Genomic DNA, 54778 nt, shown 5'->3' on the forward strand with positions numbered 1-54778 from the left:
GCTTGCCGTGCAGGTCCGGCACCTCCCGCAGCCAGGCCGGGCGCCCGGCCCGGGTCCGGGCCGCCCGCCGCCGTTCGGCCTCGCGCAGCTGCTCGGGCGTGGCGAAGCCCTCCGACAGCCACTCCCCGGCGAGCACCACCCGGGCGGCCAGATGGGTGACGTACGCGTGCCGGACGGCGTCCGCCGAGTCGAAGCCGGGCTCGTCGGCCAGCCACTCGTCCGGGACCAGCGCCAGCACCTCCTCCAGCAGCGGCACGGTGACCAGCGGGCCGAGCTCCTCGTCGGCCAGCCGGACGTCCGGGGCCGAGCCGCCGAGCGCGTGCGCGCTGAGGTCGTAGCGCTTGCCGACCGAGGCCTCGGCGCCCGCCCAGCGGTGGTGGAAGATCAGCGCGGCGCCGTTGTCGATCAGCCAGAGCCGCCCGTGCCAGACCACCAGGTTGGGGTTGTGCACGGTGCGGTCGACGTTGCCGGTGAGCGCGTCCAGCCAGACCACCCGGCCGGCCTCGACGGAGTCCACCGTGATCATCCCCGGCCGGAAGTCCCGCGCCCCGGGCAGCAGGTCCATCCCGAGGTTGAGGCCCGCGCTGGCCTTGAGCATGTCCTGGATCTCGGTGTCCGGCTCGTCGGCGGCGACGGCCGGGTCGAAGTCCACCAGCCGCAGCTCCGGCACCCGCAGGCCCAGCCGCCGGGCCAGCTCGCCGACGATCACCTCGGCGATCAGCGCCTTGCGGCCCTGCGCGGCCCCGGTGAACTTGACCACGTACGTTCCCAGGTCGTCGGTCTCCACCACGCCGGGAACGGAGCCGCCGGCCCGCAGCGGGTCGACGTAGCGCACTGCAGTCACCAGATCGAGCACACCGGTCACCCTATCCCGAGGCGTCACGGGCGTGACCCTGTGATTGGCTTGCCGGTGAGAGCGCTACCCCCCACACGAGGAGAGCAAGGTCATGGGACAGGTGCAGGCCACCACCGAGCGGGACTACGATGCCGCCCCCGAGCGGGTGTACGAGGCGCTGGCCGACTACCAGGTGACCCGCCCGAAGCTGCTGCCCGCGCAGTACAGCGAGTACGAGGTCCGGGTCGGCGGCACCGGCGCCGGCACCCAGGTGCACTGGAGGCTGCAGGCCACCGAGAAGCGCGTGCGCGACTGCCTCTTCACCGTCTCGGCGCCGACGCCGGACCAGCTGGTGGAGAAGGACGCCAACTCCAGCATGGTGATCACCTGGACCGTCTCCGCCGCCGGCGAGGGCCGCTCCAAGGTCACCGTGACCGCCACCTGGCAGGGCGCGACCGGCATCGGCGGATTCTTCGAGCGCACCTTCGCCCCGAAGGGCCTGAACCGCATCCACGACCAGGTGCTGGCCAACCTGGCCGCCGAGGTCCGCTGAGCTCCACCGAGGTCCGCTGAGCTCCACCGAGGTCCGCCGGCGACGCGGCCCGGTATGCTGACCGGCGCGATTCGAGCGGGTTGATCCTTCAACGCGCTTGAATCGCGCGGGAATTCGAGCGGCTCGGCCACCCGTGCGAGCCGAAAGCCGTACGGGTGGCCGAACCGCCACCTCCGGGTGACGAGGGCCGCCCGGCACGGGCGAGCCATCCTAGGCTCGCCGCCGTGCATATGACGATCCTTCACATTTCGCAACCGGTGGACGGCGGGGTCGCCCGCGTCGTCGCCGACCTGGTCCGGGGGCAGCGCGAGGCCGGCCACCGGGTGCTGGTCGCCTGTCCGCGCGGCGGACGGCTGGCCGAGGAGGCCGCCGCGGTGGGCGCGCTGGTCCAGGACTGGTCCGCCGGGCGCTCGCCGGGCCCGGGTGCCGCCGCCGAGGCCTGGCGGCTGCGCCGGATCGTCCGGGCGGCCGCGCCCGACGTGGTCCACCTGCACAGCGCCAAGGCCGGGCTGGCCGGCCGGCTGGCGGTGCGCGGCGCCGTCCCGACCGTCTTCCAGCCGCACGCCTGGTCCTTCGCCGCCGTGGACGGCGCGCTGGCCGCCGCGACCCTGCGCTGGGAGCGCTTCGCCACCCGGTGGGCGCACCGGCTGCTCTGCGTCAGCGTCCAGGAGCGGGCCGACGGCGTGGCGGCCGGGGTGCACGCCGACTGGGCGGTGGTGCCCAACGGGGTGGACGTCCGGCACTACGCGCCCGCCGACCGCCGGGCCGCCCGGATCGCGCTCGGCCTGGACCTGGACGCCCCGCTCGCGGTCTGCGTCGGGCGGCTGTGCCGGCAGAAGGGCCAGGACGTGCTGCTGGCGGCCTGGCCGGAGGTGTTGCGCCGGGTGCCGCAGGCCCGTCTGGCGCTGGTCGGCGGCGGGCCGGAGGAGCAGCGGGTGGCGGAGCTGGTCCGGGATAGCGTCGAGCCGGCCCGGGTCCGGCTGGTCGGGGACGTGGCGGACCCGCGTCCGTGGCTGGCGGCGGCCGATCTGGTGGTGCTGCCCTCGCGCTGGGAGGGGATGGCGCTGGCCCCGCTGGAGGCGATGGCGGCGGCCCGTCCGGTGCTGCTGACCGATGTGCCGGGGGCGAGGGAGTGCCTGCCGCCGGCGGAGCGGGAGCACGCGGTGGTCCCGCCGGAGGACGCGTCCGCCCTCGCCACCCGAATGGCGGAGGCGCTGTCCGATCCGATCGAATGCGAGCGACGCGGCGCGCGGCTGCGCGACCACGTGGTGGTGCGGCACGACGTGCGCACCGTGGTCGAACAGGTGGACGTCCTCTACCGCCATCTGCTGGGCGCCGGACCGTCGGCGCGGCGGCGCCGGGCCCGTGTCCCAGAGCGGATCTGATCGTTTCACATGCCGTGAATGCCCGCCGTTCCGGCGCTGTCGTATTCGCACCCTCAACCGGATATGGGACGAGGCGTCAAATCTGGAATACCTATCAATGGGCGGCTGGAATGAAACGGCAAGTCAACTTACGGCCCGTAGACCCTGGTTCGGTATTGTCGGATTTTGCCTGCTTCGTTCAGATTTCATACCGGGAATTCACGGCTGAGCCCCTCGCGACCGAGTCCAGTGCGACCGGCCCCATTGCGATCGGCCCCGCCGCGGGAGATCCGAAAGCCGCCAGTGGCAGCAGGTGCTGTCAGGACCGCGCCCACCGGGCCGGGATGGCCGCCCCGGGCCAACCGGTGTCGGGGCACCGTCACCCCGGGCACACAGCAGGGGAGATCGTGCGCTGATGACCATTGACCACGACAGTGTGCCGCGATCGGGCCTGCCCCTGGCCGGCCCACGCCGGCCGGGCACCGGGCTCCTCGACCGCCCGGCGGGATCGGCACACAGTCGGACGGTCCCGGCGCAGCGCCGGCACCGTGGGGCGGTCCGCAACCGGCTGGCCCTGCCGCTCGCCCTGGTCCAGGCCGACACCATCGCGCTGTTCTCCGCCACCGGCATCGCCAACCGGGCCGTCGACCCGTCCGCCCCGCTCGACCCCCTGCTCGGCGTCCCCGCGGTCCTGCCCCTGCTGCTCCTGCTCAACCTGGCCGGCGGCCTCTACCGGGCCCGGCTCACCCTGTCCGTCCTGGACGAACTGCCCGTCCTGGCCGCCCGGGCGGTGGTCGCCGCCGCCTTCGCCGTCACCCTGTCCGGCTGCCTGAGCGGCCACTGGCCCGACTACGGCCCGGCCGACCCGGCCCGCCTCACCGTCCTGCTCGGCGCCCAGCTGCTGGTCGCGACCGTCGGCCGCGCCGTCCTCTACCGCCTGGTCCGGCGGATCCGCCGCAGCCGCCCCAGCCCCGCCCTGGTGCTCGGCGCCGGCGGGCTCGGCCGCCGGATCGCCGCCGCCCTCGGCGAGCACGGCGAGTACGGGATGCGCCCGGTCGGCTTCCTGGACGCCGACCCGCCGCTGCTCGCCGGCGACACCGACCTGCCCGTTCTCGGCGGCCGCGAAGTGCTGGAGCGCGAGGTGCGCCGGCACCGGATCCAGCACGTGATCGCCACCGCCGGCGCCGGTGACGAGGCCGAGACCGCCGCCGCCCTGCGGGAGGCCACCCGGCTCGGCTGCCAGGTCTGGCTGGTGCCCGCGCTGCGCGAGTTCGGCTCGCTGCCCACCGCCCCGATCGCCGGCAGCGACCACCTGTGGGGCTTCCCCTGCCTGCGGGTCGGCCGCCCGGCGATGCGCCGCCCCGGCTGGGCCGGCAAGCGCGCCCTGGACATCACCGCCGCCGCGTTCGGCCTGCTGCTGCTCGCCCCCGTCCTGGCGCTCTGCGCCCTCGCCGTCCGCTTCGACACCGGCCCCGGCGTGCTCTTCCGCCAGCAGCGCACCGGGCTGGACGGCCGGGTCTTCACCGTCCTCAAGTTCCGCACCCTGCGCCCGAGCAACGAGCACGAGTCGGCGACCCGCTGGAACATCTCGCAGGACCACCGGATGGGCGCCGTCGGCCGACTGCTGCGCAAGAGCTCGCTGGACGAGCTGCCGCAGCTGTGGAACGTCCTGCGCGGCGACATGAGCCTGGTCGGCCCGCGCCCCGAACGCCCGTACTTCGTCATGCGGTTCGGCCAGGCCTACCCCGAGTACGCCGACCGCCACCGCGTCCCGGTCGGCCTCACCGGCCTGGCCCAGGTCAACGGCCTGCGTGGAGACACCTCCATCGAGGACCGGGCCCGGTTCGACAACCGCTACATCGAGAGCTGGAGCCTCTGGCAGGACGTCAAGATCCTGTGCCGCACCGCGGCCCTGATGCTCCACCCGGACGGGAGCTGACCCGCGTGGCCCTGACCCTTCCCGCCGTCCCGCGCCCCGCCTTACGGAGGGCGCTGCCCGCGCTCGCGGACCGGCCCAGCCTGCTCGCCGCGGCCACCGTCCTGCTGGTCTGCGTGCCGACCGGCGAGAAGGACGTCACCGCCGCCGTCCACGTCACCGCCGCCGACCTCGCCTCGCTGGCGCTGGTCGCCCTCACCGCGCTGAACCTGCTGCGCGGGCGGCTGCCCGCCGTCGGCCGGACCACCTGCGCGCTGTTCGGCGGGATCGTGGTCGCCGCCGCCGTCGCCACCGTCGGCTCGATCGACCCGGCCACCAGCGTCACCGGCTTCGTCCGGCTGGTCCAGGTCTTCGTGCTGGTGCCCGCCGCGGTGCTCTGCTCGCTGCGCGACCGCACCGACCAGCGCCTGGTCCTCGGCTCCTTCGTGCTCGCCGGGCTGATCCAGGGCGTGGTCGGCGCGAAGCAGTACCTCACCCACACCGGCGCCTCCTACACCGGCGAGCCGATCCGGGCCGTCGGCACCTTCGGCGCGCTGGACGTCATGGCGATGTCCACGGTGGTCAGCTTCGGCCTGCTCGCCGCCCTGGCCCTGGCGCTCGGGGCCCGCGAGCCGAAGGTCGCGCTCGAGCGACCGGAAGCGAGTGGGGAAGGCGCCACACGGGGGCCTCGTGGCGACGCCCGGCTGCGGCGGTCGATGTTCGCCGCCGCCGCCTTCCTCACCTTCCCGCTCGCCGTCTCGTTCAGCCGCGGCAGCTGGATCGCCACCGGCGTCGCCGCCACCGTGCTGCTGCTGCGCGCCGACGCCCGGCTGGCCGTCCGCAGCGCCGTCCTCGGTCTGGCCGCCGCGGTCGTCCTGGTCGGCGGCCTCGGCCTCGGCGGTTCCGGCGTCACCAAGCGGATCAGCTCGATCGGCTCCGTCTCCGCCGCCCCCGACCAGTCCGTCTCCGACCGCTACGACCTGTGGGCCACCGCCGGGCGGATCTGGCAGGACCACCCCGTCCACGGCGCCGGGCCCAAGGCCTTCCAGCAACTGCGCGACAGCCACGCCCCGCTGCGGCTGTCCTCCGGCAGCGACGCCGCCGACCCCACCATCGGCTTCCAGCGCGAGCCGCTGCTCTCCCCGCACAACATGTACTTCCTGGTCCTCAGCGAGCAGGGCCTGATCGGCATCTCCGCCTACGCGGCGCTCTTCCTCGCCCTCCTGCTCGGCTGCCTGCGCCGCTCCCGGGGCTTCGGCCTCGCGGCGCTCGCCCTGCTGACCTGGGTGCTGGTCGACTACCTGTACGCCGACATCGGCGGCACCACCACCGTGCTGACCTCCGTCGTCCTCGGCCTCGCCGCCCGCGCCGCCGCCGGGGAGGCGGACCTGTGACCACCGACCGGCCGGCCGCCCTGGCCTCCGCCCTGCCGGCCCCGCGCAGCGCGCCCGCCGAGCAGCCGGCCCCCGCACCCGACCCGGTGCCCCGGCGCGGCTTCCTCGCCAAGGCCTTCGGCATCACCGCCGTGCTCAGCGCCGCCGGCTCCGGCCTCGGCCTGCTGCGTGACCTCCTGCTGGCCCGCTACTTCGGCGCCAACCAGGGCACCGACGCCTTCCTGGTCGCCTGGACCGTCCCCGAGACGGCCGCGCCGCTGCTGATCGAGGACGCCATGTCCTTCCTCATGGTGCCCGCCTTCGCGCTCGCCCTGGTGCTGCGCGAGGAGGACCCGGACGCCCCCGACCCGGTCCGCCAACTGGCCCGCGCCACCCTGCCCTGGCTGCTGCTCGCGCTCAGCTGCCTCGCCCTGGCCGCCGCCCTCGGTGCCCCGCAGCTGGTCGAGCTGCTCGCCCCCGGCCTGCCCGACCCCGGCCTGGCCGTCACCTGCACCCGGATCACCGCGATCACCGTGCTGCCCTTCGGCGTGGCCGGCTACCTGGCCGCCGCGCTGCGCGCGCACCACCGCTTCACCGCCCCGGCCGGCATCTACGTCGTCTACAACCTCGGCATCCTGGCCGTCCTGCTCGGCTTCCACGCCTCCCTCGGGGTGCGCTCCGCCGCCCTCGGCGTCGCGGCCGGCAGCCTGCTGATGGCCGGCCTGCTGGTCGGCCCGTTCCTGCGCGGGCTGCGCCAGGGCCACCCCGACAGCAGCACCGGCACCGGTACAGGCGGCGGCAGCGGCGCCGGCCGCGCCCGCCGTTCGCGCAAGGCGCTGGTGCTGATGCCGCTCGCGCTGCTGCCGGTGGGCGCCTTCACCCTGACCCGCCAGTCGCAGGTCTTCGTCGAGCGCTACCTCGGCTCGGCGCTGCCGCCCGGCACCATCTCGCACCTCAACTACGCCGCCAAGGTCTCCCAACTCGCGATGACGGCGGGCATCCTGATCTGCACCGTCACCTTCCCGCTGGTCGCCCGGGCGCTCGCCGCCGGAGACCTCGCCGGCGCCCGCGACCGGGTGGAGAAGGACCTCGGCCAGGCGGCGGCCGTCGTCCTGCTCGGCACCGCCTTCCTGATGGCCTGCGCCCCCTCCGTCGTCGCGCTGCTGTTCGAGCGCGGCGCCTTCGGCCCCCGCGACACCGCCGCCACCGCCGACGTCATCCGGGTGTACAGCTTCGGCCTGCCCGCCCAGGCGCTGATCGGCGTGATGATCCGGCCGTACTTCTCGCTGCGCCCGGTGGTCCGCCGGGCCGACGACCCCGGCACCGAGGACGGCCGCCGCCGGCTGCTGGACTGGTTCCCGGCCGCCGCGATGGTGCTCGGCCTCGGCGTCACCGTCGCCACCGGCCTGCTCGCCACGCCCACCTTCGGCGCCCTGGGACTCGCCGCCGGCAACGCGGCCGGCATCACCACCACCGCCGCGCTGCTGCTGCGCGGCCTGGTGCTGCGCGGCATCCCGCTACGGCTGCGCCGGGTCCTCGGCGGCCACGGCCGGCTGGTGGCCGCCGCCGCCGGGGCCACCGTGCTCGGCACCGCCGCCGCCGGACTGGCCGCCGACCCCCTGCTCTCGACCCTCCTCGGGGGCCTCACCGTGGCGCTGGCCTTCGCCGCCCTGGGCGCCGGTCTCGGTGCCCACGAGGTGCGCGGTCCGGTCCTCGCCGCCGCCCGGGCCCTGAACCCGCACACCGTCGCCACCGTCGCCGAAGAAGGGAAGCGTCCCCATGGACAATGAACGGGGCACCGTTCGTTCGGCCCAGGCGGGCGTCAGCAACGCCTCGCCGCACCGGGCGCGACTGCCCAGGAGCCGTCACCCGGTCGGTGAACCGCCGATTCCCGGCCCCGCCTCACCGTGGATCCTGATGTACCACTCGGTGGCGGTCGAGAAGGAGGACCCCTACCGGCTCACCGTCAGCCCCGAGCGGTTCGCCGAGCAGATCGCCTGGCTGCACCGGCGCGGCCGGCGGGGTGTCTCGGTCCGCGAGCTGATGCGGGCCCGCGCCCTCGGCCGGGACGACAAGCTGGTCGGCCTCACCTTCGACGACGGCTACGCGGACTTCGCCCGGTACGCCGTACCGATCCTCCAGGCCTACGGCTTCACCGCCACCGCGTACGTGGTCGCCGACCTGCTCGGCCGCGACAACAACTGGGACACCGAGGGCCCGCGCAAGAAGCTGCTCACCGTCCCGGAGGTCACCGAACTCGCGGCCGCCGGCTGGGAGATCGGCTCGCACGGCCTCGGCCACCAGGCGCTGCCCGGCCTGCCGGCCGAGGCCCTCGCGGTGCAGGCCCGGGAGAGCCGGCGCCTGCTGGAGGAGGTCGTCGGCGGCCCGGTCACCGGCTTCTGCTACCCGTACGGCGCCGTCGACCTGCCCGCCACCCTGGCCATCCGCGACGCCGGGTACGACTACGCCTGCGCCATCGCGCACTCCCCGCTCACCGGCCGATTCGCCCTGCCCCGCTGCTACGTCGGCGACCGCGACGGCGCCTGGCGGCTGCGCGCCAAGAAGGGCCGGCACCGACTGCGCGACGCCCTCACCGAGCTGCGCCGCGCGCGCAGGGCGCGCCCCGAGCGCCCCGGAGGCGAGCGGGCGGTCACGGAGCGTCGGCCGTGAGGGTGCTGCACATCGTCACCGGGCTCGCCTCCGGCGGAGCGGAGCGCCAACTCCACCTGCTGCTCCGGCACTTGCCCGCGCACCAACAGTGCGAGGTGCTCGCCCTGACCAACCCGGGCGCGGTCGCGGCCGCCCTGCGCGCCGACGGCGTGACCGTCCACCACCTCGGCATGCGCGGCAACCGGGACCTCGGCGCGCTGCCCCGGCTGGTCCGGCTGGTCCGGGCCGGCCGCTACGACCTGGTGCACACCCACCTCTACCGGGCACAGCTGTACGGCCGGCTGGCCGCGCGGCTGGCCGGGGTGCGCGCGGTGGTCTCCACCGAGCACTCGCTGCACGCCGGGGTGATCGAGGGCCGCCCGGTCACCCGGGGCGTCAAGGGCCTCTACCTGGCGGCCGAGCGGCTCGGCTGCACCACCGTCGCGGTCTCCCGGCAGGTCGCCCAGACGCTGCGCTCCTGGGGCGTGCCGCCGGCCCGGATCGAGCTGATCCCCAACGGCATCGACACCGGCCGCTACCGCCTCCCACCCGTCGACCGGGCCGTCACCCGCCGTCGGCTGCGGGCCGAACTCGGCCTGCCGGAGGGGAGTTGGGTGATCGGCGGGGTGGGCCGGCTGGTCCCCGGCAAGCGCTTCGAGGTCCTGGTCGAGGCACTCGCCGAACTCGACCCGGCGACCCGGCTGGTGCTGGTCGGCGAGGGTCCGGAGCGCGCCGCGCTGGAGCGCCGGGCCGCCGCACTCGGCGTCCGGGAGCGGCTGGTGCTCACCGGCGAGCGCGACGACGTGCCCGAGCTGCTGGCCGCCCTGGACGTGCTGGCCGCGCCCTCCACCGCGGAGACCTTCGGCCTCGGCGTCCTGGAGGGCCTCGCGGCCGGGCTGCCGGTGCGGCACAGCGCCTGCCCGGCGCTCGACGAACTGCCGCCCAGCGCCGCCCCGCAGGCTCGCCGGATCCCGTCCGAGCCCGCCGCCTACGCCGGTGCCCTGCGCGACCTGCGGCACCTGAGCGAGCACACCGCCGACCCGCTGCCGTACCCGCCGGCCGTCGGCCACTACGACATCGCCCGGGTCGCCGCCGACCTGGGCGCCCTCTACGACCGGCTGGCCCGCGCTTGACCGCCCGCCACCGCCGGAACCGCCGTCCCATACCCAAGGAGCCACACCCATGACCACACCGCGCCGAAGCGCCCGCCGCCTGGTCCGCCGCTGGTGGCCGGTGGCGCTCGCGGTTCCGTTGGGCGCCGCGGCCGGCGCCGGGTACGCCGTCGTCTCGCACCCCTCGTACGCCGCCAACGCCTACGTCCTCGTGGTCCCGCAGAACCCCGGCGAGGCCGCGACCGCGACCAACTTCGCCCAGGCGTACGGGCGGCTGGCGGGCCAGCCGCAGGTGCTCGCGGTGGCGGCCGCCGAGACCGGCCACACCCGGGCCGAGCTGGAGTCCCTGGTGCACGGGACGACCTCCCCGGACGCCCCGATGATCGAGATCACCGGCACCGGGACGCGCGCCCAGGAGGCCGCCCGGACCGCCGACGCGGTGGCCCGCTCGCTGGTCGCCTTCGCCAACACCAGCAGCAAGGACACCAACGTCCGGCTGGTGACGCTGGCCCCGGCCGCCGCGCCGGACACGCCGACCACACCCTCCGCCAAGCTGGACGTCGCGGTCGGCGGCGCGGCCGGACTGCTGCTGGGCGCGCTGGCGATGACGACCCGCCGCCGGGGCGAGGCCGAGGCACCGCAGGCCGCCGAGGGCACCGGGACCCCGCAGACCCCTGCGGCCGCCGGACCGGCCGAGGCCCCGACGACGCCGCGCCCGCGCAGCGAGGACCAGCCTGCCAAGGCCGGGCCGGACACGAAGGCCCACGCCGTGAAGGGCAGCGCCGTGAAGGGCAGCACCGCGAAGGGCAGCACCGCGAAGGCCGACGCCGTGAAGGCCGCCACCGCGAAGAGCGACGCCGTGAGGAGCGACACCCGGAAGGCTGACACCGCGAAGGCCGCCGCCGCCGAGGCCGAGCCCGAAGCGGCGGAGGAGCCCCCGGCCACGGAGAAGCCGACGGCGAAGGAGAAGTCGGCGGCCAAGGAGAAGAGCGCGGCCGGGAGCGGCCGATGAGCACCGAGACCCGCAGCGCAGGCCGGACGGCCCGGTCGGCGGCGTCGTCCTGGACCACCGAGCTGCGCTGCGAGGACGACGCCCTGGACACTCTCGCCGAGGAGTGGGACGACCTGGCCGCCCGCTGCCGGACCGCCACCTTCTTCCAGGCCGCCGCCTGGCAGCGCTCCTGGTGGCGCCACTACGGCCGCCCGGGCGGCCTGGTCGTGGTGCTGGTCCGCCGGGACGGCCTGCTGGTCGGCGCGGGCGCCTTCCGGCGTCGCGGCGGCCCCTTCGGCGGCCTGACCGGCCTGGGCGCCGGGCTGGCCGACTACACCGACGTCCTGCTCGACGACGAGTGCGCCGACCGGGCCGCCGCCGAGTTCGCCGCCGCGCTCCCGCTCACCCGACCGTGGCACTGGCTGGAGCTGCGCGAGGTCCACCCCGAGGCGGCGGTGCAGCGGGTGTACGCGCACTGGCGCGGCGACCGCCGCCGCTTCGAGGACTCGCTCTGCCAGTACTTGCCGGCCGTCCCGATGGAGCGGCTGCTCAAGCGGCTGCCCGGCAAGACCGCCCAGCGCAGCCGGGTGAAGCTGCGCAAGATCGCCGAGGCCGGGGTGCAGGTCCGTTCGACGCCGCCGGCCGAGGTGGCGGAGGCGCTGGAGGAGTTGCTGCGGCTGCACTTCCTGCAGTGGCAGGTACGCGGTGTGACCCCGGAGCACCGCACCGAGCGGTTCGCCCGGCACCTGACCGAGTCCACCACCGGCCTGGTCGCCACCGGCAGGGCCGCCGTCCACCAGTTCCACCTGGACGGCCAGGTGGTCGCGGTGAACCTGCTGCTGCTCTGCCCCTCCTTCGGCGGGCTGTACCTGTACGGCGCGCACCCGATGCTGCGCGAGCGGCTGGACATCGCCGGGCTGCTGTTCGGCGCGGCACTGGACGAGACGGTCGGCGCGGGCATCCCGCTGCTCGGCCTGCTGCGCGGCCAGGAGCCGTACAAGCAGCGCTGGCGCCCGGACCGGCTGCCCAACCAGCGGCTGCTGCTGGGCCCGTCGGGGCCGGCGCCGGCGGCGCTCGTCCGGGCCGGGGCGGTGCGCGCCCGGCAGGCGGCGTCGCACCAGCTGCGCACCCGCTTCCCCAGGCTCAAGGAGGCGCTGCTGGCCCGCCGCCGCAGCTGACCGTTCAACGCCGGGTGGGCGTCGGACCGGCCGACGGGCTCGCGGCCGGGCCCGTCGGCGGCGTCGCGGTCGCGGTCGCGCTCGGCCGGACGGTCGCGGTCGGCAGCGCCGGAATGCTCGGCACCGCGGGTACGGTCGGCACCGCCGGAGCGGTGGGCGCCGGGGGCGCCGTCGGCACCACGGCCGGCGCCCCCTTCGACCCGGACATCAGCTGCTTGAACCGCGCCGCCGAGCGCGGGTTGCTGCCGCACTGGAAGAAGCCGTGCGGGCAGTAGTCGGTGACGGTCTGGTAAGCGGTGTCGTGGGTACGGATCCAGTCGACCATCCGCTGGACGAACTCGGGATTGTCGCCGTTGCGGAACAGCCCCCACTCCGGGTACGAGACGGGCTTGCCGCGCTTGGCGGCGAACTCCACCTGGTCCTGCAGGCCGTACGGCTCGCGCACGTAGTCGTCGAAGGTGCCCCCGGCGGGCTGGTCGTAGCTGTCCATGCCGATGATGTCGACCACGTCGTCGCCGGGGTAGCACTTGGTCCACGGGATGGCGTCCGGGCCCCGGTTCGGGGCGAAGTCGAAGCGGAACCGCTGCCCGGGCACCGAGCGCATCACTCCGACGATCCGCCGCCAGTAGGCCTTCCACGCGGACGGGTCGGGCTTGCAGCGGTGGGTGTAGGTGGTGCCGTTCATCTCCCAGCCGACGGTGAGCACGGTGTCCGCGCCACCCAGCGCGACCAGCCGTCGGGCGAGCTTGAGGAAGTGCGCGTCGTAGTCCCCGCGCGCGCCCTGGGCGAGCAGCTTCGCCACCTCGCCGTCCGGCACGTTCTCCTCGTTGGGCACCAGCATCGGCACACCGAGCACGAGCAGCCGGGACGGGTCGGCCAGCCGCCACTGCGACCACATGCCGAGCACCACCGGGTCACCGTCGATGTCGGCCCAGCCGTTGCCGGCCAGGTAGGTGTGGCCGACCTGCAGGTTCGCGTCGCCCAGCCACTGGGCGTACCGGCCGATCTGCGGGATGTAGTTGTCCCAGGAGCCGACGAAGGCGCCGAACGGCGGCTCGTGCTTCGGCCGCTGGGCGGGCGGGCGGGGGGCGGCGCCGCGCGGGTCGAAGGCGTCCGAGGAGAGGGCGCGCCGTTCGGTCTGGCTGAGCGGAGTCCCGGCCGGGACGCCGACCGTGGCCATCAGCAGCAGGGCGGCGGCGGCCAGCGTCAGGCGGCCGATTCGCATGGTCTCTCCTCCGACGTCGCGTGGGAGGGGCGCCCGGTCTCGGCGTGGACGGACCGTGGCGCCCCGCTCGCCGACAGTAGGGCCGCCGGAGGACAGAAAAGCCGAATGTCACCCTAAAGTGGGCGATATTCGAACGCCGTCTGCCGCAATGGCCGCCGACCGGCCGCCGTGTATCAGATCTGTAACGGTCCGACCGGGCCCCGCGGCCCGGCCCGCCCCGCCCCGCGGAGCGGCCGGGGAGCCGACGACGCAGGTGGGCGGGTGGGCGTGCGGGCGGGGCGCGCGCGGCCGGGCGCGCGGTTCGCGGTACGGGCGGGGCCCGGAACCGGGCTGACTCGCGTGCCCGGCGAAAGGTACGCTCCGGCCGTGTCCCGGAAGCCGCTGCGTGTACTGACCCCCCGCTCGATCCTGCCTGCCCTGGCGGTGATGCTGGTCCTTGCGGCCGGCGCGGCGGCCCACGCGAACAAGCCGGTGCCGTTCGGCGACCGGGTGGCGGGGCCGGGCGACGCGGAGGCGACGCCGGTGAACTCCGAGTCGCTCAGCGCGGCCGACCTGGACCTGCGGGTGGGCCCGGGCCTGGAGGCCTTCCACAAGCAGACCGGCGAGCAGGCCTGGTCCTACCGCCGCGAGGGCGCCGAGGCGCTCTACCTGGCGATGGCCGGGGACAACGCGATCGTGGTCTGGGACGACGGCATCGTCACCTCGGTGCGCCCGGGCGACCACGAGGTGCGCTGGCACCGCGCGGTGCCGGGCCTGGCGGACTGGCTGCGCGGCGACGGCGAGCCCGGCGCCGACAAGCGGACCGACGCCCAGCGCAAGCAGCTCGCCAAGCAGCGGGCCGCGGCCGCGCTGCACCCCGTCCAGCGGAACGGCTCGCCCTGGCTGGCCCTGATGACCCCGAACCTGACGATGGGTCTGCGCGACGCCGACGGTGACCTGCGCTACAACGACAAGCCGGCCAACGGCTGCGCCTTCGACCCGCTGCGCGCCGTGCACACCGACTACGCCGTACTCATCCCGCGCACCTGCACCAACAGCAGCGGGCAGGCCGTCTCGGGCGCCATCACCGGCTACCGGCTGGACAGCAACGGCTGGGCGATGAGCACCGGCCCGGCCGCGACGGTCAAGGTGCTGGACGCCAGCCGGGTGGAGATCACCGACGGCCCGGTCATGCCGCCCAAGGTCTTCGACACCAAGGCGGCCGCGCCCGAGACGGCCTGCGGCACCCTCGACGTACCCTTCGCCGCCGTCCGGCCGCAGGGCAACTGCGTCGACCCGTCGGCGGCCCCGGCCGCGGACGCCCCGGCGGCTCCCACGGCCCCGGTGGCCCCGGCCGCGACCGACGCCCCGGCCGCTCCGGACACTCCCGCCGCGACCGATGCCCCGGCCGCGACCGACACCCCGGGCCCCTCCGCTCCGGCGGGTGACCAGCCGGCCGCGCAGCAGCCGTAAGCCGGCGGGTACCCCGGGGCGGTAGTCCCCCCGGGGCGTTTCGTGCGGCCCGGTAGACTTGCCGTCATGGCTATCTCCTCCGGGCAATAGCGGGCGGCGGCGCCCAGTGTGCTGCGCCGACCGCCGATGAAAGCCCCTTTCCGCTCGCCCGGCCCCGGGTCCCCGCCCGGCCGCCCGCCCACGTCCCAGGAGTAGTTCCCAGCCATGATTTCCGCCAACGCCCTCGAGCTGCGCGCCGGTGCCCGGATCCTGATCGAGTCCGCGAGCTTCAAGGTCGCCCCGGGCGACCGGATCGGCCTGGTCGGGCGCAACGGCGCCGGCAAGACCACGCTCACCAAGGTGCTGGCCGGCGAGGGTATGCCCGCCGCCGGGACCGTCACCCGTTCGGGCGAGGTCGGCTACCTCCCGCAGGACCCGCGCACCGGCGACCTCGACGTCCTCGCCAAGGACCGCATCCTGTCCGCCCGCGGTCTCGACACCGTGCTGAAGAAGATGCGCGAGAACGAGGAGCGGATGGCGAACGGAAAGGGCGCCACCCGGGACAACGCGATGAAGAAGTACGCCCGGCTGGAGACCGAGTTCCTCACCAAGGGCGGGTACGCCGCCGAGGCCGAGGCCGCCACCATCGCCGCCGCGCTGGGCCTGCCGGACCGGATCCTGGCCCAGCCGCTGCACACCCTCTCCGGTGGTCAGCGCCGCCGCGTCGAGCTGGCCCGGATCCTCTTCTCGGACTCCGACGTGCTGCTGCTCGACGAGCCCACCAACCACCTGGACGCCGACTCGATCGTCTGGCTGCGGGACTTCCTGAAGACCTACAAGGGTGGCTTCATCGTCATCTCGCACGATGTCGACCTGGTCGAGACGGTCGTCAACAAGGTCTTCTACCTGGACGCCAACCGCTCCGCGATCGACGTCTACAACATGGGCTGGAAGCAGTACCAGCAGCAGCGCGAGGACGACGAGAAGCGCCGCAAGCGCGAGCGGGCGAACGCCGAGAAGAAGGCCGCGACCCTCAACGCGCAGGCCGACAAGATGCGCGCCAAGGCCACCAAGACGGTCGCCGCGCAGAACATGGCCCGCCGCGCCGACAAGCTGCTGTCCGGCCTGGAGCAGGTCCGGATGAACGACAAGGTCGCCAAGCTGCGCTTCCCCGACCCGGCCCCCTGCGGCAAGACGCCGCTGACCGCCAGCGGTCTGTCCAAGTCCTACGGCTCGCTGGAGATCTTCACCGACGTCGACCTGGCGATCGACCGGGGCTCCCGGGTCGTCGTGCTGGGCTTCAACGGCGCCGGCAAGACCACCCTGCTGCGGATGCTGGCCGGGGTGGAGCAGCCGGACACCGGCGAGGTGATCCCGGGCCACGGCCTGAAGATCGGCTACTACGCCCAGGAGCACGAGACCCTGGACCCGGACCGCACGGTGCTGGAGAACATGCGCTCCTCGGCGCCCGACACCGACCTGGTGCAGATCCGCAAGATCCTCGGCTCGTTCCTGTTCTCCGGCGACGACGTCGACAAGCCGGCCGGGGTGCTCTCCGGTGGTGAGAAGACCCGTCTGGCGCTGGCCAGCCTGGTGGTCTCCTCCGCCAACGTGCTGCTGCTCGACGAGCCCACCAACAACCTCGACCCGGCCAGCCGTGAGGAGATCCTGGGCGCGCTGCGCGAGTTCTCCGGCGCTGTCGTGCTGGTCACCCACGACGAGGGCGCGGTCGACGCGCTCCAGCCGGAGCGGATCATCCTGCTGCCGGACGGCGTGGAGGACCTCTGGAACCCGTCCTACGCCGATCTGGTCTCGCTGGCCTGACCGGAAGTAGACGCGGCATCCGCTTTTCGGACCAGAAAAACTAGTCCTTACGGCGTGTCCGGGAATGAAGTAGACCCGGATTCCGTTTAAGGACTTCCCGTCGGCCCGCCACTCGATCGTGGTCGGGCCGACGCTGCTGATCAGCCCTTTCACGGCGAATGGCGGTAACCGCCCGGGGGCGTGCACTCTGCGTGAGCGCCCTGATGCGCTCGGATCACCACCGCAGGACCACGCATTTCCGGCATCGACCTTGTCGAATGGGTGGCCAGGACGCGGTGGATGGGTGATCATGGGAATCTGACCGAGCAACGCTACGAGGAGGCACGGGTGGCCGAGACTCTGAAAAAGGGCAGCCGGGTGACCGGTGCCGCGCGTGAGAAGCTCGCGGCCGATCTCAAGAAGAAGTACGACTCCGGGGCGAGCATTCGCGCTCTCGCGGAGGAGACCGGTCGTTCGTACGGCTTCGTGCACCGGATGCTGAGCGAGTCCGGAGTGATCCTCCGGGGCCGCGGCGGTGCCACGCGGGGCAAGAACAAGGCGACTGCCGGGGCCGGTTCCTGACGGTTCGTCAGCTATTGGCTGGATGACGCGGCGGCAGGGCGCCGACTGAGGAGACGGCAGCTGACCGACAGCTGGACGTGTGCCCTCGGGTCGTGTGGACCGGCCGCCGATCGTCATGTCCGGGGCGCCGTCCGCCCCCGTCCTCCTTTCCTGCGGGCCCGGTCGATCTTTCCGGGCCGGGCCCCCTGCCCTCGCGCGTCCAGTTTTGTTACTCTCCGGTAGCCACATCCCCCGCCACCGGAGGTCCCCGCATGACCGCCCCCGCCACCGACCCGCAGGCCCCGAGCTGGGAGCGGGACGGCGTCCGCCTGGAGATCGAAGGCGAACTCGCCGTCGTCACCCTCTGTCAGCCCAAGCGGCGCAACGCGCAGTCGCCCGCCCTCTGGCGCGCGCTCACCGACGCCGGCCGTGACCTGCCCGGCAGCGTCCGGGTCGTCCTGCTGCGCGCCGAGGGCGTCTCCTTCTCGGCCGGGCTGGACCGGGCGATGTTCACCGCCGAGGGCATCCCGGGCGAGCCCAACTTCCTGCAGCTCGCCGCGGCCAGCGACAAGGAACTGGACGACACCATCGCCTCGTACCAGGAGGCCTTCACCTGGTGGCGCCGCCCCGACCTGATCTCCATCGCCGTCGTCCAGGGCCACGCCGTCGGAGCGGGCTTCCAGCTGGCCCTCGGCTGCGACCTGCGGGTGGTCGCGGAGGACGTCCAGTTCGCGATGAAGGAGACCGCACTCGGCCTCGTCCCGGACCTGGCCGGCACCAAGCCGCTCACCGAACTCGTCGGCTACGCCCGCGCGCTGGAGATCTGCGCGACCGGCCGCTGGGTCGGCGCCGAGGAGGCCGCCGCGATCGGGCTGGCCAACCTGGCCGTATCGGGCGCGGAACTGGACGCCGCCGCCCGTGACCTCGCGGCGGCCCTGCTGGCGGCTCCGCGCGGCGCGGTGATCGAGACCAAGGCCCTGCTGCAGGGCGCCGCCGGGCGCTCCTTCGAGGAGCAGCGCTCGGCCGAACGGGTGGCGCAGGCCCGTCGGCTGCGGGAGCTCGCCGGGATCGGCGACTGACCTCGCATCGTTCGACCGCCCGTCTCTGATCGAAGGCCTGCCCCCAAGGATGTCCGGGGCGGGCCTTCGGCGCTTCCCGGGTCCGTCGCGGGGTCCGTCGCGGGGTCGGGCGGGTTCCCTTCGGCGGGCGCGGAACGTGGCGAAATGCCAGAGTTGGGGAGGTTTGCGATATAGCTGGAGCCGTACGACGGGAGATATGCCCATGCCTGACACTCCGACGCCCGCGACCCTGCACAAGAACGCCGGCGGCGCCCCGACCCCCGGCCCGCCGCCGGGCGCCTCCGGCGGAGCGAAGCCGGTCGAGGAGCGCGGCCGTACGGCGCTGGCCGTCGGCGTGGTGGAGAAGATCGCCGGGATGGCCGCCCGGGAGGTCCCCGGGATCCACGCGCTGGGCTCCGGGCTCGCCCGTACGTTCGGTGCGATGCGGGACCGGGTGCCCGGCGGCAGGCCGAGCGTCGGGCGGGGCATCAAGGCCGAGGTCGGCGAGCGGCAGACCGCCATCGACATCGCCCTGGTGGTCGAGTACGGCGTCGTCATTCCCGAACTCGCCCGCCAGGTACGGGAGAACATCATCAACGCGGTCGAGCGGATGACCGGCCTCGAGGTCGTCGAGGTCAACATCGCGGTCAACGACGTCCACCTCCCGGACGAACCGGAGTACGAGGAGGAAGAGGAGCCGGCGTCGGCGCCGGGGCAGCGCCCCAAGCTCAAGTAGCGGGCACGGCCGAACGAGGCAGCGAAGCACGAGGCACGGCCGAACGAGGCAGCGCGGAACGAGGGAGTAGCGGATGAACCTGGCCATCGTCGGCCTGGTGGTGGGCATGGCCCTCGGCTTCGCCGGGTACTTCGGGGGGTTCGCGGCGTTCCTGCTGGTGGGTGCGCTCGGGCTGGTCGGCTTCGTGGTCGGGCGGCTGCTGGAGGGCGACATCGAGCTGGGCGAGCTCGGGGACCTGCTCCGCGGCCGCGACCGGCGCCGCTGATGGCGGCCTCTGCCTCCGGCCCGGTCCCGTTCTCGGGGCGGCGGGGGCGGCTGCGGGTCGCCGACCGGGTCTACGCCCGGATCGCGGCCCGGGCGGCCCGGGAGGTGCTGGCCGGCGCGTGGCCCGCCGGGCGGGTGAAGGGGGCGCCGCCGCGCGTCTCGGTGGCGGTGCCCGGGAGCACGGTGACGGTCCGGGTCGAGGTCGAGCTGCCCTTCCCTGCGGATGTGGCGGGGTTGGCCGTGGCGATGCGGGAGGCGATCGCCGCGCGGGTGGTGGGGCTGACCGGGACCAGCGTGTCGGACGTGGTGATCGTGGTCGAGAAGCTGGTGCCGGGGGGAACCTCATGAGCGACCTGAGGACCGAGGCCGTCGAGGGGTCGGCCGACGGGGTGGCCGACGGAGCGGGCTCGGGGAGGGTGCGAAGGCTGCGGGCGCCGCGGACGGTGGCTGCCGCGCTGGTGGCGACGGCCGTGCTGGTGGTCGCGGGGGCGCTGCTGTACGACGTGATCGCGGTCCGGGCCGGACAGCCGGCCCGCAGGTGGCGGGCGCAGATCGTGGACGAGCTGGCGACTCGGCACCTCGACGACCTGTGGGTGCTGGTGGGAGCCGGGGCGGCGGCGCTGCTGGGCGGGTGGCTGCTGTGGTTGGCGATCGCGCCCGGGCTGCGGCGGTGGCTGGTACTGCGGCCGTACGGGGGCACCTCTGCGGCCGTCGACCGGGCCGGGATCGGGCACCTGCTGGCGGACCGGGCGGCGGCATTGGCCGGGATCGACCACCTGCGGATCCGGGTCGGGCGGCGGGGGGTCCGGGTCTCGCTGGCCGGGCCGGCCGATCCGGCGTCGGTGCAGCGGCAGTTGCGGGAGGAGTTGGATCGGGTGGGGTTGGCGCGGCCGTTGCGCTTGGACGTGCGGACGGCGGGTGGGCGCCGGGCGGGTGGGGACGCGGGGAAGGGCCCGGAGTCGGACGGCGCTGCGGCGGAGGGCCCGGCGGCGGAGGCAGGGGCGGGACCGGGGGTGGCCGGATGAGGCGGGTGATCGTCAACCGGGTGCTGCTGGGCGCGGTGGGGGTGGTGCTGCTGGGTGTGGGGGTGCTGGTGCTGGCGGGCGGGCTCGACCTGTACCGGCGGTTGGGCGTGCATCCGCCGGAGTCGTGGCCGCTGACGTCACCGGACCAGCCGGTGGTGAGCGCGCGGACGCGCGGGCGGTGGGTGTCCTCGACGTGGTGGTGGCCGACGGTGATCGGCGGGCTGGCCGTGCTGCTGGTGGGCATGGTGTGGTGGCTGGTGGCGCAGCTGCGGCGCACCGGGCTGTCGAGCATCGCGGTGCCCACGCCGGGGGTGAGCGGGCTTCGACTGCGGGTCGGCGCACGGGCGTTGGAGGAGGCGCTGGAGACCGGGACGGCGGTGCTGCCCGAGGTCGAGCGGGCGGGGGTCCGGCTGGTCCGGGCGCCCGGACACCCGCGGTTGCGCGGGGCGGTGCGGTTGACGCCGGGAGGGGACCCGGCCGCGCTGGTGGAGCACTTCGAGGACGGGCCCCGGGCCGATGCGTGCCGCAGCCTCGGGCTGCCGGAGCTGCCCGCGGACCTGCGGATCCGGGTGTTGCAGGCCGCCCCCGCCGAGCCGCGGCACCGGCGGACTCGGCGGCGGCGGAGGCAGTCGAGGGTGGAGTGATCGAGGGTGGAGCAGGGGTCCTGGGGGTGGGTCAGAGGGTGCGGAGGGCGCCGCCGTCGACGGGGACCATCAGGCCGGTCAGGTAGGAGGCGGCGGGGGAGAGCAGGAAGGCCGCGACCTTGCCGAACTCCTCGGGGGTGCCGTAACGGCCGAGCGGGATACCCGCGTTGGCGGAGGCCCGGGCGGCCTCCGGGTCGGCGGCGAGGGAGTCCAGTTCGCGGACCCGGTCGGTGTCGATCCGGGCGGGGAGCAGGCCGACCACCCGGATGCCGCGGGGGCCGAGCTCGTCGGCGAGGGCCTTGGCGGCCATGGCGAGGCCGGGACGCAGGCCGTTGGAGATGCCCAGGCCGGGGATCGGCTGGCGGACCGAACTGGAGAGCACGAAGCCGATCACACCGCCGTCGGAGAGGGTGGCGGCGGCCGCGCGGGCGAGGCGGAGGGCGCCGAGGAAGACGGATTCGAAGGCGTCGCGCCAGGCCTCCTCGGGGGTCGTCTCGACCGGGCCGGCCTGCGGGCCGCCGACGCTGATCAGGATGCCGTCGAGGCGGCCGAAGTGCTGCCGGGCCTCGGCGAGGAGGCGCTCGGGGGTGTCGGGGGAGGCGTTGTCGGCGACCAGGCCCCGGGCGGTGCCGAGGGCGCCGAGTTCGGCCACGGCCCGGTCGACGGCTTGCCGGGTGCGGCCGCTGACGAGGACGCGGGCGCCGTCGGCGGCGAGCTCGCGGGCGGCGGCGAGGCCGAGGCCCCGGGTGGCGCCGGTGACGATGTAGGCCTTGTCTTTCAGTCCGAGATCCATGAGGGACATAGTGCCGGGTGGGGTCGCGGGCCGGAGAAGGGGATGGTCGTTCCGGGGGCTGGCGTTGACGTCCGGGGGAACGTTTACGGTCGTTGCCGGAAGTGCGGGAGGAGCGGGTTCAGCATGCGGATCGGGGAGTTGGCGGAGCGGGCGGGGACGACCACGCGGGCGTTGCGGTACTACGAGCAGTTGGGGTTGTTGCCGGCCCGGCGGGCGGGCAACGGGTACCGGGCGTACGACGAGGGGGACCTGCGGCTGCTGCGGGAGATCCGGATGCTGCAGGACTTCGGGTTCGGGCTGGAGGAGACCCGGCCGTTCGTGGAGTGTCTGCGGGCGGGGCACCCCGAGGGGGACTCGTGCCCGGCCTCGCTGGAGGTGTACGAGCGCAAGCTCGCCGAGTTGGACGACTGCCTCGCGCGACTGCAGGACGTGCGGGCGCGGGTGGCCGGTCAGTTCGAGCGGGCGGTGCGGGCGCGGGACGACCTCGCGGCTTCCGAGCAACCACCACTGTGTGAACTGGCGAAGGAGTAGGCGATGGTGCAGATCGCGGGTGTGCCGGCGGTGACGGACGAGACGTTCGCCGCGGAGGTGTTGGCGGCCGAGGGGCCGGTGCTGGTGGACTTCACGGCGGACTGGTGCCCGCCGTGCCGGATGATGGCGCCGGTGCTGGCGGACGTCGCGCGGGAGGAAGGGCATCGGCTGCGGGTGGTGAGCGTCGACGTGGACCACAATCCGCGGACCCAGGCGGCGTACGGCGTGCTGTCGATGCCGACGTTGATGGTGTTCCGGGGCGGGCAGCCGGTGCGGTCGGTGGTGGGGGCGCGGGCGAAGGCCCGGCTGCTCCGGGAGCTGGAGGACGTGCTGTAGGCCGTGGGCCAGGCGATGTGCTGGAGCCCGTGGGCTAGGCCGGGACGGGTTCGGTGACGGTCTCGGGTTCGGCGGCCTGCTTGGCGCGGTCCTTGGCCTCGCGGCGGGCGAGGATCCAGACGCCGACCGGGATCATCGCCGTGAACAGCCACCACTGGATGGCGTAGGCCATGTGCGGGCCGATGTCGGAGTGGTTGGGCTCGGGGATCAGCTCGGGCTGGTCGGCTGGGGCCGGGGTGGTGGCGGCGAGTTCGAGGTAGCCGCCGAGGAGGGCGGTGCCGCTCTCCTTGGCCTGCTCGTCCGTGTTGATCAGGTTGAACTGGCGGTCGGGCAGGCCGGCGCGGTCCTTGATGCCGCTGGCGCCGTAGGTCTCCTCGGCGCGCAGACGGCCGGTGAGGGTGACCTCGCCGGTCGGGGCGGCCGGGACGGGCGGGTACTGGGTGGCGCCGTCGCCGGAGGCGACCCAGCCGCGGTTGACCAGGACGGTGCCCTTGCCGTCGGAGAGCTTCAGCGGGGTCACGACGAAGTAGCCGATGCTCCCGTTGGAGTCGGTCCGCTTGCGGACCACGAACTCGTGCGCCACGTCGTACCGGCCGGTGGCGGTCACCGCGCGCCAGGTCAGGTCCCTGGGGACCGCGAACCCGGCGGTCGGCGACAGGGTGTCGAAGGGCACCGGGGCGGCCGTGAGGGCCTTGCCGATCAGCTCGTTCCGGGCCACCCGCGCCTCGTGGCGGTGCAGCTGCCAGAAGCCCAGCTTGATCGTCGCGGGGATCAGCAGCAGAGCGATCAGCATGGTGATCAGCCACTGGCGGGTCAGCAGAAAACGGTACACATGGGAACGGTACGCCGACCTCACAACGGGCTCACGTACCGGGGTGCGGGGCGACCTCACGCAGCAGCTGGAGGAAGGCGTCCTCGGTGACCACCGGGGTGCCGACCTCGCGGGCCTTGCGGGCCTTGCCGCTCCAGCTGTCCGGCTCGTTGGTGACGAGCAGGCTGGTGAGGCGGCTCACCGAGCCGGCGATGTGCAGGCCGGCCTCGACGGCGCGGTCCTCGAGGAGTTCGCGGTCGGTCGAGGTGTCGCCGGTGAAGGCCACCCGCATGCCCTGGACCAGCGGCTTTCCGTCCAGCCAGCGCCCGGGGTTGGGGTACGGGCAGGGCGGGCGCTTCTTGGCCTGGCGGTAGCTCGCGCCGGTCCAGGAGGCGCGGCCGGGGGCGGCGGGCTCGTCCTCGCCGAGGTCGGTGACGGCGACGCAGTTCTGCAGCGGCAGCGGGACGCCGCCGAGGCGGGCGAGGTGCAGGCTGGGGCGGAAGGCCTCGGCGAGCACCCGGGCGTCGTCCAGGGCGTTGTGGGCGTGGCGCTGCTGGACGCCGAAGTGGGCGGCGAGCGAGGACAGCTTGCCGTTGGGCAGCGGCAGACGCAGGTCGCGGGAGAGGACCATGGTGCACAGCCGCTGCTCGACCGGGGCGCGCAGGCCGGCCCGGGAGAACTCGCGGGAGATCATGTTCCAGTCGAAGAGCGCGTTGTGCGCGACCAGGACCCGGCCGCGCAGCCGGTCGGCGAGCTCGTCGGCGACCTGCGGGAAGGTCGGGGCGGCGGAGAGCAGCTCGGTGGTCAGGCCGTGGATCCAGACCGGTCCCGGGTCCCGCTCGGGGTTGACCAGGGTGTACCAGTGGTCGGTGACCTCGCCGTCCGGGTCCAGCTGGTAGACGCCCGCCGAGATGACGCGGTCCGAGCGGCCGAGGCCGGTGGTCTCGACGTCGACGACCGCGAAGCCCTCGTCGGGGGCGGCGGAGCGCTGGGCGGGGACCGGGGCGGTCCTCGGCGCGGGCTGGATCGGTTGCATGGTCCAACAGGATAAGGGGCGCCGCGGAGGGGCCTGGCCGGAATGTTCCGACCGACCGGCCGGAATAGAGTGGTCGGCGGGGGTGTCGTACACCTGGTCGAGATCGTTTCAGCGAAGGAACAGCGCATGCGTGCCACCGTGATTCACGGCCCCAACGACATCCGGATCGAAGACGTACCGGACCCGGTGATCCAGCATCCGACGGACGTGGTGCTCCGCGTGGTGAACGCCTGCATCTGCGGCAGCGACCTGTGGGCCTACCGCGGCGTGGCCCAGCGGGTGGCCGGACAGCGGATCGGGCACGAGTTCCTGGGCGTGGTCGAGGAGGCCGGCGCCGAGGTGCGCGGCTTCGCCAAGGGCGATCTGGTGGTGGCGCCGTTCGTCTGGTCGGACGGGACGTGTGATTTCTGTCGCGAAGGCCTGCAGACCTCCTGCCCGCACGGCGGGTTCTGGGGGCAGGTCGGCTCGGACGGCGGCCAGGGCGAGGCGGTGCGGGTGCCGTTCGCGGACGGGACGCTGGTGAAGCTGCCGAAGGAGGCGGCGGGCGACGAGAAGCTGCTGCCCGGGCTGCTGGCGCTGTCGGACGTGATGGCGACCGGGCACCACGCGGCGGTCTCGGCGCGGGTGCGGCCCGGGGCGACGGTCGCGGTGGTCGGCGACGGCGCGGTGGGCCTGTGCGGCGTCCTGGCGGCGCACCGGCTGGGCGCGGGCCGGATCATCGCGCTGGGCCGGCACACCGCCCGGACCGAGCTGGCCCGGCGCTTCGGGGCGACGGACGTGGTGGCCGAGCGCGGGGACGCCGCCGTCGAGGCGGTCAAGGAGCTGACCGGCGGCCAGGGCGCGCACGCGGTGCTGGAGGCGGTCGGCACCGAGGAGTCGATGCGGACGGCCATCTCGATCACCCGGGACGGCGGCGCGGTCGGGTACGTCGGCGTGCCGCACGGCGGCAGCGCGGGCGTGGACATCGGTCAGATGTTCGGCCGAAACGTTTCGCTGAACGGTGGCGTCGCGCCGGCCCGCGCGTACATCCCCGAGCTGCTGCCGGACGTGCTCTCCGGGGCCATCGAACCGGGCCTGGTCTTCGACCGCACGGTCGGCCTGGACGGCGTGCCGGACGGCTACCGGGCGATGGACGACCGCTCGGCGCTGAAGGTCCGAATCGCCTTCTGACGCATCGTCAAGAGGGGCGGCACCGTTGGTCGGTGCCGCCCCTCTTCGCATGGGGCGGGGGTGGTCCGAAGTGACGCGGGTGGTGGTTTTCGGCCATTCGGATGGCGCGAGGGGGTGAACGACCGGCTGATCGCGGTCAACCCCTTTCGGGGCGGGCACGACGCTCCTAGCATTGCGCGGCGCGCCCGCGACATGTGACGCCCCTCACGCTCGATCGTTCCCCCCGTGTGACAGCTACGCCGAAGGAGTGAGGAGAAAGAGTGGATTCGCCGCCGATCACCACTTCCACTACGGAAGTCCAACTCATCGACGACAGCGAGGAGTTCCGTACCCTGCGGCGCTCGTTCCGGAGCTTCGCCTTCCCGGTCACCATCGGCTTCGTGCTCTGGTACCTGCTCTACGTCCTGCTCTCCTGCTACGCCCCCGGCCTGATGCGCGCCAAGGTCGCCGGGCACGTCAACGTGGCCCTGGTACTCGGGCTGCTGCAGTTCGCCACCACCTTCGCGATCGCCGCCTGGTACGCCCGCTACGCGGACCGGCGGATCGACCCGGCCGCCACCGCGATCCGCGAGGCGCACGGCGCCGTCCTCCATGCCCCCCGGGAGTCCGCCGAATGACATTGCTCGCCAGCTCCGCCACCGAGCACCGCGGCCTGACGATGACCCTGTTCGGGGCCTTCGTGCTGGCCACCCTGGTCATCACCGTCTGGGCCGGGCGGCAGAACCGCAGCGCCGCCGACTTCTACGCCGGCGGCCGTGGCTTCACCGGCTTCCAGAACGGCCTGGCCATCTCCGGCGACTACATGTCCGCGGCCTCCTTCCTCGGCATCGCCGGGCTGATCGCGCTCAACGGCTACGACGGCTTCCTGTACTCGATCGGCTTCCTGGTCGCCTGGCTGGTCGCGCTGCTGCTGATCGCCGAGCCGCTGCGCAACTCCGGCCGGTTCACCATGGCGGACGTCCTCGCGTTCCGGATGCGCCAGCGCCCGGTGCGCACCGCGGCCGGCGTGTCCACCATCGTGGTGTCGATCTTCTACCTGCTCGCCCAGATGGTCGGCGCCGGGGCGCTGGTGGCCCTGCTGCTGGGGGTCACCGGGGAGGGCGCCAAGCGGTGGACCATCCTCGCGGTGGGCGCGCTGATGATCATCTACGTAGTGATAGGGGGCATGAAGGGCACCACCTGGGTGCAGATCGTCAAGGCGGTGCTCCTGATCGCCGGCGCCGCGCTGATGACCGTCCTGGTGCTCGCCAAGTACCACTTCAACCCCTCGGAACTGCTCGGCGCGGCCGCCTCCGCGAGCGGCAAGGGCTCGGCCTTCCTCGAACCCGGGCTGAAGTACGGGGCCACCAACACCTCCAAGCTCGACTTCATCAGCCTCGGGATCGCGCTGGTGCTCGGCACCGCCGGCCTGCCGCACATCCTGGTCCGCTTCTACACCGTCCCCACCGCCAAGGCGGCCCGGAAGTCGGTGCTCTGGGCGATCGGCATCATCGGCGTCTTCTACCTGATGACCCTGGCACTCGGCTTCGGCGCGGCGGCGCTGGTCGGCCGCAGCGGCATGGTGGCCGTCGAGGGCAAGACGCCGTCCGGGAACACCGCGGCGCCACTGCTCGCCGAGCAGCTCGGCGGCGGGGCCGGCACCACCGGCGGGGCGATCATGCTCGCGGTGATCTCGGCGGTCGCCTTCGCCACCATCCTCGCCGTGGTGGCCGGGCTCACCCTCGCCTCCTCGGCCTCCTTCGCGCACGACCTGTACGCCAACGTGATCCGGCGCGGCAAGGCGAGCGAGAAGGAGGAGGTGCGGTCGGCGAAGTGGGCGGCCGTGGCGATCGGCGCGGTCGCCATCGTGCTCAGCCTCTACGCGGGCAAGCTCAGCACCGCCGCCCTGGTGGCGCTCGCCTTCGCGGTGGCCGCCTCGGCGAACCTGCCGACCCTGCTCTACTCGCTGTTCTGGAAACGCTTCACCACCGTCGGCGCGGTCAGCTCGGTCTACGCCGGTCTGATCTCCTCGGTCGTGCTGGTGATCTTCTCCCCGGTGCTGTCCGGTGCCAAGAACTCCCTCTTCCAGGGCGTCGACTTCCACTGGTTCCCACTGGAGAACCCCGGCCTGGTCTCCATCCCGATCGGCTTCCTGGCGGGCTGGCTCGGCACCCTGCTGTCCAGGGAACGTCCCGACCCGGCGAAGTACGCTGAACTGGAGGTCCGCTCGCTGACCGGACTGGGCGCCCATTGATCATCCCGTGATGACTATGCTGGCCCGGCCCGCCGTGACGGTGGCCGGGCCGGCCGCATTTCGGGAAGGACGCACGTGCTGCTCGACACCTTCGGACGACAGGCCGTCGACCTGAGGGTCTCCCTCACGGACCGGTGCAACCTGCGTTGCACCTACTGCATGCCGGAGGAAGGCCTGCAGTGGCTGGCCAAACCGGACCTGCTGACCGACGAGGAGATCGTCCGGCTGGTCACGGTCGCCGTGCGGGACCTGGGCGTCCGCGAGGTCCGCTTCACCGGCGGCGAACCGCTGCTGCGCCCCGGGCTGGTCGCCGTCGTGGCCGCCTGCGCGGAGCTGGAACCGCGCCCCGAGCTCTCGCTGACCACCAACGGCATCGGGCTGGCCCGCACCGCGACCGCGCTGCGCGAGGCCGGCCTCGACCGGGTCAACGTCTCACTGGACACCCTCGACCCCGAGGTCTTCCACACCCTCACCCGCCGTCGGCGCCACCAGGACGTGCTTGACGGGCTGGCTGCCGCCGAGGCCGCCGGGCTGGCGCCGGTGAAGCTGAACGCGGTGCTGATGCGCGGCGTCAACGACCACGAAGCGGCCGACCTGCTGGCCTGGTGCCTGGAACGGGACTACGAGCTGCGCTTCATCGAGCAGATGCCGCTGGACGCCCAGCACGGCTGGGACCGCACCTCGATGGTCACCGCGGAGGAGATCCTCGAACTGCTCCGCGCCCGCTTCGCGCTCACCCCGGAGCCGTCCGCCCGCCGGGGCGCGGCGCCCGCCGAGCGCTGGCTGGTGGACGGCGGCCCGGGCCGGGTGGGCGTGATCGCCTCGGTCACCCGCCCGTTCTGCCGCGCCTGCGACCGTACCCGGCTGACCGCCGACGGCCAGGTGCGCAACTGCCTGTTCGCGACGGGCGAGACCGACCTGCGCACCGCGCTGCGCTCGGGCGCGGACGACGCCGAGCTGGCCGAGCTGTGGCGGGCGGCGATGTGGGGCAAGAAGGCCGGGGCCGGGATCGACGACCCGGAGTTCCACCAGCCCGAGCGGCCGATGTCCGCGATCGGCGGCTAGAGCGGGGCAGGGCTCGGCGGTCAGGAAGCGGTGCCGGGCCCGGGGGTCCAGTCGGCGAAGGCGACGACCTCCTTGAGGAAGCCGCGCACGCCGAGGAACTGGGACAGGTGCTCGCGGTGCTCGTCGCAGGCGAGCCAGGTCTTGCGGCGGTCCGGGGTGTGCAGCTTGGGGTTGTTCCACACCAGCACCCAGCCGGCGTCCGCCCGGCAGCCCTTGGCGGAGCAGATCGGCGTCTGCGGGGTGTCCATCGGGCCGTCCTCAGCGATAGGCGGGAAGTCTGCACCGCCAGTCTGTCACGCCCGGTAGGCACGCCCGTCGGGGCGACCGGGTGCGGGCATGGCGACGCCGGGCAGCCACGGGGGGAGCTGCCCGGCGTCGGTCCGTCGCTCCGACGGGGGATGCGGAGCGCGTACGCAGTATGTCACGCCAGGACCCTCGGTTGGGGAGGTCTTGCATGATTAATCTGAGCTTCTTTTGAGCTTTCGCCTAGCCGCTTGAGGATGAAGCGGGGTGAAACGGACGGTCAGTTCACGTCCTGTGAAGGATCGGTGGCAGCGGCCTTTGCCTCTCCTGTACCGGCAGCCCCACCTGCCCCACCTGCCCCACCCGCCCCACCCTTCCCGCCGGGTCCCAGCATCAGCGGGGTCTCCGACGGGAACTCGAAGGCGCTCGGCAGACCCGGGGCCCGCTCCCGGCCCGCGTTGGCGACCAGCACGGCGAAGTACGGCAGCAGCACGCCGCCCGCGAGCGCCCCGAACGCCAGCCAGCGCTGGACGTCCCACAGCACCACCGCGAGCAGCACGCAGAGCGTGCGGACCAGCATCGAGATGACGTAGCGGCGCTGGCGTCCCCGGACGTCCTCGGTGAGGCTGCTGCGCGCCCCCGTGATCCGGAAGACCTGCCCGCCGTCGGCGCTCTTGCCCATGTGTCCTACCGCCCTCGTCACGCACTCGCGCGCCTGGCCGGCGCGGCCTCCTCACGGTACGCCCGGGAGGTCGCGGCGACGAGGCCGGGTGGGGCGGACCCACCCGGTCGGGTACCCGAAGGGCCTGTCCGGCGGACAGGCCCTTCGGGTGTGGCGGGCTGTGTGCCGGGCTGCGGGTGCAGGCTACGAGCGCCGGGAGAGGTACTGCGGGGGTACGGCGTCGGTGAGCCAGACGCCGTTCTCGCTGAGCCGGAACTCGTGGCCGGCCGCCGTCATCGCGGCCGCGTTCACCGTCAGCACCACCGGGCGGCCGTGCCGGGCGCCGACCCTGGTCGCCGTCTCGGTGTCGGCCGAGAGGTGGACGTCCTGGCGGGTCATCGGGCGCAGGCCCTCGCGGAAGATCGCCGCGAGGTGCCGGTCGGCGGTGCCGTGGTAGAGCACGTGGGGCGGCACGGCGGCGGCCAGACCGAGGTCGACCGCCACCGTGTGGCCCTGGTTCGCGCGGATCGAGAGACCGTCCGGCGAGTAGCCGAAGCGGCGCTTGTTGTTGGTGGCCACCAGGTGGTCCAGTTCGGCCCGGGTGAGCGGCCTGCCCTTGGCCGCGAGCGCGGCGAGCAGTTCGTCGACCCGGACCCAGCCGGACCCGTCCAGCGTGACCCCCACCAGCCCGGGCTCGTGCCGCAGGATGCGCGACAGCATCCTGCTCGACCTGACCAGCCGTTTCTCGTCCATCATGTCTCTCGTATCCCCCCGTTGGCCAGCGGCTAAGAGGCCTGGCTGACCGAACTCATGTTGAAGTCCGCGACACGCACGGGTGGCATCGCGGCGCGGGTGAAGTCGTCGCTCCACTCGCGGGGCAGGCAGCGTTCGGTGCGGCCCACCTCGGTGATCCGGTCGAGCAGGTCCACCGGGGACTCGTTGAACCGGAAGTTGTTGACCGCGCCGACGACCTCGCCGTTCTCCACCAGGTAGACGCCGTCCCGGGTGAGGCCGGTGAGCAGCAGCGTCGCCGGGTCCACCTCCCGGATGTACCAGAGGCAGGTGAGCAGCAGGCCGCGCTCGGTGCGGGCGATCATCTCGTCCAGGGTCGGCGCCGACTCCTGGCCGGCCGTCTCCAGGACGAGGTTGTCGATGGCCGGGCGCACCGGAAGTCCGGTGAGGCCGGCCGAGTGGCGGCTGGTGACCAGCTCGTTCAGCACGCCCTCGCGGATCCACTCGGTGGCGGCGAGCGGGTCGCCGTTGTCGAAGACCGAGACGTCCCCGCCGGTGGAGTGGGTGAGCACGAACGGCGGGGCCTGCAGACCGGGTTCCCGCGGGTCGGAGCGCAGCGTGAGCGGCAGGCCGCTGAGCTTGTCGCCGATCCGGGTGCCCCCGCCGGGCTTGGAGAAGACCGTCCGGCCCTCGTGGGCGTCGCGGCCGCCGCAGCACCAGCTGAGGTAGACCATCAGGTCGGCGACGGCCGAGGGCGGCAGCAGCGTCTCGTAGCGGCCGGCCGGCAGGTCCACCTTGCGGGCGCCCCAACCGAGGCGCTTGGTCAGCTCGGTGTGCAGGGCGGTGACGTCGATGTCGGTGAAGTCCCGGGTGGCGGCGCCGACCCAGGCCGAGCCGGACAGGTCGGCGGTCTTGGCGTTGAACTCGACCATGCCGGTGGGCTGGTCGTGGCGCAGCCGCAGGCCGGTGGAGGTGCCCAGGTAGCTGGAGGTCAGCTCGTAGCGGGCGAAGCCGTACAGCAGCTCGCCCTGGGCGGCGGCGCGGGCGAAGGCCTCGCCGAGGGCCGGGCCGAAGGCGTCGAAGACCGCGATCGAGGTCTCGGCGGGCGGCTCGGTGAAGTCCGGGGAGGCGGGCCGGTCGGTGACCAGGGGCTGGGCGTCCTCGGCCGGGCCGGCCGCGCGGGCGGCCTCCTCGGCGGCCCGCACCAGGTCCTCGACGTCCTCCGGGGTGACGGCCTCGCGGGAGACCACGCCGGAGGCGGTGCCCTCGGCGCCGGCCACGGTGGCGATCACGGTCAGCCGGCGGCCGCGGGTGACGCCGTTGGTGGTCAGGGCGTTGCCGGCCCAGCGCAGGTTGGCGGTGGAGTCCTCGTCGGCGATCACCACGCAGCCGTCGGCGCGGGAGAGGCCGAGCGCCAGCTCGACGAGTTCGTGGGGCTGCATCGCGGTCATCAGTGACCCGCCTCCTGCTGGGTGTTGAGCACGTTGACGTTCCGGAACAGCGCCGACGGGCAGCCGTGGCTGACGGCCGCGATCTGGCCGGGCTGCGCCTTGCCGCAGTTGAAGGCGCCGCCGAGCACGTAGGTCTGCGGGCCGCCGACCGCCGCCATCGAGCCCCAGAAGTCGGTGGTGGTGGCCTGGTACGCGAAGTCCTTGACCTGGCCGGCGAGTTCGCCGTTCTTGATGGCGTAGGCGCGTTGCCCCGTGAACTGGAAGTTGTAGCGCTGCATGTCGATCGACCAGGAGCGGTCGCCGACGATGTACAGGCCGTTCTCCACCCCGGCGAACAGGCCCTCGGTGTCCGGGCCGTCGGCGGCGGGCCGGAGTGAGACGTTGGCCATCCGCTGCACCGGGACGTGCGCCGGGGAGTCCGCGAAGGCGCAGCCGTTGGAGCGCTCGAAGCCCTTCAACTTGGCCATGCCGCGGTCCAGTTGGTAACCGACCAGGATGCCGTCCCTGACCAGGTCCCAGGACTGGGTGGCGACGCCCTCGTCGTCGTAGCCGATGGTGGACAGGCCGTGCTCGGCGGTGCGGTCGCCGGTGACGTGCATCAGGTCGGAGCCGTACTCGAGGGTGCCGAGCCGGTCGAAGGTGGCGAAGGAGGTGCCGGCGTAGGCGGCCTCGTAGCCGAGCGCGCGGTCCAGCTCGGTGGCGTGGCCGATCGACTCGTGGATGGTCAGCCAGAGGTTGGACGGGTCGAGGACCAGGTCGTAGCGGCCGGCCTCGACGCTCGGGGCCTTCATCTTCTCGGCCAGCAGGACGGGCAGTTCGGCGAGTTCGGCGTCCCAGTCCCAGCCGGTGCCCGTCACGTACTCGTAGCCGCGGCCGACCGGCGGGGCCAGGGTGCACATCGAGTCGAAGGCGCCGGTGCGCTCGTCGACCGAGGTGGCCTCCAGGTCGGCGTGGAGCCGGATCCGCTGCTGGGTCGTCATGGTGCCCGCGGTGTCCGCGTAGAACTTGTTCTCCTGGACGGTCAGCAGGGCCGCCCGGACGTGCGAGACGCCCTCGGCGGCCAGCAGCCGGGAGCTCCGCTCGGCGAGCAGCGCGGTCTTCTCCGCGTCCGGCACCTCGAAGGGGTTCACCTCGTACGAGGAGACCCAGGTGACGTCCCGGTGGACCGGCTCGTCGGCCAGCTCGACCCGCTCGGCGGAGCCGGCCGCCCGGCTGATCCCGCCCGAGAGGCGGGCCACCGCGACGGCCTGCTCGGCGACCTTCGCCGCCGAGGCGGTGGTGAGGTCCACGCCGGCGGCGAAGCCCCAGGCGCCGTCCAGCAGGACCCGGACGGCGAAGCCCAGCTGCACGCTGTCGGAGGTGCCGGCCGGCCGGGCGTCGCGCAGCCGCCAGGAGGCGCTGCGGATCCGCTCCAGACGGAAGTCGGCGTGGCTCGCGCCGAGCTCGCGGGCCCGGGTGAGGGCGGCGTCGGCGAGGGTGCGCAGCGGCAGGGCGAGGAACAGCGGGTCGACGGCGCGCCCGTGCGGCGCGCCGGCACGATCGGCCGGAGGGATCGGAGGCAATCGGGCTCCCAGGTCGCGGAGGGTGGCGGTGCGGCGCCACAGGGGCGCCCGCACCGCATCATTTCCCGTCCACCGGGTTTCCGGCCAGCGCATTTCGCCCGGTGCGCTGCGGTTTCCGCCCGTACGGTCCGTCGGCAGCGGCCGTCCTGAGGGCGGTGGTGAGGGCGGTGGTGAGGGCGGTCGTGAAGGCCGCCCTGAGGGCCGTCATGAGAGCCGTCCGGGGGAGGCGTCAGCCGACGGACTCCCACCAGCCGTCGAGCTCCGGCGGGTTGTCGACGTCCACCCGCTCGCCGGGACGCGGCACGGCCAGCGGGACGGCGTGCTCCTTGGCCTCCTTCACCAGCCGCTCGACCGGCTCGGCCCACCGGTGCAGGCCGAGGTTGAAGGTGCACCAGTGGACGGGCACCAGCAGGCCGGCCGTCAGGTCCCGGTGGGCGAGGACGGCGTCCTCGGGGGTCATGTGGATGTCCGACCAGGCCTCGTCGTAGGCGCCGATCTGGACCAGCGCGGCGTCGAAGGGGCCGTGCTGCTCGCCGATCCGGGCGTAGCCCTCGAAGTAGCCGGAGTCGCCGGTGTAGAAGACCTTGCGGTTCGGGCCGGCGATCACCCAGGAGCCCCAGAGGGTGGTGTTGCGGGTCAGGCCGCGGCCGGAGAAGTGGTGCGCGGCGGTCAGGGTGAGCACCAGCTCGCCCAGGTTGCAGGTCTCGTCCCAGTCCAGCTCGATGATCCGGTGCTCCGGGACGCCCCAGCGGCGCAGGTGGGAACCGATGCCGAGCGGCACCGCGAAGGGCGCGGACTGGCTGCGCACCAGGCGCTTGACCGTCGCCATGTCCAGGTGGTCGTAGTGGTCGTGCGAGATCAGCACCGCGTCGACCGGCGGCAGCTCCTCCAGCTCGACCGGCACCGGGTGCAGCCGCTTGGGGCCGACGTGCGCGGCGGGGGAGCAGCGGTCGCTCCAGATCGGGTCGAGGAGCACCCGGAAGCCCTCGATCTCCACCAGCGCGGAGGCGTGCCCGTACCAGGTGATCTCCACGCCTTCGGCGGCCGGACCTGGCGGGGTGGCCGGACGGACGGTCGGCACCGGGTGGGCGGGGACGCGGCCCTCGCGCTCGAAGAGCATCCGGCGGGCGGTGGCGCCGTCGAAACCGGGGGCGCCGGCGGTGCGGGCGAGCGTGGAGGGCGCGTTGTGGAAGACGCCGTCGCGGTACTGCGGGGAGTTGCGCACCCGCTCCTCGCGCTCGCCGTCCGGCCGCCGCCCGAACGCCGCGGGCAGGTCGCGCAGCGACCAGGCGGCCGCGCCCAGGCCGGCCGCCAGGGCGGTGAGGGCCAGCAGTCGTCCGCGTCGGGGGGTGTTCCCGGGCCGTGCCTTGGTCATCCGCTCTGCCTTCGTCGCTCGCCGGGATGGTCGGGGGGGAACGGTACCGCCCGCCCCGGGCCGGTCCGTACCACGGGGGCAACGGGTGCGCCCGCCCGTGTTGTTCCCGCACAGTCGCCCCGATCCGGGCAGCGCCCGGGCCTGGGGCGGTGTCGCCGGGCCCGGCCGTGGTGGCGGGCGTGGTTGTCGGATTGCGACAGTTCCTTCGGTGCGGCGCTGTGGGAGCCCGATGCGCCGCCGCCGCCGACCGCCCGATAGCGTCACACTGCGTACGCATTCCGATGTACGCGCTCACACATGGAGAGAGGTGGATCGTTGAGCCGCTCGGTTCTCGTCACCGGAGGAAACCGGGGCATCGGCCTCGCGATCGCCCAGGCCTTCGCCGAAGCAGGCGACAAGGTGGCCATCACCAGCCGCTCGGGTGAGGTGCCCGAAGCCCTGGTGAAGTACGACGTCCTCGCGGTCCGCTGCGACATCACGGACGCCGCGCAGGTCGACGCCGCCTTCACGGAGATCGAGCAGAAGCACGGCGCGGTCGAGGTGCTGGTCGCCAACGCGGGCATCACCAACGACACCCTGCTGCTGCGCATGTCGGAGGAGGACTTCACCTCCGTCGTGGACACCAACCTGACCGGCACCTTCCGGGTGGTCAAGCGCGCCTCCAAGCTGATGATGCGCGCCAAGAAGGGCCGCGTCGTGCTGATCTCCTCCGTGGTGGGCCTGTCCGGCTCGCCGGGCCAGGCCAACTACGCCGCCTCGAAGGCCGGCCTGGTGGGCTTCGCCCGGTCGCTGGCGCGCGAACTCGGCCCGCGCAACATCACCGTCAACGTGGTCGCCCCCGGCTTCGTCGACACCGACATGACCGCCGTGCTCAGTGACGAGCGCCGCGCGGAGATCGTCGCGGGCGTGCCGCTGGGCCGCTACGCGGCGCCCGCCGAGGTCGCCTCCACCGTGCGGTTCCTCGGGTCGGACGAGGCCGCGTACATCACTGGAGCCGTCATTCCCGTCGACGGCGGATTGGGCATGGGTCACTGATCATGAGTGGAATCCTCGAAGGCAAGCGGATCCTGATCACCGGCGTGCTGATGGAGTCCTCCATCGCGTTCCACACCGCCAAGCTCGCGCAGGAGCAGGGCGCGGAGATCATCCTCACCGCCTTCCCGCGCCCGAGCCTGACCGAGCGGATCGCCAAGAAGCTGCCGAAGCCGGTCAAGGTGCTGTCGCTGGACGTGTCCAGCCCCGAGGACCTGGCGGGCATCGCCGACCAGGTCCGCGAGCACCTGCCGACCCTGGACGGCATCGTCCACTCGATCGGCTTCGCCCCGCAGGACGCCCTGGGCGGCAACTTCCTGGACACCCCGTGGGAGTCCGTGGCCACCGCCATGCACGTCTCGGCGTACTCGCTGAAGTCGCTGACCATGGCGCTGCTGCCGCTGATGCAGGACGGCGGCTCGGTGGTCGGCCTGACCTTCGACGCGCAGTTCGCCTGGCCGCAGTACGACTGGATGGGCCCGGCCAAGGCCGCCCTGGAGTCGACCAGCCGCTACATGGCGCGCTACCTGGGCCCGCGCGACATCCGCTGCAACCTGGTCTCGGCCGGCCCGCTCGGCTCGATGGCCGCCAAGTCCATCCCGGGCTTCGGCGACCTGGCCGACACCTGGAACCACCGCTCCCCGCTGAAGTGGGACATGAGCGACCCGGAGCCGACCGGCCGCGCCGTCGTCGCGCTGCTGTCGGACTGGTTCCCGAAGACCACCGGCGAGATCATCCACGTCGACGGCGGAGTGCACGCCATCGGCGCCTGACGACGCTCCGCCCGTACGCCGCTGCCCGGCACCCCTCCCGTGGGGGTGCCGGGCAGCGGCGTTCCGTCCTGCCGGGGGCTCACGGCGTCACGCCCGGGGCCTCAGGCCTCGGCCGTCGGCCGGGGCCTCACGTCTCGGGCGTCGGCCGGAGCCTCACGTCTCGGCCGTCGCGCAGGCGCCGATGGCGCGGCCGGCCTCGACCGAGGCGCGCTGGGCGTCGCCGGCCCGGATGGCGTCCAGGATGGTGTCGTGGCCGATGTAGCGCTCGGCGATCAGCTCCGGGCCGACGTCGTGCCGCAGGTGGGCGCGGGTGACCTCGCCGAGGTCGGCGTAGACGGCGAGCAGCACGTCGTTGTGGGCGGCGGCCACCACGGCCTGGTGGAAGGCGGCGTCGGCCTGGATGAAGTCCTCGGCGTCGCCGGAGTGCCAGGCGCCCTCCCGGCGGGCCAGCGCGCCGTCCAGCAGCTCCAGGTCGCGCTCGGTGCGGCGCTGGGCGGCCAGGCCGGCCGCCGAGGTCTCCAGCGCCGCCCGCAGCTCGGCGACCTGCGCCTGGTCGGCGTCGGCGAAGCGGCGGTGCATCACCCCGGCCAGCTCGCTGGTGGCCAGCACGTACGTGCCGGAGCCCTGCCGGATGTCGAGCAGGCCGTTGTGGGCGAGGGCGCGGACGGCCTCGCGCACGGTGTTGCGGGCGACGCCCAGCTGCTCGACCAGGGCGGCCTCGGTGGGGATGCGCGAGCCGACCGGCCACTCCCCGGACGTGATCTGGGCGCGCAGCTGCGCGATCACCTGGTCGGACAGCGGGGTGCGCCTCGGCGAGGACAGCGCCACGGTGACTCCTTGCGACTACGGCTCGGGTGGGGCCTGGGTGGAATGTGGCCGGTGGATGAACGGTCGGCACATCATGCCAATTCCGAGGTGCATCAATTCATCCCATCATTCTATGATGGCGCACATGCCCGCAGCAGAGACCACCGCTTCCCCGCGGAACGAGGCCAGGCCGCAGACCGAGCGGCCCGCCGACTCCGCCCCCTCCACCTCCTCCGCCACGTACCTGGGCTGGCTGTTCGCCGTCGCGATCGCCGCCGCCGCCTTCAACCTGCGCCCCGTCGTCACCAGCCTCGGGCCGCTGCTCGACCAGGTCCGCACCGGCCTCGGGATGAACCCGACCCTCGCCGGGCTGCTCACCGCCGTCCCGTCGCTGTGCTTCGGGCTGTTCGGCTTCGCCGCCCCGGCGGCGGCCCGCAGGATCGGCCCGATCGCGGTCGTCACGGCCGGCATGGCCGCCATCACCGCGGGCGTGCTGGCCCGCTCCTTCGCCGGCGGCACCGCGGTGTTCCTGCTGCTGACCGCGCTCGCCCTGGCCGGCGTGGCGGTCTCCAACGTGCTGCTCCCGGTGGTGATCAAGCGGTACTTCCCCGAGAAGGTCGGCCCGATGATCGGCCTGTACTCGATGGCGCTGTCGGCCGGCACCGCGCTGGCCGCCGCCGTCACCGTGCCGCTGACCAGCACCCTCGGCGGCGACTGGCGCTACGGCCTGGGCGTCTGGGCCGCGCTCGCCGCGCTCGCCCTGGTGCTGTGGCTGCCGCTGCTGATCGCCAAGCGCGAGCGCGGCGAGCGGGCGGGGGGCACCGCCGCCCCGGTCAAGCTGCCGATCACCCGCAGCCGTACCGCCTGGGCGCTGGCCTGCTTCTTCGGCCTCCAGGCCACCGGCGCGTACGTGGTGATGGGCTGGCTGCCGAAGATCTTCCAGGACTCGGGCATCGACAAGGGCACCTCCGGGGTGCTGCTCGCGGTCACCATGGTGATCGGCGTGCCGGTCTCCTTCGTGCTGCCCAACCTGGCCGCCCGCCGCGGCGACCAGCGGCTGTTCGTGGTGGTGCTGGCCTCCTGCGGCATCGCCGGGTACGCCGGGCTGGCGCTGGCCCCGGCCGGCGCGCCGTGGGTCTGGGCCGTCCTGGTCGGCCTGTCCAACTGCGCCTTCCCCCTGGTGCTGACCATGATCGGGCTGCGCGCCCGGACGGCGGGCGGGGTGGCCCAGCTGTCCGCCTTCGCCCAGGGCGTCGGCTACCTGATCTCCATCCCCGGCCCGATCCTGATCGGCCGGATCTACCAGGTCACCGGCGAGTGGTACTGGCCGCTGGGCTTCCTGGCGCTGCTGCTGGTGCCGCAGATGCTGTTCGGCCTGCGGGCCGCGCGGGCCCGGCACATCGAGGACGAGGCGGTCCGCCCGGCGGAGCCGGTCAGGGCCTGACCGAGAAGGCCCGGGCCGGTCAAGGCCTGACCAAGAAGGCGGGGCCAGCGAGGGACGGGCGTGTTCGGGATGGGAGGATTCCCGACATGCCCGTTCTTGACCCGAACCCGACCGACGGCCGCAAGCAGCTCGGCCGTATCGCCCTGGCCTTCGTCGGCATCGCGGTGCTGGTGGCGGTGATCGCCACCATCGCCAGCTCGATGGGCTGACGGCCGTCCGACCGAAGCCCGCCCCCGTCCGACCCCCGTCCGACCGCCATTCGAAGTCCCGGTGAACGGGGCATGATGGCGCCCGACACCCGACGGAGTGGCAGCAACCGGGAGCGTCGCGCCGCCGGGCGGCTTTTCTGCCAAGCTTGCTGGGTATGAGCGCCGAAACGCCCCGCAGGATCATCGTTCTCCGCCATGCCAAGGCCGACTGGCCGGACGGCGTGGACGACCACGAGCGGCCGCTGGCCGACCGGGGCCGCCACCAGGCCCCGGAAGCCGGCCGCTGGCTGGTCGATTCCGGCATCAACCCCGAGTACGTGCTCTGCTCCACGGCCCTGCGCGCCCGCGAGACCTGGAAGCTGGCGGTGCACGAGTTGCCCAAGCGGGCCCGCAAGACCGTGTACGAGGACCGGGTCTACGAGGCCCGGCCCGGCGAGATCATCGCCGTCCTCCAGGAGACCCCGGAGGAGTACGCGGACCTGGTGCTGGTCGGCCACAATCCCGGGGTGCTGGGTCTGACCCAGGTGCTGGCCGGTGACGCGGGCGACCGGGACGCGCTGGAGCGGCTGCGCCTCGGCGGGTTCCCGACGGCGGCGATCGCGGTGCTCAGCTTCAGCGGCTCGTGGAAGGGTGTCGAGCCGGGCGTGGCCGAGCTGGTCTCGTACTACACGCCGCCGCAGGACTGATTCCCGGACCGTACGTGAGGGGCGCGCGGATCCGATCCGCGCGCCCCTCACGTACGTCCGTAGGCCCTCCTCGGCGGGCCCCGCTCGGTCGGCCGCTACTCGTCCTCGGTCACTTGCCCTCGACCACTCGTCCTCGGTTACGTGCCCTCGGTCAGTTGTCCTCGGTCGGGGTGCCGTGCAGCGCGTCGGCGGCCTCGACCTCCTCGCGGGTGATGCCCAGCAGGTAGAGCACGGTGTCCAGGAACGGCACGTTCACCGCGGTGTCGGCGGCCTCGCGCACCACCGGCTTGGCGTTGAACGCCACCCCGAGCCCGGCCGCGTTCAGCATGTCCAGGTCGTTGGCGCCGTCGCCGATCGCCACCGTCTGCTCCAGCGGCACCTTCGCCTGCTCGGCGAAGCGGGCCAGCCAGCGGGCCTTGCCGGCCCGGTCCACGATCTCGCCGACCACCCGGCCGGTGAACTTGCCGTCCACCACCTCCAGGGTGTTGGCCGCCGCGAAGTCCAGCCCCAGCTGCTCCACCAGGTGGTCGGTGACCTGGGTGAACCCGCCGGAGACCACCGCGACCTGGAAGCCGAGGCGCTGCAGCGTACGGATCAGGGTGCGCGCGCCCGGCGTGAAGCGGACCTCCGCGCGGACCTTCTCCGTCACCGAGGCGTCCAGCCCGGCCAGCAGCGCCACCCGGGCGTGCAGCGACTCGGCGAAGTCCAGCTCGCCGCGCATCGCCGCCGCCGTCACCTCGGCGACCTGCTCCTCGCAGCCCGCGTGGGCGGCGAACAGCTCGATCACCTCGTCCTGGATGAGCGTGGAGTCGACGTCCATGACCACCAGGCGCTTGGCCCGGCGCTCCAGCCCGGACGCGACCACCGCGACGTCCACCCGCTGGGTGGCCGCCTCCTGGGCCAGCTCGGCCCGCAACTCCTCGGTGGCCACACCGGAGACGGCCAGCTCGACCGCCGTCACCGGGTACTTGGCGAGCCGGAAGACCCGGTCGATGTTGCCGCCCGCCGCGGTGATCCGGGAGGTCAGCGCGGAGACGGCGGCGGCGGTCAGCGGGTGACCGAGCACCGTGACGTGCGAACGGCCCTCGCGGCGCGGCCGGTTGTCGCCGATACCGGAGAGGATCTCGGCCTGGAGCTTCTGCTCGTCCGCCCAGCGGTGGACGGTGGCCCGCAGTCCGCCCTCGGCGTCGGGCGTGGTGGGCGGGGTGACCAGGGCGCACAGCGTGATGCGGCCACGGGTCACGACCTGCTCGATGTCGATGACGTCGACGCCGAAGCCGGCCAACGTCGCGAAGAGGCCGGCGGTGATGCCGGGGCGGTCTTTGCCGAACACCTTGACGAGCAGGGTGCGCTCGTCCGCGGTCCGGGGCTGGGCGGCGGGGAGGGGCTCAGCGGCCAGGGGCGATGCGTTCATGGTGCCTCCCACGCTACCCGTCGGCCGGTGGCCCGAGACCACCTGTCCACCCCGCGGGACGCCGCGGGCCCGCGCTCCGGTAGCAGCCTGGTCACAGTCACCCGGGGCGACTTTCATCGGCGGTCGGCGGGCTGGAATGATGCCCACCGTCAGTCACAGGAACAGCGCACCCCCGGCCGGGGGCCACAATTCGGGGGAACCGAGAGAGCGGGGCAGGCGAGCAGTGCCGCAACTCGTCATTGAGATCAACGGACAGCAGCGGACTCTGGAGCCCGGGCGGTCCTACACCATCGGGCGCAACCCGCAGTCGGACTTCCCGTTCGACGACGCCAGGGTCTCCTGGCACCACGGGACCATCAGCTTCAACGGCAGCGGTTGGCAGCTGGAGGACCACGGCAGCACCAACGGCACGTACGTGGCCGGCGCCCGCACCATGCACGCCCAGCTGTTCCCCGGAGCCGTCGTCAATCTCGGCAACCCGGAGAACGGCCCCCGGCTCGGCTTCTCCGCGCCCGCGCACGCCGCCGCCCCGCACGCCACGCCGATGCACGAGGCCGCCACCAGCCGCGGCCCGGTGCCGCAGCCCCAGCAGCCGGGCTGGCAGCAGCAGGACCCGTACCAGCAGCCGCAGCAGCAGGCCTGGGCGGGTCAGCCGCAGGCCCAGCAGCCGTTCCCGCAGCAGCAGTACGCGCCGCCGGCCCAGCAGGGCGGCTTCCCGCAGCAGCAGGGCTTCCCGGACCAGGGGTTCCCGCAGGACCAGGGCTTCCCGCCGCCGCAGCACGGCGCCGGCGGCGGCCCGCAGCCGACCGTCATCCGCAGCCTGACGTCGGCCATGAACACGATCCGGATCGGTCGCGCGCTCGACAACGACATCGTGGTGTCCGACCTCCAGGTCTCCCGCCACCACGCCGAGCTGCGCCAGCTCCCGGACGGCCGCTACGAGATCGTCGACCTCGGCAGCCACAACGGCATCTTCCTCAACGGCCAGCGGGTGCAGCGTCAGCTGATGGGCCCGCAGGACCGGCTGACCGTCGGCCACTCCGGCTTCGTGCTGGTCGGCGACCAGCTGCAGGAGTTCGTCGACACCGGCGCGGTCTCCTTCTCCGCCCGCCACCTGACCGTCGAGGTCGAGCACAAGGGCGCCAAGAAGATCCTGCTCGACGACGTCAGCTTCGGCGTCCCGGAGAAGTCCCTGGTCGCGGTCATCGGCCCGTCCGGCTCCGGCAAGTCCACGCTGCTGCGCGCCCTCACCGGCTACCGCCCCGCCGACCGCGGCGAGGTGCTGTACGACGGGCGCAACCTCTACAAGCAGTTCGCCGAACTCCGCTCGCGCATCGGCCTGGTGCCGCAGTCCGAGATCCTGCACCGCGAACTCACCGTCCGCAGCGGCCTCAAGTACGCGGCCCGGCTGCGCTTCCCCGGCGACACCGAGGCCAGCGAGCGTGCGGCCCGGATCGACGAGGTGCTGTACGAGCTGCGCCTGGACAAGCGCGCCGACAACAAGATCACCGCGCTCTCCGGCGGCCAGCAGAAGCGCGTCTCGGTCGCCCTGGAGCTGCTCACCAAGCCGTCGCTGATCTTCCTGGACGAGCCCACCTCGGGCCTCGACCCGGGCATGGACCGCGAGGTCATGCAGATGCTGCGCGGCCTCGCCGACGACGGCCGCACCATCCTGGTCGTCACCCACTCGGTGGCCGAACTCGCGCTCTGCGACCGGCTGCTGGTGATGGCGCCGGGCGGTGCGGTGGCCTACTTCGGCCCGCCGGACGAGGCGCTGCACTTCTTCGGGTACGAGACCTGGGCGGACGTCTTCCAGGCCTTCGAGAACTACCCGGAGCACGACTGGGCCGGCCGCTACCGCGGCTCGGTGCACTACCAGCAGTACTCCGCCCCCACCGTCGACGCCGGCGAGGTGCAGCACGTGCAGGTGGCCCAGGAGGCCATCAAGCCGCCGAAGCCGCAGAGCTGGGGCTCCCAGCTGTGGACGCTGATGCGGCGCTACATGTCCGTGCTCGCCTCGGACCGCGGCTTCCTCGCACTGTCGGTGCTGCTGCCCGCGGTCATCGGCGCGGTCAGTGTGCTGATCCCCAACGAACCGGGGCTCGCGCCCAACCCGAAGACGCAGCTCCACCTCAACAGCGGCGCCGCGACGATCATGCTGATCCTGGCGATCGGCGCCTGCTTCTCCGGAGCGGCCAACTCGGTCCGCGAGTTGATCAAGGAACGGGCGATCTACGAGCGAGAACGAGCCACCGGGCTCTCCCGCTCGGCGTACATGATGTCCAAGATCATCGTGCTGGGCTTCTTCAGCGTGATCCAGGGCGCCATCATCTCCGCCGTCGGCTTCCTGCCGCGCAAGCTGCCCGAGCACGGCCTGCTCGTCAAGAACCTGCCGCTCATCGAGATGACCGTCGGCATGATCCTGCTGAGCTTCGCCGCGATGATGTTCGGCCTGATGATCTCCGCACTGGTGAAGACCGCCGAGAAGACCATGCCGCTGCTGGTCATGTTCGCCATCGTCCAGGTCGTCTTCACCGGCTGCCTCTTCCAGATCTTCAGCAAGCCCGGCCTGGAACAGGTCGCCTGGCTGATGCCGGCCCGCTGGGGAACCGGCATCGTCTCCACCACGCTCGACCTGTCCCAGCTCATGGGCCCCTGGAACAAGGACTTCCAGCACCCGAACTACGACCCGCTCTGGAAGCACTCGGTCGCCCAGTGGGCGATCGACGCGAGCGTGCTGATCGTGATCTCGGTCCTCATCGGCATCCTCGTCACCCGGCTCCAGCGCCGGCACGAGCCCGAGGTCATGCAGAAGGGCTGAGCCCCTTCCGAACCGCCGAGGGGCGGCCTTCCCGAACGGGAGGGCCGCCCCTCGGCCTTTGTGGACCCGGCGGCGTTGTGGGCCCAGCGGCCTAGGTCCTCGGACCTGCGTCCGGCGCGGCCGCAGGCGGACGCGAGCGCCCCGGCGGCGGCGGTAGTTTGGCGGTATGCCCAGCACCACCGGAGACCACCTGGCCCACCAGGGCCCGCTGCCCGCCTGCGACCCCTGCCTGTCCGGGATCGAGACCGTCAGCCAGGCCCTGCTCGCCATGAACCGGCACCTGGAGGTCCGCGAGGTGCTGCGCCGCATCACGGCCTCCGCCCGGGAACTGCTCGGCGCCGAGTACGCGGCCCTGGGCGTGCCCGACGACCACGGCGGATTCGCCCAGTTCGTGGTCGACGGCGTCACCGACGAGCAGTGGCGGGCGATCGGCCCGCTGCCCCGCCAGCACGGCGTGCTCGCCGCGATGCTGCACGAGACCGGCCCCATCCGCCTCGCCGACGTCCGCCAGGCACCCTCCTTCGGCGGCTGGCCCTCCGCACACCCCGAGATGGGCGCCTTCCTCGGCATGCCGATCCTGGACACCGACGCGGCCGAGGACGAGTTGCAGGTGATGGGCGTCATCTTCCTCGCCAACAAGCGCGGCGGCGGCCTGTTCACCGACCACGACGAGGAACTGCTGCGGATCCTCGCCGCGCACGCCGCCCTCGCCCTGTCCAACGCCCGGCTGTACGAGCGCAGTCGTGAACTCACCCTGGCCGGGGAGCGCGCCCGGATCGCGCACGACCTGCACGACGCCGTCTCGCAGAAGCTCTTCTCACTGCGCCTCACCGCCAAGGCCGCCGCCAAGCTCGTCGACCGCGACCCGGCCCGGGCCCGCGCCGAGCTCGCCGAGGTCGCCCGGCTGGCCGCCGAGGCCGCCGACGAACTGCGCGCCGTCGTCGTCGAGTTGCGCCCGGCCGCGTTGGAGGAGGACGGTCTGAGCGCCACCCTCGCCTCCCAGGTGCAGGTCCTCGACCGCGCGCACACCGCCGACGTCGCCTTCGCCGCCGACGGTGTCCGCGCCCTGCCGCCCGCCCAGGAGGCCGCACTGCTGAGGGTCGCCCAGGAGGCGCTGCACAACGCGCTGCGGCACTCCGGCGCCGGCCGGGTCACCGTCACCCTGGCCGGGACGCCCGCGCGCGGCGCGGTGCTGCGGGTGCGTGACGACGGGCGCGGCTTCGACCCCGAATCCGTCCGCCGGGCCGGCCGCCACCTCGGCCTGGCCTCGATGCGCGACCGCGCGGCCGCCGTCGGCGGCACGCTCACCCTGGAGTCGGCCCCCGGCCGGGGGACGCTCGTCGAGATGGAGGTCCCCGGTGCCTGAGAGCACACCGTCGATCCGTGTCCTGCTGGTCGACGACCACCAGGTGGTCCGGCGCGGGCTGCGCACCTTCCTGGAGGTCCAGGACGACATCGAGGTGGTCGGGGAGGCCGCCGACGGGGCGGAGGGCGTCGAGCGGGCCCGCGAACTCGATCCCGACGTCGTCCTGATGGACCTCAAGATGCCCGGCGTCGACGGGATCGAGGCGCTGCGCACGCTCAAGGGCGAGGGCAGCCGGGCCCGGATCCTGATCGTCACCAGCTTCACCGAGCACCGCACGATGGTCCCCGCGTTGCGGGCCGGCGCCGCCGGGTACGTCTACAAGGACGTGGACCCGGAGGCCCTGGCCGGAGCGATCCGCTCGGTGCACGCCGGCCATGTGCTGCTCCAGCCGGAGCTGGCCGAGGCGCTGCTCTCCGACGAGGGCCCGCGCGCGCCGCAGGGCCGCGGCGGCACCCTCACCGAACGCGAGCGCGAGGTGCTCGGCCACATCGCCGACGGCCGCTCCAACCGGGAGATCGCGCGCAGCCTGCACCTGTCGGAGAAGACGGTGAAGACCCATGTCTCCAACATCCTGATGAAGCTGGACCTGGCCGACCGCACCCAGGCTGCGCTCTGGGCCGTCCGAAACGGCGAGGCCCGGGAGGGCGCTCGCGGCGCCTGACGGACGGCGCATGGGGGTCCGACGGGCCGACGCCCCGGGCGCACGGGGGCGTCCCGTGCGCGGGGGTCGGATTCCGGCCAGGTACGAGGGCGGTCCCGCGAGCCCTCAGCGGGCCTCGCGCTCGTCCGCGAGGGCGTTGTAGGCGGCCACCTGGGCCCGCCGGGCGGTGCGCCACAGAGGGGCCAGGACGGACTGCCGCGCGGCCATCTCGGAGGCACTGACGGCCGCCCCGTGCCCGCCGGAGGCGATCGACAGCAGGGCGGCCACCTGGCGGGCCGACTCCAGCACCCGGACGGCGCGCGGCGGGTAGCCGGGCGCGAGCAGCTCGGCGTGCCCGCGCCGGCGGTACGCCTCCAGGGCGCGCAGCGCCTCCGGCCCGGCGCCGGCCACGTCCAGCCGGGCGAGCAGCACGGTCGCCTCGCGCAGCCCGTCCGCCAGCTCGCGCTCGGCCTCCTGCAGCGACGGCACGTCCGCCGGCGGCGCGTCGTTCACCTCGGAGCAGCGCCACAGCACGGTCGCCGAGCGGTCCCCGGCCGGGCCGAACACCTCGACCTCCGGCACCAGCCCGAGCGGCACCCCCACCGCCAGGACGGCCTCGCCCACGGCCATGGCGCGCCCGTTGAACGGTGCCGGGCCGGTCAGCCCCAGCGGGTGCCCGGCCGAGGGCAGCGCGAGGCGCAGGCCCCGCACCCCCAGCACCCGCAGTCGGCCCAGCGCCCAGGTCAGCCCGTGCTGCTCGCCCGGCTCGTCCCCGGGCAGCCCGGTCACCCGGTGGCTCTCGTCGGCGCCCAGCACGGCCGCGGCGGCGTTGTCGGGCGGCACCAGGCCCGCCAGCAGGGCGTTGCCCCAGGCGGCCAGCCGCCCCGAACGGGGCTCTTCGTACGGATTGTCGGGAGGAGTCGCGAGCATCCGGCCAGCCTACGGAATCGGCGGTCATCCGCGTGGCGTAGGTTTGCCCATGCGTGTGCGGCGCACCCACCCCGTGCCCACCGGCTGCCGGGGTCGGGCGTGCCGCCCGCACCGACGGCCGAGAATCTTGTTTTTTGGGGAAGGCGTAGGCATGAGCGACGTGCTGGAGCTGGTGGACGTATCCGTGGTCCGGGAGGGGCGCGCGCTGGTCGACCAGGTCTCGTGGTCCATCTCCGAGGGTGAGCGCTGGGTCATCCTGGGCCCGAACGGCGCCGGCAAGACCACCCTGCTGCAGATCGCCTCCTCGTACCTGTTCCCGACCTCGGGCAAGGTCAGCGTGCTGGGCGAGAAGCTGGGCGAGATCGACGTCTTCGAGCTGCGCTCCCGGATCGGCCTGGCCGGCGCCGCCATGTTCGACAAGCTGCCGGCCGAGCAGACCGTGCTGCAGACCGTGCTGACCGCGGCCTACGGCATGACGGTCAGCTGGCAGGAGAGCTACGAGCAGTCGGACGAGTCCCGCGCCCTCGCGCTGCTCGACCGCCTCGGCATGGCCGGCCTCACCGACCGCAAGTTCGGCACCCTCTCCGAGGGCGAGCGCAAGCGCACCCTGATCGCCCGCGCCCTGATGACCGACCCCGAGCTGCTGCTGCTCGACGAGCCCGCGGCCGGCCTGGACCTCGGCGGCCGCGAGGACCTGGTCCGCCGGCTCGGCGCGCTCGCCCAGGACGAGTTCGCCCCGGCCATGGCGATGGTCACCCACCACGTCGAGGAGATCGCCCCGGGCTTCACCCACGTCCTGATGATCCGCCAGGGCAAGGTGCTCACGGCCGGCCCGATCGACACCGAGCTGACCGCCCGTAACCTCTCCAAGTGCTTCGGGCTGCCGCTCACCCTGGAGCGCCACGGCGACCGCTGGTCGGCCCAGGGCCTGCCGCTGGGCTGAGGCCCCGTCCGGCCAGATCCTCCGCCCTGTCTCGGCCCGTCCTTCGCCCGTCCTTCGCCCGTCTCGGGGAGGCTGCCGGAACCGGTCGCACGTGCGACCGGTTTCCGCCCCTCGACCTGCGGGAACTGTCCGCCTCGAAGGCCTTCGCTCCCTAGGATGGACGTGTGGACAGCTGGATCTGGTGGCTCCTGGCCGCCGCAGGGCTCGGCATACCGCTGGTTCTCACCGCGATGCCGGAGTTCGCCATGTTCGCGGTCGGAGCGCTCGCCGCCGCGGGCGTGGCCGGACTGGGCGGGGGAGTGGTCCTGGAGACCATCACATTCCTCGTGGTCTCGGTCGCGCTCGTGGTCTTCGTGCGCCCGATCGCCTACCGGCAGCTGCAGAAGGGCCCGCAGGTCAAGATGGGCATCGAGGCGCTGCACGGCGCCACCGCGGTCGTCGCGGAAACAGTCGACGGGGAAGGCGGCCGGATCAAGCTGAACGGCGAGATCTGGTCGGCCCGCGCGCTCCACCCGGACCAGGTGTACCAGCCCGGGCAGCAGGTCGACGTCGTCGAAATCCAGGGCGCGACCGCCCTGGTCGTCTAGGGGAGAGTCCGTGGAACCCGTCCTTATCGTCCTGGTCGTCCTGGTCGTGGTGGCCTTCATCGCGCTGATCAAGACGATTCAGGTCATCCCACAGGCCAGCGCGGCGATCGTGGAGCGCTTCGGCCGCTACACCCGGACGCTCAACGCGGGGCTGAACATCGTCGTCCCGTTCATCGACCGCGTCCGCAACCGGATCGACCTGCGCGAGCAGGTCGTGCCGTTCCCGCCGCAGCCGGTGATCACCCAGGACAACCTGGTCGTCAACATCGACACCGTCATCTACTACCAGGTGACCGACCCGCGAGCGGCCACCTACGAGGTCGCCAGCTACATCCAGGCCATCGAGCAGCTGACCGTCACCACGCTGCGCAACATCATCGGCTCGATGGACCTGGAGTCCACCCTGACCTCCCGCGAGGTCATCAACGCCGGTCTGCGCGGCGTCCTGGACGAGGCCACCGGCAAGTGGGGCATCCGGGTCAACCGCGTCGAGCTGAAGGCGATCGAGCCGCCGACCTCCATCCAGGACTCGATGGAGAAGCAGATGCGCGCCGACCGGGACAAGCGCGCCGCGATCCTCACCGCCGAGGGCCAGCGCCAGGCGCAGATCCTCAAGGCCGAGGGTGAGAAGCAGGCGGACGTGCTCAGGGCCGAGGGTGAGGCGCAGGCCGCGGTGCTGCGCGCCGACGGTGAGGCGGCCGCGATCCGGACGGTCTTCGAGGCCATCCACGACGGCGACGCCGACCAGAAGCTGCTCGCCTACCAGTACCTGCAGACCCTGCCCGAGCTGGCCAAGGGCGACTCCAACAAGCTCTGGATCATCCCCAGCGAGGTCGGCGACGCGCTCAAGGGCCTCGGCGGCGCCTTCACCGGCCTGACCGGCAACGGCGGCGGGGCCAACGGCGGCGCCGTCGCGGTGCCGAGCGTCCCGAAGGGCGCCCCGGCCACCCAGGTGCCGATCGACCCGGCGTCCGGGCCGCGGCCGGTGGACACCGAGAAGGGTGCCGCCCGTCCCCGGGTGGACCCGACCCGGGAGTACCCCAAGATCGACCCGGAGTGACCGGAGTGACCGGAGTGACCGGAGTGACCGGAGTGACCGGAGTGACCGGAGTGAGCCGACCCTGAGTGAGCGGCTGGGCTGTGCTTCGCCGAGGGCCCGCGGCCGTACGTCTCCCGTACGGCGGCGGGCCCTCGGGCTTTCGTGGCGCTTTTCGTGGCGCCGCTCGTGACGGTGTGGCGTACGTCCCGAATCGTGGGCGGCCCTGGTCGGGCGGGAGGGCGGTCCGGCATGATCCTCTCGGACAGGACCGAGAGGAGAGGTGACCCATGACGCTCTGGGAGGCGATCGCCGTCCTGGTGGCCGGGGTCGGAGCCGGGATGATCAATGTGATCGTCGGCTCCGGTACCCTGATCACCTTCCCGGTCCTGCTCGCCGTCGGCATCCCGCCGGTCACCGCCAACGTCTCCAACTCCTTCGGCCTGGTGCCCGGTTCGCTCAGCGGCGTGATCGGCTACCGCCGCGAACTCGCCGACCAGGGACGCCGGGTGCTGCGCCTGGGCACCGCCTCGCTGCTCGGCGGGCTGCTCGGCGCGCTGCTGCTGATCAAGCTGCCGAGCGGGGCCTTCGACGCGATCGTCCCGGTGCTGATCCTGCTCGCGCTCGTCCTGGTGGTGATCCAGCCCAAGGTGGCCAAGGCCGTCGCCGCCCGCCGCCGGCCCGGCGGCGACCCGGACGGCGGCCCGGTGCTGCTGGCCGGGGTGTTCCTCACCGGCATCTACGGCGGCTACTTCGGCGCCGCCCAGGGCGTCCTGCTGATGGCGCTGATGGGCATGCTGCTGCAGGAGGAACTGCAGCGGATCAACGCGGTGAAGAACGCCCTGGCGCTGATCGTCAACGCCGTCGCCGCGCTGTTCTTCCTGTTCACCTCGACCGTGAACTGGACGGCGGCCGGGCTGATCGCGGTGGGCTCGCTGGTCGGCGGCCTGGTCGGCGCCAAGGTCGGCCGCCGCCTGCCGCCGACCGCGCTGCGCGGGGTGATCGTGGTGGTCGGCCTCGCGGCCGTCACCAAGCTGCTGCTGGCGTGAGCGAAGCCGCTGCCGAGTCGAACGACCGTCAGACCGTAAGAGAGTCAGAGGAGTACGCCATGGCCCTGGAGATGCGCGAGATCTGTGAGCGCTGCGAGGTGTCGCTGACCGCCGACGGCCCCGCCTCGATATGTTCCTTCGAGTGCACCTTCTGCCCGGACTGCACCGAGGCCATGGCCGCCGGCTGCCCCAACTGCGGCGGCGAGCTGGTGGCCCGTCCGCGCCGGAAGGCTGCCTGACCCCGGCCACCGCGGGGTACTCCGGCGCCCCGGAGCACTCCGGACCGACGACGCAGCAGGAGCGCAGCGATGAGCAGCAGGGCACGGCTGACCGAGGACGAGATCACGGCGGCACTGGCGGCGCTGCCGCACTGGACCCGGGAGGGCGACAGCATCGTCCGTAGCGCCGACGCCCCGGACTTCCCGGCGGGGATCCGGGTGGTCGCCGCCGTCGCCGAGCAGGCCGAGGCGCTCGACCACCACCCCGACATCGACATCCGCTGGCGCACCCTGCGCTTCGTCCTGTCCACCCACAGCGCCGGCGGCCTCACCGGCCTCGACTTCACCCTGGCCGCCCGCATCGACGAGGCCCTGCGCGCCGAGTCCGCGGCCTGACGCTCTCGGGCCGGGCCCGGGAACCCACGTCGAGGGCCCGGGTCGTCCCTCCGGACCGGCGTGAGATGCTGACTGCCGCATCGGCACGCAGGCGGGCTCGGAGGGACGAAACGGATGGCGCAGGAGCCCTTCGGAGACGCCCACACCGGGCAGCAGCCGTGGTACCCCCAGGGGCCTTCGGCCCAGGGCCAGCCGGTCCAGGGCCAGCCGGACTGGCAGGGCGACGGGTTCTACGGGCAGCAGCCGCCGGAGCAGGTGCACTGGCAGCAGCCGCAGCAGCAGGCGGGCTACGGCGTGGCCGGGTACGGGCAGCAGTCGCAGTACGACCAGTCCGGCTACGGGCACGCCGGTTACGACCAGAGCGGCTACGACCAGTCCGGGTACGGGCAGACCGGGTACGGGCAGACCGGGTACGTCGAGGGCGGTTACGTCCAGGGGCAGTACAGCGGCCACGAGCAGTACCAGCCGCTCCCGGAGTACGCGCAGTACCCGCAGTACCCGGACCACGCGCAGTACCCGCAGTACCCGGACCACGCGCAGTCTCCGCAGTACCCCGAGCACGCGCAGTCCCTGCAGTACCCCGACCACGCGCAGCAGCCGTACACGCCGTATGCCGGCGGGCAACAGCCCGCCGGGGAGGGGCTGTACGTCCCGGCGGGGGCCGAGTACTCGGCGGACGGCTATGTGCACCTCGACGAGGCTGAGCCGGAGTCCGCGCCGACCGAGCCGGAGTCCGCGCCGACCGGGCCGACCGGGTCGGAGAAGACCCCGGAGGAAGCCCCGAAGCCTGCGGCCCGGCCCGCCACGCGGTCCCGCGCCGCCGCCCGCCGGGGTGGTGACGGCGGTTCCGGTTCCGGTCCCAAGCCCGCGCCCGGCTCGATATCCGGCTCGGGGGCCGGCTCCTCGTTCTCGGCCAAGGCCCGGCGGGCCGCCGACGCGGTGCTGACCGGGGAGCACGTGCCCAGCCGGAAGGCCCTGCTCGTGCGGGCCGGCGCCGGGGTGGCCGCGCTCGGGGTGCTGGTGGCGGCCGGGCTGATGGTCGGCGCTGAGGGCGGTGGCAGCGCGGCGGCGAGCAGCGGCGGCGAGCCCGGCTTCACGGTGGCGCACTCCCGGGCGTGGTCCGCGCAGCCCGTCGCGGCCGGGCAGCCCGGGGGTGACGACACGCTGGTCGGCAGCTGGCTGCTGACGGACGCGGTGGTCCGGGCCGACGGCTCCGGGGTGCACGCGTACGACCGCGCGGGCGGCAAGCCGACCTGGTCGGTGGAGCCGCCGGCCGCCGGGGCCGTTCCGTGCGGGCTGTCGGCGGGCGTGAACCAGGCGGGCCTGGGCGCGGCGCTGTTCCGTCCGCAGGCGGACCCGAAGAGCCCGTGCGCGCTGGTGGCCGTCGTGGACACCAGGACGGGCAAGACGGCCTGGACCAAGACCCTTTCGGACGCGAAGGGCGCCTACTCCGCGCGGGTCGGCGTCACCGAGGACAAGGTGGTCGCGATCGGCGACGACCACGCGGTGGCCTGGGAGTCGGCGGACGGGAAGGACATCTGGCAGTACACCGGGCAGGGCAAGTTCTGCACGCTCTCCGGCGGCGTCAGCGGCAAGACCGTGCTGGTGGCCTCCTCGTGCGCCGACTCGACGCCCGCCGACCAGGCCGTCGCGCTGAACCTCGCGGACGGCAAGGTCAGCTGGTGGCGGGGGCTGAACAACCAGCCGAAGACGGTGACGGTGCTGTCCGCCGAGCCGGCCGTGGTCCTCACCACCGGCGACAAGCCGAACAACGACCGGGTGTTCGCCTGGGGCACCGCCGGCGACCCGGCCGCCGAGATCCCGGTGGTCACGGACGGCGGCCGGCTGGACGTCGCCCACGGCACCTTCGCGGCCACACCCGAGGTGTTCTTCGAGGGCCGCACGATGGTCACCACCCTGACCCCGGCGAACGGCAGCGGGCCGGCGGCCGCGGTCGGCTACGACCTGGACACCGGCAAGCAGCGTTGGAAGGCCCCGACCACCGCCAAGGGCACCGTCCGGGCGGTCGGTATCGACGGCGGCTCGCTGGTGCTCGCCGCCGACGAACGCCGCGACCAGCCGGCCCACCTCACCCGGTTCCCGTTGGCGGGCGGCGAGGAGGCGGCCGGTGGCAACTTCCCGCCCGGGACCGGCTCGCTGCTGCTCTCCGGGCGGGTGCTGATCGGCGGTGGGCAGGTGGTCGTGGTGCCCGAGCACGCGGCCAACTACGGCACGGCGGCCGGGTACCAGGCGAAGGGCTGAGGCCGCTCGCCGGCACCGGCCGGGTGGCTACGCGGTCGGGGCGGCTACCCGGATGGGGTGGCTACGTGGTCGGGTGGCTACGCGGCCGAAACGGGCAGGCCCGGTACCGGCGGCAGCCAGTCGGCGAGATCCCGCGCCTCCGAGCTGCGCAGACCGAGCGCCAGCATCAGGCTGGCCTGCGGGGTGGGCATGAACGGGCGCCGCAGCAGTTTCATCCCGGCCTGCTCCGGCGTCCGATCCGCCTTGCGCTGGTTGTCCTCCGCGCAGGCGGCCACGGTGTTCAGCCAACTGTCCGCACCACCGCGCGACTTGGGCTGCAGGTGGTCCACCGTGGTGGCCCGCCGCCCGCAGTACGCGCACAGGTGCTGGTCCCGCGCCAGGACACCCCGCCGAGACCACGGGGCCTGTTGTCGGAACGGCACCCGTACGTACCGTTGCAGTCTGATCACCCTCGGGACCGGGACGGCGACGCCCGTCCCCCGGATCGAGCGCAGCGGGTGCGCCTGCTCCACCACCGCCTTGTCCTGGAGCACCAGGACGACGGCGCGCTGGAGCGACACCGTTGTCAGGGGCTCGTAGCTCGCGTTCAGAACCAGCGTGTTGCGCACTCGGCACACCCTTCCCACGGGCGTGCCACGGCGGCACGACCGTCTCCACACACGTCACTGCCGCCGCACGGCGGTGACACCACTCTGAATGGGCGCATGGCCGACGAACAACGGAATTTCCGGTATCGGGGAGGGGCCCGGGGGAGTACGCCGCCAGGCCCGAGGGGGTGCCTCGGGGAAAACTCGCTGGCCGGAACCGCGTAGGCTCTATCAGGCTGGAGTCGTACCGACCCGGGGCCCGACCGCATCGGGCCGCCACCGGGCGGGCGCCCGATAGAAGGAGAAGCGTGACCGTGACGGACATCGTCGACGAGCTGCGGTGGCGGGGGCTGATCGCCCTGTCCACCGACGAGGACGCACTGCGCAAGGCGTTCGCGGACGGCCCGGTCACGTTCTATTGCGGCTTCGACCCGACGGCCCCCAGCCTGCACCTCGGCAACCTCGTGCAGATCCTCACCATGCGCCGCATCCAGCAGGCGGGGAACCTCCCGCTCGGCCTGGTCGGCGGCGCCACGGGCCTGATCGGTGACCCGAAGCCCACCGCCGAGCGCGTGCTCAACGACCCCGAGACGGTGGCCGGCTGGGTGGAGCGCCTGCGCGGCCAGATCTCGCGCTTCCTCGACTTCGAGGGCCCGTACGCGGCGCGCATGGTCAACAACCTGGACTGGACGTCGGGAATGTCGGCGATCAGCCTGCTGCGTGACGTGGGCAAGTACTTCCGGGTCAACAACATGATCGCCAAGGAGGCCGTCGCCCGACGGCTCAACTCCGACGCGGGCATCAGCTACACCGAGTTCAGCTACCAGATCCTCCAGGGCATGGACTACCTGGAGCTGAACCG

General features: G+C 73.5%; 56 protein-coding genes (2 of these 56 running past the window's edge). 40 read left to right on the forward strand and 16 right to left on the reverse strand.

Features of this window, described 5'->3' with window-relative positions; all coding sequences use genetic code 11:
* A protein-coding gene (locus ACZ52J_RS22485; RefSeq protein ID WP_465621106.1) for a HipA family kinase crosses the window boundary here: on the reverse strand, positions 1-856 show its 5' portion. The gene continues 44 nt to the left of window position 1, outside the view; the window shows 856 of its 900 coding nt (coding positions 1-856); it begins with the start codon at positions 854-856; its stop codon lies beyond the left edge, outside the window.
* Positions 857-947: 91 nt separating this feature from the next.
* Between ACZ52J_RS22485 and ACZ52J_RS22490 the strand changes: the two genes are divergently transcribed.
* The 9 genes from ACZ52J_RS22490 (at position 948) to ACZ52J_RS22530 (ending at position 11970) form a co-directional block, all read left to right on the forward strand.
* A complete protein-coding gene (locus ACZ52J_RS22490; protein ID WP_465621108.1) occupies positions 948-1388 on the forward strand; it encodes an SRPBCC family protein in 441 nt (146 codons plus the stop codon).
* Between the two features lie 230 nt (positions 1389-1618).
* Complete coding sequence (locus tag ACZ52J_RS22495) at positions 1619-2773, forward strand: glycosyltransferase (protein WP_465621110.1); 1155 nt, start codon at positions 1619-1621, stop codon at positions 2771-2773.
* A 394-nt stretch (positions 2774-3167) separates the two neighbouring features.
* Positions 3168-4691, forward strand: a complete 1524-nt coding sequence (locus ACZ52J_RS22500; protein ID WP_465621112.1) for an exopolysaccharide biosynthesis polyprenyl glycosylphosphotransferase — start codon at positions 3168-3170, stop codon at positions 4689-4691.
* A gap of 5 nt (positions 4692-4696) precedes the next feature.
* On the forward strand, positions 4697-6061 hold the full coding sequence (locus tag ACZ52J_RS22505; RefSeq protein WP_465621114.1) for an O-antigen ligase family protein: 1365 nt from the start codon (positions 4697-4699) through the stop codon (positions 6059-6061).
* On the forward strand, positions 6058-7830 hold the full coding sequence (locus ACZ52J_RS22510; RefSeq protein ID WP_465621116.1) for a lipid II flippase MurJ: 1773 nt from the start codon (positions 6058-6060) through the stop codon (positions 7828-7830). The genes ACZ52J_RS22505 and ACZ52J_RS22510 overlap by 4 nt, the downstream gene beginning before the upstream one ends.
* A complete protein-coding gene (locus ACZ52J_RS22515; RefSeq protein WP_465621118.1) occupies positions 7820-8710 on the forward strand; it encodes a polysaccharide deacetylase family protein in 891 nt (296 codons plus the stop codon). The genes ACZ52J_RS22510 and ACZ52J_RS22515 overlap by 11 nt, the downstream gene beginning before the upstream one ends.
* Positions 8707-9822 (forward strand): glycosyltransferase, encoded by a 1116-nt coding sequence (locus ACZ52J_RS22520; protein WP_465621120.1) that lies wholly within the window; start codon positions 8707-8709, stop codon positions 9820-9822. Before ACZ52J_RS22515 ends, ACZ52J_RS22520 begins: the two co-directional genes overlap by 4 nt.
* A 49-nt stretch (positions 9823-9871) precedes the next feature.
* Positions 9872-10813, forward strand: coding sequence for a Wzz/FepE/Etk N-terminal domain-containing protein (locus tag ACZ52J_RS22525; RefSeq protein WP_465621121.1), 942 nt, complete (start codon positions 9872-9874; stop codon positions 10811-10813).
* Positions 10810-11970, forward strand: coding sequence for a GNAT family N-acetyltransferase (locus tag ACZ52J_RS22530; protein WP_465621122.1), 1161 nt, complete (start codon positions 10810-10812; stop codon positions 11968-11970). Before ACZ52J_RS22525 ends, ACZ52J_RS22530 begins: the two co-directional genes overlap by 4 nt.
* 4 nt (positions 11971-11974) lie before the next feature.
* On the opposite strand, the gene ACZ52J_RS22535 is transcribed toward ACZ52J_RS22530, so the two are convergent.
* Positions 11975-13195, reverse strand: coding sequence for a glycoside hydrolase family 26 protein (locus ACZ52J_RS22535; protein WP_465621123.1), 1221 nt, complete (start codon positions 13193-13195; stop codon positions 11975-11977).
* Positions 13196-13561: 366 nt separating this feature from the next.
* Here ACZ52J_RS22535 and ACZ52J_RS22540 point away from each other — a divergent pair, with 366 nt between their 5' ends.
* From ACZ52J_RS22540 to ACZ52J_RS22580, 9 genes are all read left to right on the forward strand, one after another.
* Positions 13562-14647 carry a hypothetical protein gene (locus ACZ52J_RS22540; protein WP_465621125.1) on the forward strand — a complete coding sequence of 362 codons (1086 nt, stop codon included), beginning with the start codon at positions 13562-13564 and terminating at the stop codon, positions 14645-14647.
* A 204-nt stretch (positions 14648-14851) separates the two neighbouring features.
* The gene (locus ACZ52J_RS22545; protein ID WP_360499645.1) at positions 14852-16450 is read left to right on the forward strand and encodes an ABC-F family ATP-binding cassette domain-containing protein; all 1599 of its coding nucleotides are present in this window, start codon (positions 14852-14854) and stop codon (positions 16448-16450) included.
* Between the two features lie 327 nt (positions 16451-16777).
* Positions 16778-17011 (forward strand): helix-turn-helix domain-containing protein, encoded by a 234-nt coding sequence (locus ACZ52J_RS22550; protein ID WP_030059940.1) that lies wholly within the window; start codon positions 16778-16780, stop codon positions 17009-17011.
* Between the two features lie 251 nt (positions 17012-17262).
* A complete protein-coding gene (locus ACZ52J_RS22555; RefSeq protein WP_465621127.1) occupies positions 17263-18069 on the forward strand; it encodes an enoyl-CoA hydratase/isomerase family protein in 807 nt (268 codons plus the stop codon).
* Between the two features lie 202 nt (positions 18070-18271).
* Entirely contained in the window at positions 18272-18784 is a 513-nt protein-coding gene (locus ACZ52J_RS22560) for an Asp23/Gls24 family envelope stress response protein (protein WP_360499648.1), read from the forward strand.
* Positions 18785-18857: 73 nt separating this feature from the next.
* A complete protein-coding gene (locus tag ACZ52J_RS22565; RefSeq protein ID WP_360499650.1) occupies positions 18858-19049 on the forward strand; it encodes a hypothetical protein in 192 nt (63 codons plus the stop codon).
* Positions 19049-19396 carry a hypothetical protein gene (locus ACZ52J_RS22570; protein WP_360499652.1) on the forward strand — a complete coding sequence of 116 codons (348 nt, stop codon included), beginning with the start codon at positions 19049-19051 and terminating at the stop codon, positions 19394-19396. Before ACZ52J_RS22565 ends, ACZ52J_RS22570 begins: the two co-directional genes overlap by 1 nt.
* Positions 19393-20073, forward strand: coding sequence for a DUF6286 domain-containing protein (locus ACZ52J_RS22575; RefSeq protein WP_465621129.1), 681 nt, complete (start codon positions 19393-19395; stop codon positions 20071-20073). Before ACZ52J_RS22570 ends, ACZ52J_RS22575 begins: the two co-directional genes overlap by 4 nt.
* Positions 20070-20717: an Asp23/Gls24 family envelope stress response protein gene (locus tag ACZ52J_RS22580; RefSeq protein WP_465621131.1), complete on the forward strand. Its 648-nt coding sequence runs from the start codon at positions 20070-20072 to the stop codon at positions 20715-20717. The genes ACZ52J_RS22575 and ACZ52J_RS22580 overlap by 4 nt, the downstream gene beginning before the upstream one ends.
* Before the next feature lie 31 nt (positions 20718-20748).
* On the opposite strand, the gene ACZ52J_RS22585 is transcribed toward ACZ52J_RS22580, so the two are convergent.
* Positions 20749-21510: an SDR family oxidoreductase gene (locus ACZ52J_RS22585; protein ID WP_465621133.1), complete on the reverse strand. Its 762-nt coding sequence runs from the start codon at positions 21508-21510 to the stop codon at positions 20749-20751.
* A gap of 123 nt (positions 21511-21633) precedes the next feature.
* Between ACZ52J_RS22585 and ACZ52J_RS22590 the strand changes: the two genes are divergently transcribed.
* Positions 21634-22041 carry a MerR family transcriptional regulator gene (locus ACZ52J_RS22590; protein WP_360499660.1) on the forward strand — a complete coding sequence of 136 codons (408 nt, stop codon included), beginning with the start codon at positions 21634-21636 and terminating at the stop codon, positions 22039-22041.
* Between the two features lie 3 nt (positions 22042-22044).
* Positions 22045-22377: a thioredoxin gene (gene trxA / locus ACZ52J_RS22595; protein ID WP_465621136.1), complete on the forward strand. Its 333-nt coding sequence runs from the start codon at positions 22045-22047 to the stop codon at positions 22375-22377.
* A 34-nt stretch (positions 22378-22411) separates the two neighbouring features.
* On the opposite strand, the gene ACZ52J_RS22600 is transcribed toward trxA, so the two are convergent.
* Together ACZ52J_RS22600 and ACZ52J_RS22605 are read right to left on the reverse strand one after the other, a co-directional pair.
* Positions 22412-23209 (reverse strand): SURF1 family cytochrome oxidase biogenesis protein, encoded by a 798-nt coding sequence (locus ACZ52J_RS22600; protein WP_360499664.1) that lies wholly within the window; start codon positions 23207-23209, stop codon positions 22412-22414.
* 31 nt (positions 23210-23240) lie between these two features.
* A complete protein-coding gene (locus tag ACZ52J_RS22605) occupies positions 23241-24224 on the reverse strand; it encodes a DEDDh family exonuclease (protein ID WP_465621138.1) in 984 nt (327 codons plus the stop codon).
* A gap of 126 nt (positions 24225-24350) precedes the next feature.
* On the opposite strand from ACZ52J_RS22605, the gene ACZ52J_RS22610 reads away from it, so the two are divergent.
* The 4 genes from ACZ52J_RS22610 to moaA all read left to right on the forward strand — a co-directional run bounded on the left by ACZ52J_RS22610 (position 24351) and on the right by moaA (position 28692).
* Positions 24351-25394 carry a zinc-dependent alcohol dehydrogenase family protein gene (locus tag ACZ52J_RS22610; protein WP_360499668.1) on the forward strand — a complete coding sequence of 348 codons (1044 nt, stop codon included), beginning with the start codon at positions 24351-24353 and terminating at the stop codon, positions 25392-25394.
* A 260-nt stretch (positions 25395-25654) separates the two neighbouring features.
* On the forward strand, positions 25655-26011 hold the full coding sequence (locus ACZ52J_RS22615) for a DUF485 domain-containing protein (protein ID WP_360499670.1): 357 nt from the start codon (positions 25655-25657) through the stop codon (positions 26009-26011).
* Entirely contained in the window at positions 26008-27627 is a 1620-nt protein-coding gene (locus ACZ52J_RS22620; RefSeq protein WP_360499672.1) for a solute symporter family protein, read from the forward strand. The genes ACZ52J_RS22615 and ACZ52J_RS22620 overlap by 4 nt, the downstream gene beginning before the upstream one ends.
* Positions 27628-27702: 75 nt before the next feature.
* The gene (gene moaA / locus ACZ52J_RS22625) at positions 27703-28692 is read left to right on the forward strand and encodes a GTP 3',8-cyclase MoaA (protein ID WP_360499674.1); all 990 of its coding nucleotides are present in this window, start codon (positions 27703-27705) and stop codon (positions 28690-28692) included.
* A 20-nt stretch (positions 28693-28712) separates the two neighbouring features.
* Here moaA and ACZ52J_RS22630 read toward each other — a convergent pair whose 3' ends face one another.
* The 7 genes from ACZ52J_RS22630 to ACZ52J_RS22660 all read right to left on the reverse strand — a co-directional run bounded on the left by ACZ52J_RS22630 (position 28713) and on the right by ACZ52J_RS22660 (position 34716).
* Positions 28713-28940 carry a hypothetical protein gene (locus ACZ52J_RS22630; RefSeq protein ID WP_465621142.1) on the reverse strand — a complete coding sequence of 76 codons (228 nt, stop codon included), beginning with the start codon at positions 28938-28940 and terminating at the stop codon, positions 28713-28715.
* Positions 28941-29215: 275 nt separating this feature from the next.
* Positions 29216-29617, reverse strand: a complete 402-nt coding sequence (locus ACZ52J_RS22635; protein ID WP_465621144.1) for a DUF3099 domain-containing protein — start codon at positions 29615-29617, stop codon at positions 29216-29218.
* A gap of 183 nt (positions 29618-29800) precedes the next feature.
* A complete protein-coding gene (locus tag ACZ52J_RS22640; RefSeq protein WP_465621184.1) occupies positions 29801-30349 on the reverse strand; it encodes an RNA 2'-phosphotransferase in 549 nt (182 codons plus the stop codon).
* A 32-nt stretch (positions 30350-30381) separates the two neighbouring features.
* Positions 30382-31779: a metallopeptidase TldD-related protein gene (locus tag ACZ52J_RS22645; RefSeq protein ID WP_465621146.1), complete on the reverse strand. Its 1398-nt coding sequence runs from the start codon at positions 31777-31779 to the stop codon at positions 30382-30384.
* Entirely contained in the window at positions 31779-33341 is a 1563-nt protein-coding gene (locus ACZ52J_RS22650; protein WP_465621148.1) for a TldD/PmbA family protein, read from the reverse strand. Before ACZ52J_RS22650 ends, ACZ52J_RS22645 begins: the two co-directional genes overlap by 1 nt.
* Before the next feature lie 58 nt (positions 33342-33399).
* Complete coding sequence (locus tag ACZ52J_RS22655) at positions 33400-33549, reverse strand: hypothetical protein (RefSeq protein ID WP_465621150.1); 150 nt, start codon at positions 33547-33549, stop codon at positions 33400-33402.
* A gap of 21 nt (positions 33550-33570) precedes the next feature.
* Positions 33571-34716: an MBL fold metallo-hydrolase gene (locus ACZ52J_RS22660; protein ID WP_465621152.1), complete on the reverse strand. Its 1146-nt coding sequence runs from the start codon at positions 34714-34716 to the stop codon at positions 33571-33573.
* 315 nt (positions 34717-35031) lie between these two features.
* Between ACZ52J_RS22660 and fabG the strand changes: the two genes are divergently transcribed.
* Both fabG and fabI read left to right on the forward strand, forming a co-directional pair.
* Positions 35032-35751 carry a 3-oxoacyl-[acyl-carrier-protein] reductase gene (gene fabG, locus ACZ52J_RS22665; RefSeq protein WP_360499684.1) on the forward strand — a complete coding sequence of 240 codons (720 nt, stop codon included), beginning with the start codon at positions 35032-35034 and terminating at the stop codon, positions 35749-35751.
* 2 nt (positions 35752-35753) lie between these two features.
* Complete coding sequence (gene fabI / locus ACZ52J_RS22670) at positions 35754-36521, forward strand: enoyl-ACP reductase FabI (RefSeq protein WP_360499686.1); 768 nt, start codon at positions 35754-35756, stop codon at positions 36519-36521.
* 153 nt (positions 36522-36674) lie between these two features.
* Here fabI and ACZ52J_RS22675 read toward each other — a convergent pair whose 3' ends face one another.
* The gene (locus tag ACZ52J_RS22675) at positions 36675-37349 is read right to left on the reverse strand and encodes a FadR/GntR family transcriptional regulator (RefSeq protein WP_360499688.1); all 675 of its coding nucleotides are present in this window, start codon (positions 37347-37349) and stop codon (positions 36675-36677) included.
* Positions 37350-37473: 124 nt separating this feature from the next.
* Here ACZ52J_RS22675 and ACZ52J_RS22680 point away from each other — a divergent pair, with 124 nt between their 5' ends.
* From ACZ52J_RS22680 to ACZ52J_RS22690, 3 genes are all read left to right on the forward strand, one after another.
* Positions 37474-38772, forward strand: coding sequence for a CynX/NimT family MFS transporter (locus tag ACZ52J_RS22680; RefSeq protein WP_465621155.1), 1299 nt, complete (start codon positions 37474-37476; stop codon positions 38770-38772).
* 86 nt (positions 38773-38858) lie between these two features.
* A complete protein-coding gene (locus ACZ52J_RS22685; RefSeq protein ID WP_465621157.1) occupies positions 38859-38981 on the forward strand; it encodes an SGM_5486 family transporter-associated protein in 123 nt (40 codons plus the stop codon).
* A gap of 155 nt (positions 38982-39136) precedes the next feature.
* Positions 39137-39667, forward strand: a complete 531-nt coding sequence (locus tag ACZ52J_RS22690; RefSeq protein ID WP_360499694.1) for a SixA phosphatase family protein — start codon at positions 39137-39139, stop codon at positions 39665-39667.
* A 151-nt stretch (positions 39668-39818) separates the two neighbouring features.
* On the opposite strand, the gene serB is transcribed toward ACZ52J_RS22690, so the two are convergent.
* Positions 39819-41081 carry a phosphoserine phosphatase SerB gene (serB, locus tag ACZ52J_RS22695; protein ID WP_465621159.1) on the reverse strand — a complete coding sequence of 421 codons (1263 nt, stop codon included), beginning with the start codon at positions 41079-41081 and terminating at the stop codon, positions 39819-39821.
* Between the two features lie 223 nt (positions 41082-41304).
* Here serB and ACZ52J_RS22700 point away from each other — a divergent pair, with 223 nt between their 5' ends.
* The 3 genes from ACZ52J_RS22700 (at position 41305) to ACZ52J_RS22710 (ending at position 45929) form a co-directional block, all read left to right on the forward strand.
* On the forward strand, positions 41305-43902 hold the full coding sequence (locus ACZ52J_RS22700; protein WP_465621161.1) for an FHA domain-containing protein: 2598 nt from the start codon (positions 41305-41307) through the stop codon (positions 43900-43902).
* Positions 43903-44170: 268 nt separating this feature from the next.
* On the forward strand, positions 44171-45268 hold the full coding sequence (locus tag ACZ52J_RS22705; protein WP_465621186.1) for a GAF domain-containing sensor histidine kinase: 1098 nt from the start codon (positions 44171-44173) through the stop codon (positions 45266-45268).
* The gene (locus tag ACZ52J_RS22710) at positions 45261-45929 is read left to right on the forward strand and encodes a response regulator transcription factor (protein WP_360499700.1); all 669 of its coding nucleotides are present in this window, start codon (positions 45261-45263) and stop codon (positions 45927-45929) included. The genes ACZ52J_RS22705 and ACZ52J_RS22710 overlap by 8 nt, the downstream gene beginning before the upstream one ends.
* A gap of 105 nt (positions 45930-46034) precedes the next feature.
* On the opposite strand, the gene ACZ52J_RS22715 is transcribed toward ACZ52J_RS22710, so the two are convergent.
* On the reverse strand, positions 46035-46838 hold the full coding sequence (locus tag ACZ52J_RS22715) for a hypothetical protein (RefSeq protein WP_465621164.1): 804 nt from the start codon (positions 46836-46838) through the stop codon (positions 46035-46037).
* Positions 46839-46989: 151 nt separating this feature from the next.
* Between ACZ52J_RS22715 and ACZ52J_RS22720 the strand changes: the two genes are divergently transcribed.
* The 7 genes from ACZ52J_RS22720 (at position 46990) to ACZ52J_RS22750 (ending at position 53329) form a co-directional block, all read left to right on the forward strand.
* Positions 46990-47781: an ABC transporter ATP-binding protein gene (locus ACZ52J_RS22720; RefSeq protein WP_360499704.1), complete on the forward strand. Its 792-nt coding sequence runs from the start codon at positions 46990-46992 to the stop codon at positions 47779-47781.
* A 164-nt stretch (positions 47782-47945) separates the two neighbouring features.
* Positions 47946-48368, forward strand: coding sequence for an NfeD family protein (locus tag ACZ52J_RS22725; RefSeq protein WP_360499706.1), 423 nt, complete (start codon positions 47946-47948; stop codon positions 48366-48368).
* A gap of 10 nt (positions 48369-48378) precedes the next feature.
* The gene (locus ACZ52J_RS22730) at positions 48379-49428 is read left to right on the forward strand and encodes an SPFH domain-containing protein (RefSeq protein ID WP_360499708.1); all 1050 of its coding nucleotides are present in this window, start codon (positions 48379-48381) and stop codon (positions 49426-49428) included.
* 266 nt (positions 49429-49694) lie between these two features.
* Positions 49695-50453 (forward strand): sulfite exporter TauE/SafE family protein, encoded by a 759-nt coding sequence (locus ACZ52J_RS22735; protein ID WP_465621167.1) that lies wholly within the window; start codon positions 49695-49697, stop codon positions 50451-50453.
* Positions 50454-50512: 59 nt separating this feature from the next.
* Positions 50513-50692, forward strand: a complete 180-nt coding sequence (locus ACZ52J_RS22740) for a DUF1272 domain-containing protein (protein ID WP_360499740.1) — start codon at positions 50513-50515, stop codon at positions 50690-50692.
* A gap of 69 nt (positions 50693-50761) precedes the next feature.
* Entirely contained in the window at positions 50762-51067 is a 306-nt protein-coding gene (locus ACZ52J_RS22745) for a 4a-hydroxytetrahydrobiopterin dehydratase (protein WP_360499712.1), read from the forward strand.
* Positions 51068-51181: 114 nt separating this feature from the next.
* Positions 51182-53329 carry an outer membrane protein assembly factor BamB family protein gene (locus ACZ52J_RS22750; RefSeq protein WP_465621169.1) on the forward strand — a complete coding sequence of 716 codons (2148 nt, stop codon included), beginning with the start codon at positions 51182-51184 and terminating at the stop codon, positions 53327-53329.
* A 77-nt stretch (positions 53330-53406) separates the two neighbouring features.
* Here the strand turns inward: ACZ52J_RS22750 and ACZ52J_RS22755 are convergent, their stop codons facing one another.
* Entirely contained in the window at positions 53407-53937 is a 531-nt protein-coding gene (locus ACZ52J_RS22755) for an HNH endonuclease (protein ID WP_360499716.1), read from the reverse strand.
* A 293-nt stretch (positions 53938-54230) separates the two neighbouring features.
* Here ACZ52J_RS22755 and tyrS point away from each other — a divergent pair, with 293 nt between their 5' ends.
* On the forward strand, positions 54231-54778 hold the start of the coding sequence (gene tyrS, locus ACZ52J_RS22760) for a tyrosine--tRNA ligase (protein ID WP_465621188.1). Its footprint extends 721 nt past the window's final position; 548 of the gene's 1269 nt are visible here — the first part of the coding sequence; it begins with the start codon at positions 54231-54233; its stop codon lies off the right edge, out of view.

This window comes from Kitasatospora sp. NPDC034035, from assembly GCF_055575755.1.

Excerpts from the sequence above, each read along its gene's own strand:
- ACZ52J_RS22570 (WP_360499652.1), top strand. The coding sequence starts at position 19,049 with ATGGCGGCCTCTGCCTCCGGCCCGGTCCCGTTCTCGGGGCGGCGGGGG.
- ACZ52J_RS22620 (WP_360499672.1), top strand. The coding sequence starts at position 26,008 with ATGACATTGCTCGCCAGCTCCGCCACCGAGCACCGCGGCCTGACGATG.
- ACZ52J_RS22535 (WP_465621123.1), bottom strand. The coding sequence starts at position 13,195 with ATGCGAATCGGCCGCCTGACGCTGGCCGCCGCCGCCCTGCTGCTGATG.
- ACZ52J_RS22630 (WP_465621142.1), bottom strand. The coding sequence starts at position 28,940 with ATGGACACCCCGCAGACGCCGATCTGCTCCGCCAAGGGCTGCCGGGCG.
- ACZ52J_RS22590 (WP_360499660.1), top strand. The coding sequence starts at position 21,634 with ATGCGGATCGGGGAGTTGGCGGAGCGGGCGGGGACGACCACGCGGGCG.
- ACZ52J_RS22680 (WP_465621155.1), top strand. The coding sequence starts at position 37,474 with ATGCCCGCAGCAGAGACCACCGCTTCCCCGCGGAACGAGGCCAGGCCG.
- ACZ52J_RS22715 (WP_465621164.1), bottom strand. The coding sequence starts at position 46,838 with ATGCTCGCGACTCCTCCCGACAATCCGTACGAAGAGCCCCGTTCGGGG.
- ACZ52J_RS22555 (WP_465621127.1), top strand. The coding sequence starts at position 17,263 with ATGACCGCCCCCGCCACCGACCCGCAGGCCCCGAGCTGGGAGCGGGAC.
- ACZ52J_RS22655 (WP_465621150.1), bottom strand. The coding sequence starts at position 33,549 with ATGACGGCCCTCAGGGCGGCCTTCACGACCGCCCTCACCACCGCCCTC.
- ACZ52J_RS22750 (WP_465621169.1), top strand. The coding sequence starts at position 51,182 with ATGGCGCAGGAGCCCTTCGGAGACGCCCACACCGGGCAGCAGCCGTGG.
- serB (WP_465621159.1), bottom strand. The coding sequence starts at position 41,081 with ATGAACGCATCGCCCCTGGCCGCTGAGCCCCTCCCCGCCGCCCAGCCC.
- ACZ52J_RS22530 (WP_465621122.1), top strand. The coding sequence starts at position 10,810 with ATGAGCACCGAGACCCGCAGCGCAGGCCGGACGGCCCGGTCGGCGGCG.
- ACZ52J_RS22645 (WP_465621146.1), bottom strand. The coding sequence starts at position 31,779 with ATGACCGCGATGCAGCCCCACGAACTCGTCGAGCTGGCGCTCGGCCTC.
- ACZ52J_RS22585 (WP_465621133.1), bottom strand. The coding sequence starts at position 21,510 with ATGGATCTCGGACTGAAAGACAAGGCCTACATCGTCACCGGCGCCACC.
- ACZ52J_RS22705 (WP_465621186.1), top strand. The coding sequence starts at position 44,171 with ATGAACCGGCACCTGGAGGTCCGCGAGGTGCTGCGCCGCATCACGGCC.
- ACZ52J_RS22740 (WP_360499740.1), top strand. The coding sequence starts at position 50,513 with ATGGCCCTGGAGATGCGCGAGATCTGTGAGCGCTGCGAGGTGTCGCTG.
- ACZ52J_RS22515 (WP_465621118.1), top strand. The coding sequence starts at position 7,820 with ATGGACAATGAACGGGGCACCGTTCGTTCGGCCCAGGCGGGCGTCAGC.
- fabI (WP_360499686.1), top strand. The coding sequence starts at position 35,754 with ATGAGTGGAATCCTCGAAGGCAAGCGGATCCTGATCACCGGCGTGCTG.
- ACZ52J_RS22560 (WP_360499648.1), top strand. The coding sequence starts at position 18,272 with ATGCCTGACACTCCGACGCCCGCGACCCTGCACAAGAACGCCGGCGGC.
- ACZ52J_RS22685 (WP_465621157.1), top strand. The coding sequence starts at position 38,859 with ATGCCCGTTCTTGACCCGAACCCGACCGACGGCCGCAAGCAGCTCGGC.
- ACZ52J_RS22720 (WP_360499704.1), top strand. The coding sequence starts at position 46,990 with ATGAGCGACGTGCTGGAGCTGGTGGACGTATCCGTGGTCCGGGAGGGG.
- ACZ52J_RS22580 (WP_465621131.1), top strand. The coding sequence starts at position 20,070 with ATGAGGCGGGTGATCGTCAACCGGGTGCTGCTGGGCGCGGTGGGGGTG.
- ACZ52J_RS22610 (WP_360499668.1), top strand. The coding sequence starts at position 24,351 with ATGCGTGCCACCGTGATTCACGGCCCCAACGACATCCGGATCGAAGAC.
- ACZ52J_RS22660 (WP_465621152.1), bottom strand. The coding sequence starts at position 34,716 with ATGACCAAGGCACGGCCCGGGAACACCCCCCGACGCGGACGACTGCTG.
- ACZ52J_RS22545 (WP_360499645.1), top strand. The coding sequence starts at position 14,852 with ATGATTTCCGCCAACGCCCTCGAGCTGCGCGCCGGTGCCCGGATCCTG.
- ACZ52J_RS22690 (WP_360499694.1), top strand. The coding sequence starts at position 39,137 with ATGAGCGCCGAAACGCCCCGCAGGATCATCGTTCTCCGCCATGCCAAG.
- ACZ52J_RS22500 (WP_465621112.1), top strand. The coding sequence starts at position 3,168 with ATGACCATTGACCACGACAGTGTGCCGCGATCGGGCCTGCCCCTGGCC.
- ACZ52J_RS22565 (WP_360499650.1), top strand. The coding sequence starts at position 18,858 with ATGAACCTGGCCATCGTCGGCCTGGTGGTGGGCATGGCCCTCGGCTTC.
- ACZ52J_RS22640 (WP_465621184.1), bottom strand. The coding sequence starts at position 30,349 with ATGGACGAGAAACGGCTGGTCAGGTCGAGCAGGATGCTGTCGCGCATC.
- ACZ52J_RS22490 (WP_465621108.1), top strand. The coding sequence starts at position 948 with ATGGGACAGGTGCAGGCCACCACCGAGCGGGACTACGATGCCGCCCCC.
- ACZ52J_RS22605 (WP_465621138.1), bottom strand. The coding sequence starts at position 24,224 with ATGCAACCGATCCAGCCCGCGCCGAGGACCGCCCCGGTCCCCGCCCAG.
- ACZ52J_RS22745 (WP_360499712.1), top strand. The coding sequence starts at position 50,762 with ATGAGCAGCAGGGCACGGCTGACCGAGGACGAGATCACGGCGGCACTG.
- ACZ52J_RS22525 (WP_465621121.1), top strand. The coding sequence starts at position 9,872 with ATGACCACACCGCGCCGAAGCGCCCGCCGCCTGGTCCGCCGCTGGTGG.
- ACZ52J_RS22495 (WP_465621110.1), top strand. The coding sequence starts at position 1,619 with ATGACGATCCTTCACATTTCGCAACCGGTGGACGGCGGGGTCGCCCGC.
- ACZ52J_RS22575 (WP_465621129.1), top strand. The coding sequence starts at position 19,393 with ATGAGCGACCTGAGGACCGAGGCCGTCGAGGGGTCGGCCGACGGGGTG.
- trxA (WP_465621136.1), top strand. The coding sequence starts at position 22,045 with ATGGTGCAGATCGCGGGTGTGCCGGCGGTGACGGACGAGACGTTCGCC.
- ACZ52J_RS22635 (WP_465621144.1), bottom strand. The coding sequence starts at position 29,617 with ATGGGCAAGAGCGCCGACGGCGGGCAGGTCTTCCGGATCACGGGGGCG.
- ACZ52J_RS22735 (WP_465621167.1), top strand. The coding sequence starts at position 49,695 with ATGACGCTCTGGGAGGCGATCGCCGTCCTGGTGGCCGGGGTCGGAGCC.